The sequence below is a fragment of the Deltaproteobacteria bacterium genome (assembly GCA_021737785.1).
GTDB lineage: Bacteria > Desulfobacterota > DSM-4660 > Desulfatiglandales > Desulfatiglandaceae > AUK324.
Genome location: JAIPDI010000022.1, coordinates 1 through 57,671 on the forward strand (window position 1 = coordinate 1; position 57,671 = coordinate 57,671).

The 57,671-nt window shown below is 54.4% G+C and carries 49 protein-coding genes (1 of these 49 running past the window's edge); 10 read left to right on the top strand and 39 right to left on the bottom strand.

Annotation, left to right across the window (positions count from 1 at the left end):
• Window positions 1–163 precede the first annotated feature (163 nt).
• The 25 genes from K9N21_12050 to K9N21_12170 all read right to left on the bottom strand — a co-directional run bounded on the left by K9N21_12050 (window position 164) and on the right by K9N21_12170 (window position 17,158).
• Window positions 164–691 (bottom strand): methyltransferase domain-containing protein, encoded by a 528-nt coding sequence (locus tag K9N21_12050; GenBank protein ID MCF8144639.1) that lies wholly within the window; start codon window positions 689–691, stop codon window positions 164–166.
• 68 nt (window positions 692–759) lie between these two features.
• Complete coding sequence (locus K9N21_12055; protein MCF8144640.1) at window positions 760–957, bottom strand: hypothetical protein; 198 nt, start codon at window positions 955–957, stop codon at window positions 760–762.
• A 12-nt stretch (window positions 958–969) separates the two neighbouring features.
• Window positions 970–1,170 carry a ferredoxin gene (locus K9N21_12060; GenBank protein MCF8144641.1) on the bottom strand — a complete coding sequence of 67 codons (201 nt, stop codon included), beginning with the start codon at window positions 1,168–1,170 and terminating at the stop codon, window positions 970–972.
• 198 nt (window positions 1,171–1,368) lie between these two features.
• Window positions 1,369–2,553, bottom strand: coding sequence for a flavodoxin domain-containing protein (locus K9N21_12065; protein ID MCF8144642.1), 1,185 nt, complete (start codon window positions 2,551–2,553; stop codon window positions 1,369–1,371).
• A gap of 3 nt (window positions 2,554–2,556) precedes the next feature.
• Entirely contained in the window at window positions 2,557–2,715 is a 159-nt protein-coding gene (locus K9N21_12070; GenBank protein ID MCF8144643.1) for a rubredoxin, read from the bottom strand.
• Window positions 2,716–3,044: 329 nt separating this feature from the next.
• A complete protein-coding gene (locus K9N21_12075; GenBank protein ID MCF8144644.1) occupies window positions 3,045–4,013 on the bottom strand; it encodes an NAD(P)H-dependent oxidoreductase in 969 nt (322 codons plus the stop codon).
• 85 nt (window positions 4,014–4,098) lie between these two features.
• Window positions 4,099–4,425 carry a ferredoxin:thioredoxin reductase gene (locus K9N21_12080; protein ID MCF8144645.1) on the bottom strand — a complete coding sequence of 109 codons (327 nt, stop codon included), beginning with the start codon at window positions 4,423–4,425 and terminating at the stop codon, window positions 4,099–4,101.
• Complete coding sequence (locus tag K9N21_12085; GenBank protein ID MCF8144646.1) at window positions 4,422–4,673, bottom strand: glutaredoxin family protein; 252 nt, start codon at window positions 4,671–4,673, stop codon at window positions 4,422–4,424. Before K9N21_12085 ends, K9N21_12080 begins: the two co-directional genes overlap by 4 nt.
• Before the next feature lie 423 nt (window positions 4,674–5,096).
• Window positions 5,097–5,546, bottom strand: a complete 450-nt coding sequence (gene trxC / locus K9N21_12090; GenBank protein ID MCF8144647.1) for a thioredoxin TrxC — start codon at window positions 5,544–5,546, stop codon at window positions 5,097–5,099.
• 20 nt (window positions 5,547–5,566) lie between these two features.
• Window positions 5,567–5,728 (bottom strand): rubredoxin, encoded by a 162-nt coding sequence (locus K9N21_12095; GenBank protein MCF8144648.1) that lies wholly within the window; start codon window positions 5,726–5,728, stop codon window positions 5,567–5,569.
• Between the two features lie 117 nt (window positions 5,729–5,845).
• Entirely contained in the window at window positions 5,846–6,286 is a 441-nt protein-coding gene (locus K9N21_12100) for a flavodoxin domain-containing protein (GenBank protein ID MCF8144649.1), read from the bottom strand.
• Window positions 6,287–6,299: 13 nt separating this feature from the next.
• Window positions 6,300–6,482 carry a hypothetical protein gene (locus K9N21_12105; protein MCF8144650.1) on the bottom strand — a complete coding sequence of 61 codons (183 nt, stop codon included), beginning with the start codon at window positions 6,480–6,482 and terminating at the stop codon, window positions 6,300–6,302.
• Window positions 6,483–6,512: 30 nt separating this feature from the next.
• A complete protein-coding gene (locus K9N21_12110) occupies window positions 6,513–6,665 on the bottom strand; it encodes a hypothetical protein (protein MCF8144651.1) in 153 nt (50 codons plus the stop codon).
• 124 nt (window positions 6,666–6,789) lie between these two features.
• A complete protein-coding gene (locus K9N21_12115; GenBank protein MCF8144652.1) occupies window positions 6,790–7,260 on the bottom strand; it encodes a hypothetical protein in 471 nt (156 codons plus the stop codon).
• A 99-nt stretch (window positions 7,261–7,359) separates the two neighbouring features.
• Complete coding sequence (locus K9N21_12120) at window positions 7,360–7,734, bottom strand: desulfoferrodoxin (protein ID MCF8144653.1); 375 nt, start codon at window positions 7,732–7,734, stop codon at window positions 7,360–7,362.
• A gap of 258 nt (window positions 7,735–7,992) precedes the next feature.
• Window positions 7,993–8,565: a rubrerythrin family protein gene (locus K9N21_12125; GenBank protein MCF8144654.1), complete on the bottom strand. Its 573-nt coding sequence runs from the start codon at window positions 8,563–8,565 to the stop codon at window positions 7,993–7,995.
• 184 nt (window positions 8,566–8,749) lie between these two features.
• Entirely contained in the window at window positions 8,750–8,959 is a 210-nt protein-coding gene (locus K9N21_12130) for a rubredoxin (GenBank protein MCF8144655.1), read from the bottom strand.
• A gap of 10 nt (window positions 8,960–8,969) precedes the next feature.
• The gene (locus tag K9N21_12135) at window positions 8,970–9,143 is read right to left on the bottom strand and encodes a transcriptional regulator (protein ID MCF8144656.1); all 174 of its coding nucleotides are present in this window, start codon (window positions 9,141–9,143) and stop codon (window positions 8,970–8,972) included.
• Between the two features lie 37 nt (window positions 9,144–9,180).
• Window positions 9,181–9,537, bottom strand: a complete 357-nt coding sequence (locus tag K9N21_12140) for a hypothetical protein (protein ID MCF8144657.1) — start codon at window positions 9,535–9,537, stop codon at window positions 9,181–9,183.
• Between the two features lie 64 nt (window positions 9,538–9,601).
• Window positions 9,602–9,805: a hypothetical protein gene (locus K9N21_12145; GenBank protein MCF8144658.1), complete on the bottom strand. Its 204-nt coding sequence runs from the start codon at window positions 9,803–9,805 to the stop codon at window positions 9,602–9,604.
• A gap of 514 nt (window positions 9,806–10,319) precedes the next feature.
• Complete coding sequence (locus K9N21_12150) at window positions 10,320–11,654, bottom strand: sigma 54-interacting transcriptional regulator (protein ID MCF8144659.1); 1,335 nt, start codon at window positions 11,652–11,654, stop codon at window positions 10,320–10,322.
• A gap of 13 nt (window positions 11,655–11,667) precedes the next feature.
• Entirely contained in the window at window positions 11,668–14,265 is a 2,598-nt protein-coding gene (locus tag K9N21_12155; GenBank protein MCF8144660.1) for a response regulator, read from the bottom strand.
• The gene (locus K9N21_12160; GenBank protein MCF8144661.1) at window positions 14,265–15,362 is read right to left on the bottom strand and encodes a hypothetical protein; all 1,098 of its coding nucleotides are present in this window, start codon (window positions 15,360–15,362) and stop codon (window positions 14,265–14,267) included. Before K9N21_12160 ends, K9N21_12155 begins: the two co-directional genes overlap by 1 nt.
• 153 nt (window positions 15,363–15,515) lie before the next feature.
• A complete protein-coding gene (locus K9N21_12165) occupies window positions 15,516–16,172 on the bottom strand; it encodes a lysophospholipid acyltransferase family protein (protein MCF8144662.1) in 657 nt (218 codons plus the stop codon).
• A gap of 50 nt (window positions 16,173–16,222) precedes the next feature.
• Complete coding sequence (locus tag K9N21_12170; protein MCF8144663.1) at window positions 16,223–17,158, bottom strand: helix-turn-helix transcriptional regulator; 936 nt, start codon at window positions 17,156–17,158, stop codon at window positions 16,223–16,225.
• 786 nt (window positions 17,159–17,944) lie between these two features.
• On the opposite strand from K9N21_12170, the gene K9N21_12175 reads away from it, so the two are divergent.
• The 7 genes from K9N21_12175 to K9N21_12205 all read left to right on the top strand — a co-directional run bounded on the left by K9N21_12175 (window position 17,945) and on the right by K9N21_12205 (window position 29,962).
• On the top strand, window positions 17,945–19,426 hold the full coding sequence (locus tag K9N21_12175) for a B12-binding domain-containing radical SAM protein (GenBank protein ID MCF8144664.1): 1,482 nt from the start codon (window positions 17,945–17,947) through the stop codon (window positions 19,424–19,426).
• Between the two features lie 254 nt (window positions 19,427–19,680).
• Window positions 19,681–20,031 carry a hypothetical protein gene (locus tag K9N21_12180; GenBank protein MCF8144665.1) on the top strand — a complete coding sequence of 117 codons (351 nt, stop codon included), beginning with the start codon at window positions 19,681–19,683 and terminating at the stop codon, window positions 20,029–20,031.
• Window positions 20,032–20,987: 956 nt separating this feature from the next.
• Complete coding sequence (locus tag K9N21_12185) at window positions 20,988–21,815, top strand: hypothetical protein (GenBank protein ID MCF8144666.1); 828 nt, start codon at window positions 20,988–20,990, stop codon at window positions 21,813–21,815.
• A 385-nt stretch (window positions 21,816–22,200) separates the two neighbouring features.
• A complete protein-coding gene (locus K9N21_12190; GenBank protein MCF8144667.1) occupies window positions 22,201–23,919 on the top strand; it encodes a radical SAM protein in 1,719 nt (572 codons plus the stop codon).
• A gap of 127 nt (window positions 23,920–24,046) precedes the next feature.
• On the top strand, window positions 24,047–25,009 hold the full coding sequence (locus K9N21_12195) for a HAMP domain-containing histidine kinase (GenBank protein MCF8144668.1): 963 nt from the start codon (window positions 24,047–24,049) through the stop codon (window positions 25,007–25,009).
• A 17-nt stretch (window positions 25,010–25,026) separates the two neighbouring features.
• Complete coding sequence (locus K9N21_12200; protein MCF8144669.1) at window positions 25,027–25,764, top strand: response regulator transcription factor; 738 nt, start codon at window positions 25,027–25,029, stop codon at window positions 25,762–25,764.
• Window positions 25,739–29,962, top strand: coding sequence for an acyl-CoA dehydratase activase (locus K9N21_12205; protein MCF8144670.1), 4,224 nt, complete (start codon window positions 25,739–25,741; stop codon window positions 29,960–29,962). Before K9N21_12200 ends, K9N21_12205 begins: the two co-directional genes overlap by 26 nt.
• A gap of 136 nt (window positions 29,963–30,098) precedes the next feature.
• Here K9N21_12205 and K9N21_12210 read toward each other — a convergent pair whose 3' ends face one another.
• From K9N21_12210 to K9N21_12270, 13 genes are all read right to left on the bottom strand, one after another.
• Window positions 30,099–30,539, bottom strand: a complete 441-nt coding sequence (locus K9N21_12210; GenBank protein ID MCF8144671.1) for a response regulator — start codon at window positions 30,537–30,539, stop codon at window positions 30,099–30,101.
• Entirely contained in the window at window positions 30,506–32,335 is a 1,830-nt protein-coding gene (locus K9N21_12215; protein MCF8144672.1) for a PAS domain S-box protein, read from the bottom strand. The genes K9N21_12210 and K9N21_12215 overlap by 34 nt, the downstream gene beginning before the upstream one ends.
• 175 nt (window positions 32,336–32,510) lie before the next feature.
• On the bottom strand, window positions 32,511–34,025 hold the full coding sequence (locus K9N21_12220; GenBank protein MCF8144673.1) for a PAS domain S-box protein: 1,515 nt from the start codon (window positions 34,023–34,025) through the stop codon (window positions 32,511–32,513).
• On the bottom strand, window positions 34,022–35,065 hold the full coding sequence (locus K9N21_12225) for a response regulator (GenBank protein ID MCF8144674.1): 1,044 nt from the start codon (window positions 35,063–35,065) through the stop codon (window positions 34,022–34,024). The genes K9N21_12220 and K9N21_12225 overlap by 4 nt, the downstream gene beginning before the upstream one ends.
• 52 nt (window positions 35,066–35,117) lie before the next feature.
• The gene (locus K9N21_12230) at window positions 35,118–35,537 is read right to left on the bottom strand and encodes a four helix bundle protein (GenBank protein ID MCF8144675.1); all 420 of its coding nucleotides are present in this window, start codon (window positions 35,535–35,537) and stop codon (window positions 35,118–35,120) included.
• 171 nt (window positions 35,538–35,708) lie between these two features.
• The gene (locus K9N21_12235; protein ID MCF8144676.1) at window positions 35,709–38,672 is read right to left on the bottom strand and encodes a PAS domain S-box protein; all 2,964 of its coding nucleotides are present in this window, start codon (window positions 38,670–38,672) and stop codon (window positions 35,709–35,711) included.
• A gap of 52 nt (window positions 38,673–38,724) precedes the next feature.
• Window positions 38,725–42,561 (bottom strand): transporter substrate-binding domain-containing protein, encoded by a 3,837-nt coding sequence (locus K9N21_12240; protein MCF8144677.1) that lies wholly within the window; start codon window positions 42,559–42,561, stop codon window positions 38,725–38,727.
• A 321-nt stretch (window positions 42,562–42,882) separates the two neighbouring features.
• Window positions 42,883–44,943, bottom strand: a complete 2,061-nt coding sequence (locus K9N21_12245) for a response regulator (GenBank protein ID MCF8144678.1) — start codon at window positions 44,941–44,943, stop codon at window positions 42,883–42,885.
• A gap of 81 nt (window positions 44,944–45,024) precedes the next feature.
• On the bottom strand, window positions 45,025–45,426 hold the full coding sequence (locus K9N21_12250; protein MCF8144679.1) for a response regulator: 402 nt from the start codon (window positions 45,424–45,426) through the stop codon (window positions 45,025–45,027).
• Window positions 45,401–48,640, bottom strand: a complete 3,240-nt coding sequence (locus tag K9N21_12255; GenBank protein ID MCF8144680.1) for a transporter substrate-binding domain-containing protein — start codon at window positions 48,638–48,640, stop codon at window positions 45,401–45,403. Before K9N21_12255 ends, K9N21_12250 begins: the two co-directional genes overlap by 26 nt.
• A 386-nt stretch (window positions 48,641–49,026) precedes the next feature.
• The gene (locus tag K9N21_12260; protein MCF8144681.1) at window positions 49,027–50,949 is read right to left on the bottom strand and encodes a Cache 3/Cache 2 fusion domain-containing protein; all 1,923 of its coding nucleotides are present in this window, start codon (window positions 50,947–50,949) and stop codon (window positions 49,027–49,029) included.
• A 161-nt stretch (window positions 50,950–51,110) separates the two neighbouring features.
• On the bottom strand, window positions 51,111–51,527 hold the full coding sequence (locus K9N21_12265) for a response regulator (protein MCF8144682.1): 417 nt from the start codon (window positions 51,525–51,527) through the stop codon (window positions 51,111–51,113).
• A 251-nt stretch (window positions 51,528–51,778) separates the two neighbouring features.
• Window positions 51,779–53,563, bottom strand: a complete 1,785-nt coding sequence (locus K9N21_12270; GenBank protein ID MCF8144683.1) for a sigma 54-interacting transcriptional regulator — start codon at window positions 53,561–53,563, stop codon at window positions 51,779–51,781.
• 358 nt (window positions 53,564–53,921) lie between these two features.
• Between K9N21_12270 and K9N21_12275 the strand changes: the two genes are divergently transcribed.
• Complete coding sequence (locus K9N21_12275; GenBank protein MCF8144684.1) at window positions 53,922–55,187, top strand: MFS transporter; 1,266 nt, start codon at window positions 53,922–53,924, stop codon at window positions 55,185–55,187.
• 95 nt (window positions 55,188–55,282) lie between these two features.
• On the opposite strand, the gene K9N21_12280 is transcribed toward K9N21_12275, so the two are convergent.
• Window positions 55,283–55,813: a GAF domain-containing protein gene (locus tag K9N21_12280; protein ID MCF8144685.1), complete on the bottom strand. Its 531-nt coding sequence runs from the start codon at window positions 55,811–55,813 to the stop codon at window positions 55,283–55,285.
• 365 nt (window positions 55,814–56,178) lie between these two features.
• Between K9N21_12280 and K9N21_12285 the strand changes: the two genes are divergently transcribed.
• Window positions 56,179–56,988, top strand: a complete 810-nt coding sequence (locus K9N21_12285; protein MCF8144686.1) for a TPM domain-containing protein — start codon at window positions 56,179–56,181, stop codon at window positions 56,986–56,988.
• A 35-nt stretch (window positions 56,989–57,023) separates the two neighbouring features.
• Window positions 57,024–57,671: the 5' portion of a hypothetical protein gene (locus K9N21_12290; protein MCF8144687.1), read on the top strand. 87 nt of this gene lie beyond the right edge of the window; the window shows 648 of its 735 coding nt (coding positions 1–648); its start codon is at window positions 57,024–57,026; its stop codon lies beyond the right edge, outside the window.

A 57,671-nucleotide genomic window follows, 5' to 3' on the forward strand; every position in this document is an offset into this window, starting at 1 on the left:
ATGGGACGGTATGTCCTTGCTGCCTTTCCGTAAACATTATTCGGAGCCCGGGGGCGGCCGCCGACCGATACGACCGCATTTTATTGCAGCTCTTGGGCAGAGACCCCCACGGGCGTCCTCTGGGACTTGGGTGAAACCTTTTGGTTGCGGCCGTCAGGCCGCCTTAGGGCTTTTCTGCGATGATGCCGGCGACGGCCCTCCGGGTTTCCATGAGACCCTCATGGTACCGGAGACAGCGGAAATCACGAAACATATCCAGCAGCTCATTGTGCTCCAGCAGGTGGTCCCTGTTCCGGGGCCTTCCGAACCGCGCCTGATCCACAATAAAGGTTTCGTACATCACCATCCCCCGTGGGTGGAGACCTTTTTTTATCTCGGGAATCAGGGGTCGGTGGAGGTAGTTAAAGCAGATAATGAGGTCATAGGCTTCCGGCTCAATAACATAGCCGTCCTCCAGATCGGCCACACAAACCGCCAGGTTAACCCCGGCCTCTTTGGCGGCCTTCAAGGCCCCGGCCGCGGCCTCCGGCGAAATATCGACCCCTTCCACCTCAAACCCGGCCCGCGCCAGAAAAACCGCATTGCGACCGTATCCCATGGCGATGTCCAGGACCCGGCCCCTTGGCAAGAGATCCAGATGTTCCACCAGAAATCGGGCAGGGCCCATGGTTTTTTCTTCATGGTCGGTCATATGGGGCAGTGCCTCCACCGCCGGACAAAAAAGCTGTTGAGCTGTTAAGCTGTTGAGTCCATCAGCGATCAGCTCATTGTCCCCGCTCCTTCCACCCGGGTCCGGTTCAGCTGTTCCAAAGCATCGCCGCCCAGGGTCCCTGATTCGTAAAACAGAAGGGCTTCCGATGGCGCCTGCCGGACCGAATGACCCCCGAATTCCCTCCTGAGGACCGCCACCATCTTGTCGGAAAAAGACACCTGGTTTCGTGAACGCAGTCGACGCAATACCCTTCGCCCTCAGTCCCCCTGTTCCCATGTAATACAATCTTTGGGACAGCAACTCATGGCCTCCCGAATCTCGTCTTCAGGGTATCGGGGAAGTTCTCGAATTTCAATGATGCCGGACACTTCATTTTTCCAGAACACCGAAGGGCAGAGTTCCAGGCACGTTCCGCAATCAGAGCACTCGCGGATGTCTATGACCGGAACCCTTCTCATGTCTGTATTCCCTATTTGATCCCGAATGGAACGAATTAAACGAGTGGACAAAGAAAGAGGCCAACCGGCGTTGCCCGGGTTCCCAAAAACAGCTTCGTGGGCACGAGAGGCAATGCGATTCCGGGCCCCTGATGCTGGGGATGCGGGTCTATTAGATTTTCCCCCCAGCCTCAGGCCTTATGCCTTGCACCTGACGCCTCACTCAGGCAACGCCGCCGCGATCTTCTTCGCTAATTCACGACATGCTTCCAGGTCTTTCTCATCCGGAACATATTGGATTCTGATACCCGGCGTAACCATGTCAACACCCATCTCTTCCAGTTCTCGGGTGACCAGCTTGACGGCCTCACCGCTCCAGCCGTAGGAACCAAAGGCGGCCCCCACCTTGTTCTTCGGTTTGAGACCCTTCAGATAGGTCAAAAAATCGCTGACCGTGGGAAAGAGTCCGTTATTGAGGGTGGGAGATCCCACTACTACCGCGCCCGCGTCCAGGACCTCGGTGATGACGTCGCTACGATGATCGGCCCTCAGATGAAAGGGTCGGGCATCCACCCCCGCTTCCCCTAACCCGTTGATGATGGCGTCGGCCATGGCCTCGGTGCTGTGCCACATGGTATCGTAGACAACCACCGCCTTTCTCTTGGGTTTCTGCTCGCTCCATTCCACATAGGCCTTGATGATCTTCGAGGGATCCGTGCGCCAGATAATCCCGTGATCGGGACAGATCATATCAATGGCGAGTCCCATCTCGGTCACCTTATTGACCAGCTTGAGAATCAGCGGTGAGTAGAGGAGAAGAATATTGGCGAAGTACTTTTTTGCATGGGGCATGATGGCATCGCCGACCTGGTCGTCAAACCTCTCCAGCCCTGCATAGTGCTGGCCGAACCCGTCGCTGGAGAAGAGGATATTATCCCCATTTACATAGGTAAACATGCTGTCGGGCCAGTGGAGCATCCGGGTCTCCATGAACGTAAGGGTCCGCTTGCCCAGGTTGAGTTCCCCGCCGTCTTCCACCGGCTGATAATTCCATGACTGTGGAAAATGCCTGGAGAGATTCTTGTGCCCCATCTTGGAGCAGTAGAGGGGCTTATCCTCCCCAACTTTGTGCATGACCCTGGGGAGCCCGCCGGAATGATCCATCTCTGTATGGTTGCTGATCACATAGTCGATCTTTTTGGGATCAACGATTTGGCCGATATTGGCCAGCAGTTCATCAGCGAACGGCTTCTTGACCGTATCGATCAGGGTGATTTTGTCATCCATGATCAGGTAGGCGTTATAGGTGCTTCCCTGATAGGTGGAATATCCATGAAAGTCCCGAATATTCCAGTCGATGGCGCCCACCCAGTAAATCCCTTCAGCGATCTCGACCGGTTTCATCGCTTACTCCTTTCCGAACATATCCTTTGTGGCTCCGCAGACCGGACAGGTCCAGTCATCCGGAAGGGACTCAAATGCCGTCCCCGGTTCGATTCCGTTATCCGGATCGCCGTCTTGAGGGTCATAAACATAGCCGCATACGGAACATACCCATTTATCCATAACTCTTATCCTCCCCTTAAATGATTAATGGTTTAGTGCCTTATCGCCAGATCTTCTGTCACAAAAAACAAGAAGATGATTGTGAGAGGGTGATGTCTTTAATTTGGAATAATGGAAGTATGGAATGATGGAATAATGGGTCCTTTCCCAACCTTCCATTATTCCAGTATTCCAACATTCCAGATGTCTGGCAACATCGAACCCCCTTGATAATAGGAAGTCAATCGAGAACCACTTTGGTTGCGGGTATCCGCGTTAGTCTTTTCTTTCTGATAAAAGCTTTCGCTGAGTGTTCGGCCAATTTTCAAATGGCTGAGGTGTCATACGCTTTATGATATGGTTTTCAGGAGATTCAATACCCGTTGTTCAATGGCATCCCTCGTCTGCCGCATAAAGGAAATCGGTTGGCCGGCCGGATCTTCCAACCCCCATTCTTCCACCGGAATGCCGGGAAACAGAGGGCAGGCATCCTCACACCCCATGGAAATCACCAGATCAGGCTTTCCGTTAAATGGGATATCGGATAGGGATGCGGGCCTGCGGAAGGCCATGTCCAGGCCTTTTTCCGCCATGACCGTCACCATGAGCGGGTTGACTTCCCCTGCCGGCGCTGATCCTGCGCTGAAGCTCTCTACCCGGTCCCCGGCATGGTACTGGGCAAAGGCGCCGGCCATCTGGCTCCGGCAGGCGTTTTCCGTGCACACGAAAAGGATTTTCTTTCTGTTCAGCCGGGGCGATATCAGCTCCCTGGCCTTTTCCGCCGCATCATCCAGGGCCGTAGGATGGGTCTGGATGTCTCCCAGATGTTCGATCTGTCGATATCCGAGGCTTCCCTCAAAGGTCGCACCGACCGCGTCAAAGAAGTATTTGGCCGTCAAAATGGTGCCTTCGAAGAGATTCTTTCCCCTTGTGGCGCCGACGGCGAGCAGATATCCCTGTCGCCATTTTCTGCCGGGGTCCTCCAGCCCAAGGGCGTATTTTCTTGACCAGAGGGTCTGGGACCGGTCGATCAATGCCTTCATCTGGGCCGTGGGTCCGTAGAAAAAGATGGGCGTTGCCATGACCACGATGTCGGCCTGCCTCAAAAGGGGGTAAATCTGCTGCATGTCGTCATCCATCGGACAGAACCCTTTTTTTTCACAGTTGCCGCATTCCTGACATGGGGTAATTTTCTTCTTTGCGACGTTCACCAATTCCGTACGGGCCCCGAGTTTTGTCGCCTCTTCGAGAAAGGCCGAAAGCAACAGCGCGGAGTTTCCCTTGATTCTGGGGCTTCCCTGTAATCCAAGCACAAACATCTATATAGCCCTTTCACATAAAGTTTCCAGGGTTGGACGGTTCAAGGCCTGAGAAGGTTTTCTCTCAAACCCTCCCTGCTTCAAATCAGAAGGGAGACGGCCGTCTCTCGGGGACATAGACATGGGGAGAGGTCTCTTCGTTCCATTCCTTGGAAACATAGAGATTACAGTAGCAGCTCCCGTATTCCTTCACATCGTCTTCCCTGTAAATGCATGGGCAGAGGATATCCCGGTCTTTTTCCCGATCCCCTGACGCCAGCCGGCATGGGCAGCACATATAACCGTATCGCTGCTTATTGACCAAAAGCCCGTCAAGGAGTTCATATACCCTCTCCTTGTCCTTGTTGAACAGGTATCCCTTGGGCTCCTGTGCCTTTTTTAACGCCTGATAGAGCGCTTCCACTTCGTTCATAGCCCCAGTGCCTCCCTGATTTCATCCTCCTTGTACCCGACAATGACCTTTCCTCCGATGATAATGGTGGGAAAAGAGCAGTTCGGATTCCATTTCTTGACATCTTCCAGTATGGCTGCCCGTTCCTCTCCTTCGAGCAGATCCACATCCGTAAATTCATATTCCACTTGGCACTCATTCAAAAGCTTCTTGGTTGCCTTGCAATGGCCGCAGGTGCTCAGTGAATACATTTTTACCGGATAATCCATTCAAAACCCCCTGTTCGTGTTTTTATTTGTTGTCCCGCCGGCGGAAAACCATTGCGACCCCCTGATAATCCGAAAAAACTATCGTATTTCCCAATGGTCGACAATGGGGCAAAAACAGTATTTCGAAAGATAAGAGACCTTAGCATTCTTCATATGAAGACGACCCCCTATTTTTCGTTCGGCTTTTCCTGCGCGCAGGCCGGAACCGTATCGGACTCGGCACGGGAAGCGTCCCGCGCCCTCTTCCATTGAAGATACGCCCCATGTGTCAAACCGACCCCCGGTTGCGGGGATCCGGCCGCATGATCGCCTTTTCTGCAGATGCGGCATCTGACCTTACTGCACATCTGGCATTGGACGCAGTCCGGGCATCGGGCCCTGCAGAGAGGATTCGGAGGGGCCATATTCAATTGTCTGTCCCTTTCAGAGGATCGATTGGAGGCGCTGTTCGATCTCCTGTTTTGGAAGCGCGCCGACCATGGTGTTCACCAGTTCACCTCTGTTGAACAGGAGCATGGTCGGAATGCTCCGGATAGAATAACGCGACGCGATTTGCGGATTTTCATCCACGTTCAGCTTGACGATTTTGACCCGGCCCTGATACTCGCGGGCCAGTTGTTCAAGCACCGGACCGACCATGCGGCAGGGTCCACACCATGGGGCCCAGCAATCCACAAGGACCGGAATGGCGCCGGACAGGACCTCCGAATCAAACGTGTTGTCCGTGATGTCAACAGGCGTGTCAGGGTCCTGTCCCAAGGACAGGGGCGATTTACATCTGCCGCATACCGGCCTCTCTTGCATCCGGCTCCTGGGGACCCGGTTCTTGGCGCCGCAGTGACCGCATCTTACAATGACGCTGTCCTGATCCATGACTTTTTCCTTACCGATATTTATGCTTCTTTCTCAAACAGCTCTTTGTCAGCCCCGCAGACCGGGCAGACCCAGTCATCCGGGAGGTCATCGAATGTCGTCCCCGCGGCAATGCCGTTATCCGGGTCCCCTTCTTCCGGGTCATACACATACCCGCATACCGAACAGACATATTTATCCATTGTTTTTTCTCCCATGTCTATGGACCCGGTGCATTCCGGGTAACATCAATCTCTTTTCCTCATTCGGGGCAATGCTGCAGCATGGCAGCCATGTTTATTGCCCATCCAAGAACCGGACTACGATACGGTCATCTTCTTGCACACATCTCGACCGTAATCCTGGGCCATCTGAATGCCGCCTCCCAGAGATGCGGATTTCAGCCTCAACGGCCCCGATACCATCTCCATCTTCAGGATATTCTTCATCGTATCAAAGATGCGTCCAGGGGCCTCGCCGCTCCAGCCGAAGGCACCGAAAGCGGCCCCCACCTTTCCTTCCAGGCCGGCCTTATCGGCCAGGAAGAGCATGGTTTTCATCGCCTGCATCATCTCCCCGTGATACGTCGGCGACCCGAACACATATGCATCATATCCTGCCAGATCTTCAGCCTTGGTCACCCCGGTGACATTAAGCAGGGTGGCCTCACCTCCGCTGATGCGGATGCCTTCAGCGATCAGATCGCCGATCTTCTCTGTGGCACCCGTCCTTGAAGCATAGACAATTAATGCCTTGGACATTTCGCATCTCCCTTTAGTTCTCTTCAACCTCTTCGACGGTTCCTTTATGCCTGGTTCCGCAGAGGGGACAAAGGATCTCTATTTCCTTTTCATCTCCGATAAACTTCTCCCGCAGTTTCTCCGGGCCCAGAAAGCTGACATCCCCGCAGGCGCACTGGGGGCACTCAGCCCTTACACGATATTTTTTCTTGGACATAATACCACCTCCTTAACATATTTTGGTTTACTAGAGCCTTGGGTCCTGACCGGTTTTTCCACAGTCGGGGATATAGCAGGTTGTATCCACAAACTCGCATTTCTTCTTGCACATGGGACATGTCTCGGGCGGCACATCCTCTTTGACAAGATAACCGCATTCCTTGCACTTCCACTCTGCCATGGTGATCTACCTCCTTTTCGATCTGGTTAGGGAGGCCTGCCTGCCGGATTCCTGAATCGCCTTCTGGAAATCCAATCCAGAGGATCGAGACGGGTCGACCCGCCTTCATCCAAACCCGCACAGGCTAACGTATGCCTCGTGAATAATTGACCATCATCGCCCGGTGCTTCCGGGTCTCCGAATCGATCCGGTTGAGCCTTTTGGTAATTTCCGGATCATTGGCCTTGATCTTCTTCAAAAAATTCGCCTCGTCGATTTCGATCTCTATGGTTGCGCCAAACGAATAGGCCCGGCTCTCAGAGACATTCGACTTCTTTATGTCTTCAAGGAGCATGTTTAATTTTTGGACAATCCCCTTCAGAGTTTCCAGATCCGTATCGATCTCGATATGAAATGAGTCATCGACCCTCGCCCTCTCACGGATATCATTGAAGATCTTCTCGTGGACCCGTTCCTCTTCCATGATCGTGTTCCAGAACCGCCTCACAGGGGGCGTGAATGCCTCCTGCTTGGAGAGGTATTCGTAAACCCTGGCGATCCCTCCTTCAATTTTTGCCAGATTGGCCAACAAGTTGTCCGATTCACGCGATAACATAGCCATTCCTCCGTCACCCCTCCGCGGCCCGATGGTAAGCACATTTCCCCTTTACAATGTTACAGCCGTTCAGGGATTTGGCAGACCATTACGCGCTGACTATCCTTTCCAGAGGCCGTGGATGTTGCAATAGGCCCTGGCCGTGACTGCCGACGGGCTGGCAGGGAAGAGGGCTTCCGGAGCATCGCCGGGATTCAGGAACTGCCGATAGGCCTTGCCGTCGGCAATGATCTCTATCCATTCGATGAAGTGTTTCTCCTCCATGGGATGGGCCACCTTCCCCACCTTCACTTTGACGCCGTCTGCGCCCATTTCCATCACCGGAACATGTTTTTCCTTAGCGGCGTCCACGGTATTTTCCTTCTGAAGCACCATCGGTTTGCCGCAGCATACCAATTCACCCTTCCCCCCGTGGACCACCTCCACGATATTGCCGCATACCTCGCATTTGTAAATCTCAAGTCTTTGTGCCATGTTGTTTCCTCCTTGAATTGATAGGCCAAACAGTGGTGATTCCAACACTAATGTATTTGACGCCGCTTCTGAATGCAAGTCGTTAAATCTTTCCTGCGTCAAAAATCCTTACCGCGTTTTATCCCAAAGCGGCATAGCCCCGACCGAATGGGTGGACCCGCCCAAGCGGGCTTCGGATTTCAGGTTTCAGCGAACGGTCGACCTCAACAAAACAGGCTCGCCTCTTTTTCCGCAAGGCGGGATTACAAAAAAAAGATTCTAATAATTTTCGCCCAATAATTCGAAATGGGCCTGAGGATGTTCACACGCCGGGCATAACTCGGGGGCCTCCTGGCCGGTATGGAGATATCCGCAATTTCTGCACCGCCACACGGTTTCTGAGTCTCTTTTAAATACCCGGGCTGTTTCGATGTTGGCGGCAAGGGCATTGTACCGACGTTCGTGTTGCTTCTCGGCAACGGCAATGGCCTCAAACATAGAGGCAATCGCGTCAAATCCTTCCTTCCGGGCGATTTCCGCAAAACCGGGGTACATCTCGGTGTGCTCATAATTCTCGCCGGCCGCCGCTTCCTTGAGATTTTCCAGGGTATTTCCGATGACCCCGGCCGGAAAGGCTGCTGTCACCTCCGCTTCACCTCCCTCCAGGCATTTGAACAGTCTCTTGGCATGTTCTTTTTCCTGATTGGCGGTCTCCTCGAAGATGGCGGAAATCTGCACGAACCCTTCTTTCTTGGCCTGGCTGGCAAAATAGGTGTACCGATTTCTCGCCTGGGATTCCCCTGCAAAGGCGGTCATCAGGCATTTTTCAGTCTGGGTCCCTTTCAAGCTCATTTCTTCACTTCCTCCTTTGATGTGTCTAAGTTGTTTCTAATTCCCTATTCCATCGGTCCTGTTTCAGACCATGATCGTGGGAGATCCTTTTCGTAAAATCTCGATGAGGGGCGGTATCGGGTATCTATCCCCGGATAGCGGGTGTTGAATTCGGGATACCCCTCATCTTATACCGGATAACCGGTCAACGCCCTTCTGCGGCCACGCTTCCCGGTCCGCCCAACGGCCTGAAATTCTTTTTTGACGCCCCGCATACCGGGCACTTCCAATCATCGGGCAGATCTTCAAAAGAGATCCCTTTGGGGATCTTTCCCTTACGATCGCCTTTGTCCGGATTATAGATGTATCCGCAATTGGTTGACTGACACTGCCACATCTCTTCCGGTGTTGTCATGGTTGCCTCCTTATTCAGGTAGAGAATAATAGCATCTTTTAGGAGAGATGATCTCTCCTCTTTTCTTGAGGGAATTGATCATTTTGGAAATCTCTTTGGTGTCAACACCCATACTCTTGGCAATGTCTCCCGGCTTAACCGGCTTCCCTGCCTTTTTCATGGTCGCTAAAATATCCTTTTCCATGTTGCCTCCTCTGATTGTCAAAACCGCTGGGCGAACATTACGCATCCAGCTCTTCCTTGAGCCAGTCTCTCACCCCATCTTCAACCGCATATACCCCCCGTTGAATGCCTCGTCCCTGATGCATCTGTGCATTCAGCCGTTCCGGCAGTTCGACGCGCGCAAGCTCCACTGCACCTTCCGATGCTCTCCTGATGAAGTAAACCACCGGAACCTCTTCCCAGGTATTGAGGACAAAATAATAGGTTGCATCTTCCTTGGACCTGATCATTCGATATCCCCGGCTCCAGTTGTTCCCCCATTCAAGGTAGAGCCGGACCGCTTCCTCAGGGCTCATGTCCCAGTCGATGGCATCTACGAGGTCTCTATTTTTCCTTAATTCCGCTAATCCCATCATAATGTTTCCGGCTCCTTTCTTGATTTGTCCCGTGTCTGACGATTTTGCGGCTGTCAGCACGTCTTTATTCCTGCCACCACCCCTTCCTCTTATGGGCGTCTCTCTCGGCCTCGGCCAATTTCTTTAACTTGAATGCAGAATCTCTGAGTACGCCAAACAACACGCCGCATCCGTTGTCTTCCCGTACCTCATCGCCTTCATCTGCCAGTTCCAGCATTGTATCTACAAGGCCAAGGGTTTTCTTAATGCTTTCATCACATGCTTTCATCATATCATGTCTCCGGAGCTTCTGATCAATATATCTTTTTACAGGCAGATTCTGTGCCAAGACAGCATTCCGGATCCATAAATACCAAAAAAATCGGTAATATCGGATGGTTAACCATACATGCCTTCGCTGGTTCCTATCACCTGAGGCTGAGGGGGCTGTTTTCAGTGAGACAATATTGTCTCACTGGTCCTCACTGTCATAACCAATTGACATCTAATGTATTATTAGAACCCCGAACAATTTTCGCAAGGTTTCAATGACACGACAAATAGACTCGGAAAGGCAGTTCGTAAAATGGACGCTCTCAAGATGAAATAGGAATAAAAATTGTAAATTAAGCAGGTTGGATTAAGGGCAACAATTGGCGTTGCAAGGGGATGCTCTAAACCAGGGGGCGTGCCATAACTGTATCACGTCTTCTAATGATACATAAGTGTTTCGTGAGACACTATCTTACGCAAACAGCATTTTCTTATAAGCCGATCCAACCGGGCCGGAAAAAGCCGCGGCATTATGAATCGGGCAGTTCGGCCAAAAACCGGTAGAGGGTGGCCCGGCCCACGCCGAGGAGCCGGGCGGCCTTGGCCTTGTTGCCCCCGGTTTGGGAGAGGGCCGTTCTGACGCCTTCCGGGTCCAGCTTTCTCTTGGGGCTCCGGGGACTGCGCCTGCCTCTTTCCCATTCCTTGAGTTCCAGCGGGAGATGCTCCAGCCGGATCATCCGGCCTCTTGCCTTTACCAGGGCGAAACGGACCGCGCTCTGAAGCTCTCGAACGTTTCCGGGCCAGGCATAATCTTCCATGACCGCCAGCGCCTCTTTGGAAAACCCGGGGCTTTCCTGTCCCTGTTCCGCGGCCTTGTGGAGGAAGTGCGCCACCAGAAGGGGAATGTCGCTCGGGCGCTCACGAAGGGGGGGGATATGGATCGGTACCACATTGATGCGGTAGTAAAGATCATCCCTGAAGTTCCCCCTCTCCACCTCGCGTTTCAGATTTTTATTGGTGGCGGTGATGATCCGCACATCCACAGAGATATGTGTTTCGCCTCCCACCCGCTCGAAGGTCCCTTCCTGAAGGACCCGGAGCAGCTTGGCCTGGACCGACCTGGGCAATTCCGCCACTTCATCCAGGAAGAGTGTGCCGCCGTCGGTCATTTCGAAGCGGCCTTTCTTGTCCCGTACCGCTCCGGTAAAGGCCCCTTTGACATGCCCGAAAAGTTCGCTTTCCAGCAGTCCTTCCGGCAGGGCCCCACAATTGACCGGCACAAACGGATTGCCGGATCGAAGGCTCTGATCATGGATGGCGTTGGCTACCAGTTCCTTTCCGGTTCCGGTATCCCCTGTAATGCACACAGGATAGTCGTTGGTGGCCACGTCCTGGATATCCCTGAAAATCTGCATCATTTTGGGGTCCTGTCCCACTATCCCGAAATGGGTCAACTCCCCGAGCTGCATTTTCAGCCCGATCAGCTCGGTCAGGTCCCTGAAGGAGGCCAGAACGCCCACGAAGGCGCCTTCGTGGTCCAGCATTCCGGTCACCCGCATTTGGATGTGACGCGATTTTCCTTCCGGCGTAAAGATATTCAAGGGATACATGGCATGTTCCAGGGTATCGGGGGGGCCATTCTTGAACGAGCATCGATCGCCGCAAAACGGCTTCCCAAAGGCCTCGTGACAGTCCCTCCCGAGAATATCCTGTCGCTGATAGCCGGTGATTTCTTCTGCAGCCCGGTTAAAGAAGAGGATGCGCCGTTCCTTATCATGGGCGATAATCCCCTCCGAAAGGTTATCCAGGATCCGCTCCAGATTTTCCTTTTCAGCGGCTATGGACTTGAATGTTGATACGGGCATTTATCAATCCCCTTCATGGCTCCTGTTTCTCTAAGGCCTGTTTCACGGCCAGCCCAAGTTTTTCCATGATATAGGGTTTCTTGATATAAACCCCGGCACCCAGGTCCTTAGCCGCCTTTACACGGCCCGTCTCAGAGAATCCACTGGCGATAACGGCCTTCTGACCGGGATGCATTTTGAGAATTTCCATGTAGGCGTCCAGACCGTCCATGCCCGGATCCATAATCATATCCAGAAGCAGGAGATCTGCGGAACGGGCCTTCATATATGCGATTGCCTCTTCTCCACTTGAGACCGAAGCGACGTCATAGCCCAGCTTCCGCAGCATAATGCCGGCGATTTCTCGCTGTTCCTCCACATCGTCCACCACCAGGATGGATTCTCCCCCGCCGGCATATATGGCAGAAGGGACCATTTCCTTTTCACCGGCCGATGTCTCCCTGGTTGCCGGAAAATAGAGCTTGAATTGGGTGCCTCTTCCTTCAATGCTTTCGACGTCGATGTACCCGTTGTGATCTTTCACCGTGCCCCAGACCACGGACAGCCCGAGGCCGGTGCCGCTTCTCCCCATATGCTTTTTGGTATAAAACGGTTCAAAGATCCTCTCCAGATCTTCCGATGAGATGCCCGTGCCGGTATCCGTAATCGTCAGAAGAATATAATCCCCTTCATTCACATCCTCATACCCCTTAATCGGCCTGTCGATATAGAGATTTCTGGTGGTCACCGTCACCTTTCCGCCCCCAGGCATGGCCTCCAGCGCGTTTGAGACCAGGTTCATGACTGTTTTCGAGAGATGGATCGGAGAGCCATGGGTATTCAAGAGTCCGGGTTCAAGATCGGCGGCCACCTCCGCTGTACTGTGATACGATTTCAGCTTTTCATATTCCGGGCTCATCATATATTCGGAGACAATATTATTCAGATTGACCACTTCAGTAATCGCAACCCCTCTCCTCGCCAGCGTCAGGAGGTCCTGGACAATGGCAGCAGCCTTCTCTCCGGACCTCTGAATGGTCAAAAGGGGTCTTTTCATGGGGCTGTCCCGGGGCAGATCCATCAACAGCAGTTCGGGATAGCTGACAAGCCCGGAAAGGATGTTGTTGAGATCATGGGCAACGCCCCCGGCAAGGGCGCCGATGGCCTCCATTTTTTGCGACTGCTGCAACTTTTTCTCAAGCCGGGCCTTTTCCCTCTGGGCCTCTTTCAGGGCTGTGATGTCGCTGGTCACGGCAAGAAGACAGTCCTCGTCGCCAAATCGAATTCGCCTGGCGGACAGAAGCGTGTCGAACAAGGTACGGTCTTTCCTTCTGTACCGGATCTCAAGACCGTTCACCTCTCCCTTTACTTTCAACTCTTTCAACAAGGTATCCCTGTCCGCGGGATTGACAAACATATCCAGTTCGATAACCGTCCTGCCTACGGCCTCCTCGACCAAGAACCCGGTCATTTTGCTGAAGGCCTCGTTCACCTGCAAGTACCGGCCCTCTTTCAATGTGGTCAAGGTGATGGCATCCGGCGCCGCCTCCAGGGTTCGCCGGTATCTCTCCTCACTGGCCGCCAGTTCCTTTTCAGCACTTTTTTTCAGTTCTTTCTGTGCGTTAAACAGGCCGGCGAGGACCTGATTGAAGGCCCGCGTCAATGTCCTGAATTCGCTGTGCCGGATCCCTTTGGGATTAAGGAACCGGCCGGTTGGTTTGCTGGCGATCTCCTGGGCCTGGTCGGCCATGCTCCTGAGGGGATGGATGACCTTTCTCGCGATCAATACCGCCACCAGGAGGGTGGAAAGGAAGATAACTGCACAGAGCGCCGACAGTATAAGGATCAGATGCCGTTTCTGCTGCTCAAGCGGGAAAGAGGAATTGGAATAAAAAACCCCCGGGAAATCCGCCAGTGCGACAAGTGCATGATCAGGGAGCACATCGGTCCGGACCTCGTTGGTTTTCCCATTTCCGCCTGCCTGGATATTTCCTGAAACCGGAACAGCCCTGCCGGTGCGAAGATCAATCAACTCCTGTTGGGATTGGGTGAAGAGTCTTGGCCGGCCCGCTCCCGGTACCTGCTTCCAGAACCGGTTGTCCTCGGAAAGCCTGTAGCAGACAAAGGCCGTGCCCAACCGCTCCTCTTTTCTCATGATGGGGGAGGAGAGGAGTGCAAGGAATCTGAAACTGCCTGGTTCCTCAAAACGAATCAGCCGGGTGGCCTTCTCCTCCGAAAGCCTTTCCATGTGTGATTTCAGCGGCGCCAACCCATCGGGCAACTTCGGCAAGAGTATTGGAGACGCTGCAGCCTGTAAACAATAGAACGCACCGTCTGAATAGGCGTACTGTTTTCTCATGATTTCGAGGATCGGGTTTTCAACCCCCAGCATGAGGCCTACTCTAACGGTGTTGTTCAGGCTCAGCTCCTGAAGCCGGGTATTCAGGTGGGTGATGCGATCGTGAAGGGCGTTGCTCACTTCCACCCCTTGGGCCCTGATTTGATTATAAAAGTCCGAGGTGATACTCCTGCTCAGGATACCGTAAAGCATTCCCACGATCAATGCGAGCGACACCCCCTGAAAAAGGATCAGGACATATACGATGAATCTGGAGAACCTCTTTTCTGCCATTATCGACGCTCTAATCCCTGTCTTGTCTTGTCTATGATTACCTCGTCAGCGGCCAGGAGGACATCCGGAGGGATCCGGATGCCCAGTTGCCGGGCCCGGTCCAGGTTGAAGACAAGGGCATATCTCTCGGCCTCTTCTATGGGAATGCGGCCGGGGTCTTCGCCCCGAAGGATGCGAATTGCCATTCGGCCGGCCTGCTCCCCCATGGCATGAAAGTCCACGGCCACGCCGCCGAAGAGGCCCATCTTTGTGAAGGCGTAGTTGATGGCGATCTCGGGTTGAGTTGAATTCTGTTGGGTCCAGGCGAATATCTCGGGGGCCGTGTAGGTATTTCCCTCCCGGTCTTTCAGTAAAAGGGCCCCGGGATAGATCGCGCCGACCTCAGGATCCTGGTTTGCAGCCAGGACCGCCAGCTTATACTCCTCCCAAGTTTGAACGACCTGTATGGTGTGGGCGCAGGGGAGAGGTTCCTGTGCCATTTCGATCCGGACCTGCTCAAGGATTGCCCTCCCCGTGGGAGACAGATCCGATAGGATCACGACCTTCTTAGTCTCTGGAAAGAGCCTAACATGTACCCGGACGGCACTTGCAAAATGGAGCTTTTCATAAACCCCCGTAATGTTGTGCCCCGGTCTTTCTCTGGATTCCATGAATGCCTTTTGCCTGTGATAGGCCTCGGGCTGGCCGTTCATCCCGGAAAATACAATGGGGGTGGATGTATCCGCCAGACTCAGGGCCACGGTCCGAAACGCATTATCGTCGAAGACCACCACCACATGGGGACGGAATGACCGGATCCGTTCCATGGCGATCTGGGCCTGTCTATGGATAAGTTCCTCTGTATTGTTTTGCCGCTTGGTGTCCATGCAATAGGTTTCAATCGTAAGATTTTTCTGATCCTTCAGGCCGGCCTTGTCCAGTGCCGAAACCACCCCTTGGTGCTGGGGTTGGCCGCACACATGGTCGAATTCATAGCTGTGCAGGATGAAGACACGGAACGGCGGATCAGGCGGCGCCCCCGATACACTGAAATTGGCGAGCAATAAAAAACAAACCACAAGGCATGAAGTGATTACGAATCGCATATAACTGCCCATACGGGTTTCCTCCTCTTATTCCTTTTGCCTCATCGCTTACACCTTCTTTGATCATGTTTCAAGCGAAAATGCCCCTGAGTGGGGGGATACAAGAGGATGGTGATGCATCATCAAGGATAGGAGGTCAGTCGGAGGTCAGGACATCGCAGGGACTTACGTCCTTTGTTCAAGCATCATTCTGGCCTTCCTATGGGCCTTTTCGAGGGCCGCCTCCACCTGTCGGCAATGACGTTCCATCGGCCCCGGGTCATCGGTTTCCGGAAACGAGATCGGCCTGTCCACAAACACGACCTGTCGGGAAAAGGGGAGGGGGAGATAGACCTGATTCCACGTTTTTTTAAACACATATCGGTGTGATACGGCCACGCCCACCGGGAACAGGGGGGCCCCGGTTTTCTGAACGATGCGGACGATGCCGGGCTTGCAGACCCCCCGTGGGCCTTGAGGGCCGTCCACGGCCAGGACAACCCCATGCCCTTCCTTGACTGCCCTGATCAGCGCAATCAGCCCCCCAACCGCGCCCCGGGTGGAAGAGCCCCGGGTCACGCGGTACCCCAGTGCCCGAGTTGCCATGGCCATCCTTTCTCCGTCTCTGGACCGGCTGACCAGGAGGGTCGGCCCCAGATGTCCGAAGCGAGGGATCAGCGCCAGCTCATCCCCATGCCATATGGCAATGCCGCATGGAATGCCCCGGGTCTGTTCCACCCCCACCAGGGTTGTCCGAACCAGTCGCATCCACGTCTTCAGGGCGGCTGCGGCCCATACGGGCCAGCGTCGGTCCACCCATCGCTCATAAGAGGATCTGCCCATACATCTCTTCAATTCTGTAATATAATCTACACCGGAGCGCAGGCCCTCTGTTACGCGCCCTTTTCCTGGGTGGCGTCACGGGGAAAAACCATTTTCCCGGACAAACTCAAGTCATATCCCGGGAGACCGTTTGTCAGTTCCCGGAAGGCAGGCTCGCTTAAAAAACCGAGGAAAAGCTGTATCCCTCGTTCAAAAAATCGGTCCTTCTGGATCAGAAAATCGAATCGCTCCCATCGAAGGGGAATGAAATCGAGGTTCAGGAGCCCGGCCACGGCACGGATCCCGGGTCCGGCGTCGGCGCGGCCCGATAACATCTCCAGACCCACGTCAAAATGGCGGCTGACCTCCCGGTCATACCCCTCGATGTGCGAGCCGTCGAGGCCCGCCTTTCTGAGTCCCGTATCCAAGAGAAGGCGGGTTCCGGTGCCCGCCGGCCGGTTGACGATCCGGATCCCCGGCCGGCCCAGGTCAGGGATCTCCTTGATCTTCTTGGGATTCCCCTTGGCCACAAGGAGCCCCTGCTCCCGCTTGCAGAAATTGATGATTCCGGGGACCTGACCCAGTTCCTCCCTGGCAAAACCGAAATTATACTCCTGCTCATTTTCCTGAAGAAGGTGGCTCGCGGCGATATGACAGAGGTTGCGCCTGAGTGCCCGGATACCGCCCATGCTCCCCAGATTGCCGAATACGGCCACATGATCGGGATAGAGCCGGTTGAACAGGGAAAGGGCCTTGTCCAACAGGATATCATTGCTGCCACTGATAATAAGGAGGCCGTGATAGGGGGGGAGGGTATCTGCCGTCTTGGGGTAGTTGATGGTCTGATTCTCCAGCCACTGCTCCACCAGATGGCGCGGAAAGAGCCATTTGCCGGTGGCCTTGGTGGCAGGAAGCCCCTTCTCCGCGATCAGGCTGTAGACCATTTTTTCGTTGATGTCGAGGAATCGTGCGATCTCCCGGGTATTGAACAGGGTCTTTTCTTCCATGTGTCGCCTGCCTCCTTTTTTTAATTCAATAGACCATTTATGAAGCAATAAGTCAATATGGATGTGAAGGCCCAAGGGGGAATACATTAGGCCAGAGGCGGCAGGACCTCCCGTGCGAAAGTCAAGCTGTTTAAAAAAACAAAAGGTTCCTGTCAATACGGCCAGGCAAACCAAAATCAGTCCTTCGCGTTCGCGCCCGCCCTTCTCGGAAATTCACCTGAAGGTGATGATGCCCGGAGAATCCGGTTTTACATTTGTTTTACAAAACTTCTTTTCACTCTGCTGTATACTAAAGCGGGTAACCGCAACCAAAGTGGCTCTCGAGTGACTTTTTATTATCAAGGGGGTTCGATGTCGCCAGACATCTGGAATGTTGGAATACTGGAATAATGGAAGGTTGGGAAAGGAACCTGGATCACCCAGGAAAGGTGAAAACCTGGGAATAAGGTGCTAAGTAGTGTCTAAACGAAAATCACCCCTTGGCGTGATTCAGGCACAATTGCGAATTGAGGAATTGCGAATTCAGAATTGATGGAATAACGTTGAAATTAATAACGTTGAAATTAATAAAACCAAGTTTCCGAGTCCGCCCTTTTTGGATTTTCGGGTTTTCGTTCAGACACTAAGTAGAAGTTTTCTATCATGTCACGTCAATGAGGTCTTTTACTCATCGAAATACAGCGCTCGCCCCATTGTCACGCGGGGAAGGATAGAGGAAAATTTGGTGACGCGTTCTGGCATCTCAAATCCGTTTAAGAACCCATTCATTGAGAAGGAGAGACCATTATGAATGTTCTTCTCATCTACCCGAGGTTTCCGGATACGTTCTGGTCCTTTAAGTATGCGCTGAAATTCGTCCACAGAAAGGCGGCAAACCCGCCCCTTGGCCTGCTCACAATTGCGGCCATGCTGCCGGATGATTTTCAAAAGCGTCTTGTGGATGTAAACGTGGACGACCTTAAGGATGAAGACCTTTCCTGGGCCGATATGGCGTTTATCGGCGGCATGGCTGTTCAACGGGATTCGGCACGGCAAATTATTGGGCGCTGCAAGGCCGCGGGGCTCAAGATCGTTGCCGGTGGCCCGCTCTTTACCAGCGAGTACGATCAGTTTGAAGATGTGGACCATTTTGTGCTGAATGAAGCCGAATTGACCCTCCCTTTGTTTCTCGCGGATCTGGCTAAGGGATGCGCCGAACATGTGTATGAGACGACCGAATTCTGCGACATTCGAAGGACCCCTGCACCCATGTGGGAGTTGATCGATTTGAAGAACTATGCCTCTATGAACATTCAGTTCTCCCGGGGCTGTCCGTTCAATTGTGAGTTTTGCAATGTGACGGCGCTGTTCGGGCATCGGGTCCGCTTCAAAACCGCAGAGCAGATGATCGCCGAATTGGATAGCCTTTACCGTAAGAAGTGGCGCGGGCCGGTATTTTTTGTGGATGATAACTTTATCGGGAACAAGGCCTATCTCAAATCCCATCTTCTGCCCGCGTTGACCCGATGGCAGAAAGGGAAAAAGCAAATCCCTTTTAACACAGAGGCCTCGGTCAATCTGGCCGATGACGAGCCGCTGATGGAGATGATGGTCAAGGCAGGGTTCGATGCGGTCTTCATCGGTATTGAAACGCCCAGCGAAGAAGGTCTGACCGAATGCAATAAACGACAAAACCGGAACCGGGACCTGATTGAGAGTGTAAAGCTCATCCAGCGGGCCGGGCTGCAGGTCCAGGGAGGCTTCATTGTCGGCTTCGACAGTGATACGCCCTCCATCTTTCAGCGGCAGATTGACTTTATCCAGAAAAGCGGGATCGTGACCGCAATGGTGGGGATACTCAACGCCCCTCCCGGCACGGGGCTCTTCGAACGTATGCGAAAAGAGGGCCGTCTGACCGGCCTCATCTCCGGAGATAATGTGGACGGCACCACCAATATCCTTCCTAAAATGGGAATGGACGCGCTGCGTGAAGGGTACAACAGTATGCTGCGACATATTTACTCGCCTGAGCATTACTATAAAAGGGTGGTAACCTTTCTCCGGGAATATAAGAGACCAAAGGTCAGAACCCCACTAAGTTTTCAGCGTCTGATGGCAGTCCCCCGTGCAAGCATCCGCCTGGGCATTTTCGGCAAAGAGCGATTCCAATATTGGAAGATTCTGTTCTGGACCCTTTTTCGGCGACCCAAGATGCTTCCGATGACCATTACGCTGGCGATCTATGGCTATCATTTCCGCAAAATCTGCAGCCTGAAGATTACTCAGTGAATCGAAAAAGGGGCGTAACAGCCCTACGATGTGACAATATCCCTCGAACCGGCCTTGTAGCTGATAAGTATACAGATGCAAGCGCAGAAACTGAGCCGCATAAAGTGAAGGGTGCCATTCTCATGATGCACACGACTTCCATATCAAAAGAAAACGGCCAGTTCCCGGCCAGGGCCGATGATCTCATCCAGCGCATACGTCGCGAGGTCATCGCAGGCAAAAACGTCACAATGTAATTCAAGGAGGTATTGTCAATGAAACCAGAAACTGCAGGAAAACTGAAGTATGGCGGTTGGGGTCTTGTTTGTGGGGCAGTGATTGCAATGATCATCGGCTTTGCGTGGGGGGGATGGACAACCTCCAGCACAACCGAAACGATGAGCGAAGAAGCGGTCTTGGCGAGTCAGGCCGCGATCTGCGTCGCCCAGTTTATAAAGCAACCGAATCATGAGGAGAAACTTAAAGAATTAGAGGCATTGGATTCATGGAAGAGAGCTGAATTCATTAAAAAGGGTGGCTGGGGTAAAATGCCCGGACAGGAAGAGGCTGACTATGCTGTATGCCGAGCATGCGCCGATGGGCTTGAACTTCTTCTCAAAAAATGAGTTGGCTGTTAAAGGTAACTCATATATGAGTTACCTTTTTCAACAAAAAGGGAAGGTCGCTTTACCCGTTTCACCCCGAGCCGTGATGCTGGATATGGGTTTCTGGATACTGGATATGTGTAAAGAATCATGTTATTTTAACCAGCATTAAGGATCCGGAATCAAGCATCACTCGATACCTTAAACACTATACACAATTCAAGTGGAGTCTCGGGGCCATATTATCAACAATGGGTAATGCCTGGATAATATGTTTTTTGAAAGGGAGAGGAGATCCGATGGGAGAAAAGGGAAAGAAGGATAAAGGCAAACGCGAAGAACAGAAAAAGGGAAAACAAACACTAAAGGAGAAGCGGAAACAGAAAAAAGATAAAACGAAATCGGTTTGGGAAAATTGAAACTGAAAATAAAACAAAAGGTCGGCTGATTGGTATGAAGGAAAGGACAAAAGGGCCCTAAGGCTGCCTGACGGCCGCAACCAAACAGGTTTCACCGAAGTCTCAGAAGCGTTCCGGACGGGCAAACTTCTTCGCACGTTGCAGAGAAGTTGCAGACAAAGAGTCTAACGGTGATATCCGCAACCAAAACGGCTGTGTGCTGCCCCGTCATTCCGGCATGCCCTTAGCCGGAATCCAGTCCCCCGTATTTCTGGATTCCGGCTAGAATCGTGCCGGAATGACGGAAGGCTAAGCGTGCAGTGGAAGGATGGCCATATTTTCTTGTTTTTCATGACACAAGACTAGGGAATAAGGTACTGCTATGAACCCAGAAATGGGGGTCGAAATGGTGTAGAGGTCACTAACATTAAAACATTAACAGAGGTTGGCAGGGTTACCGAGGCGTCGGTTCTTGGCGCCGTCAAAGGCAGTGGCGGCTGCGGGCGGGTTCAGCAAATTCTGAGTGCATTGACTTTTCTGTGATGCCGCCACAGAGTTTTTTAGATAAGGAGTGCTGTTATGTCTTTCATAGAAAACCTTAAGGCCAGAATCAAGGCCGACGGGCTCTTTCGGAAACTCGTTTCCACCATGAAAGAGCCGCCCGGAAAGTGGTGGGTGGACACGGTCCTCATCCAGGAACTGCTCCATATGACGGATTTTGAGCACAAAAAATTCAGGGACCTTCAGCTCTACGTCCGTCCCATGGAAGGCGAGGTCATGGAGGTGTTGGTCTTCGACAACGAATTGGCCATTTACCACACGACCGTGGCCGACGTAGGCCTTCGCAAAAGCCCTTTCTGGCAGGAAATGATCAGTATTCGAAATATCAAGAAGATTATGAATCATCATGATGTGCTGGTGAGCACGGGGAAGGCGTCAATTGAGAGAATACACGCCAATGCCATCGCCCGGCTGGATCTCACGTATACCAGGGACGACCTGGCGCTGCTCCTGGAGGATGCGCGCAGGGGCCTGGAACGAAAAGCCATGGAGGAGGTACAGGAATCGCTGGATCTATTTGTCGACTTGCTGGCATTTGAGCCGATGGTTCTTGACGTTCTGGAGCGGGATCTACAGGTTTTTGCCGGGCCTGAGCATAAAGGCGGATCCGTCCCCCGGTTTGAGAACCTCCTCCTCTTCGACAGAGAAACCCTCTCCCTCGGTTTAAAGAAGGGTCCTTTTTCGCCGGAGGAGGATGTCGATCTTGCCTGGGTCATCCAATATGCCCGCGGTGAGAAAACCGCAGACCTCAAGGGCATGGATGTTTTCAACTTCCTGGCTGAACTGGCACTCGAAAAGGCCCAAAAGGGAAAAGGGGATACGGAGGGCCAAATGACACACAGCTGATGATCTGAACGTCCGAGGCGTTACAATGCAGCAGCACTGTCAACGTGGGCCCCGAACCTTCTTATGATACGGATGAACATAATGTTCGGGGAGTCCTTTGTGATTTTCTGTCTGCTTCTTGCTAGTCTGGAACACCGGGTTTGAATATGAAACGTGTTCACCTTTAAAAAATCCTCTCCGTTTATTGTCCAATATTCCACCCTTTCAATATTCCATCATTCCATTTTTAGGGCCAACGGTTTTTCGCTCCCTAAAATCCATAATAATCAGTGAATTTCGGATATCTTTGACTGGTTTTACATTTGTTTTACAAGGTAATTCTTTACTTTGAGGTATACTGATTTAATTTATTTAAATTAAAAAAAATATCATTAAGGGAGTTCGTATGAAACTATTACTAAGTTCTGTATTCGGGCCATATGGGGTGGATGATGAATATGGCGAAAAAGAAAACAAGATGGAGCTCTTCCACAATCAGGTGACCCGGGAGCAGGGCATCTTTTCCTACAGATTCAATCATGGTAGCCAGGGGCTCTATTTTTTGGCGGAAAATATTGACATGCCCACAGCGGTGCTGGATTTTCCAAACTTTAAGCGATTCAAAAAAGAATTGAAAAAGGGATATGACTTTATCGGCATCAGCTTCATCATCCCCAATTTCGAGAAGGCAAAGGCGATGGCACGCGCCATTCGTGAATTCTCCCCCGAATCGAAGATCATTCTGGGAGGCCACGGCGTCAATATCCCGGATATCGAATCCATGATCGATCATGATTTCATATGCAAAGGCGAAGGCGTGTATTTTTTGAGAAGGTTGTTCGGGGAGAGGGAAGACAAACCCATCCGGCATCCGCTTCAATACAGCTCTTTTAACAGGCAGGTCATGGGCGCGCCCTGGCCGTCCGACTCCGGCATCCTGATACCGGGCGTTGGATGTGCCAATAAGTGCCGGTTTTGCGCCACCTCCCATTTCTTTGGAAATTACATTCCATATTTGAAAACCGGCCAGGAGATTTTTGATGTGTGCTGCCGGTACGAGGATGAAAAAAATATCACGGAATTCGGCGTATTGGATGAAAACTTCTTAAAGATGAAGGATCGTGCCCTGGAACTGCTGGAGCTGATGGAAAAGAATGACCGTCATTTTAATTTTGCAATATTCAGCTCTGCTGAAACGCTTAAGAGTATCGGGGACCTGGATATCCTCGTGCGCATGGGGGTGACATTCGTGTGGGTCGGCGTTGAATCCAAAAAGGAGATTTATGCAAAAAACAAGGGCACTGATTTTCAGGTTCTTTTCAAGGAATTAAAAAAGAGGGGGATCAGTGTTCTGGCGTCATCGATCCTGTTTCTTGAGGAACACGATCAAGATACGATCTGGGAAGATGTGGATTTCGTCACCTCGCTCAATCCGGACTATGTGCAATTCGCACCGTTGGGACCGATTCCGGGGACCAAATTGTATGCTGATTATAAAACTCAGGGAAAGTTAATTGATTCTATTCCTTATAAATCCCAGCACGGTCAGAAGAAAATCTGGTTTCATCATCCCCATTTTACCAGGGATGAGTCCGAAGGCTTTCTTCGGCGTGCCTTTGAGAAGGATTATGAGAGAAACGGCGCTTCCATGCTGCGTTCCATAAAAACCGTTCTGGGAGGTTATGGTTATTGCATAAACCATCCGGACGAACGCGTTCGAAAACGTTCAATCGAATACAAGAAGAGGCTTAAGATGACGCGATACTTTCTCACCGCGTCAACGCTTTATGTGAAAAACCAGCGGAGTGACGCCTTGCTGAGAGAAATTAAACAGTCATATGGTTCCGTATTCGGCAGGATGAATATCCCATCGCTGTTCGCATCAGGGCTGGTCATAATGTTCAGTGCCAAAGAATATTTGAGATGCCGCTTCCTGGGTGATCTGAGAGTGCCCAAGACATCCTATCTCTCCTTATACAAGGGTCACAAACCTGCAGCTCAATGGGCCGGGTTTTCACCTGCCCGTGGGAAGGGGCCGAAGAACCCCTATCCCTGGATAGGACACCCTGAGCCTCAGCCCGTGTTGAGCGTGGAGCACCATGCCGGGCACCGCCGTATATCTTAATATCTTGAAATTTAAGGGTTGAGGTTCAACCCCTTGTGGGGATAGAATCATGGATGAAAGGGCCGGCCTATATCCTTTGACAATACAGGTTCGACCGCCATACAGGTTCATACCGGGGTCGTGGGAAATGCGTCAAACCAAATGGTTTTTTCATCCGATTCTTATTTTCATCGCCTCTGTTGCGGCCGTGGCCCTGTCCCTTTTCCTTTATATCTACTGGTATGTGGAAGTCAGCACAGGCCTGAAAAGGGTATTGGAGAAGGCCAGCCTCGATCGCGATCAGGTCCTGGCTTCTCAAACCTGGGTGGTGATTCTGGTGCTTTCCATCCTTGTGGGAATCATTCTGTTGGGCATATTCATTATCTTTGTCTATAATCAAAAAACATTTCAGCTTTACCGTCTCCAGCGCAATTTTATCAACAATTTCACCCATGAGCTCAAGACCCCGGTCACCTCGCTGAAATTATATCTGGAGACGTTTCGAAAATACGAGCTTCCCCGGAAAGATCAGCTCAAGTATATCGGCTACATGGTTCAGGATGCGGACCGGCTGACCTATAATATCAACCGCATCCTGGACCTTGCGAGGATCGAGAGCAAGACTTATGAAGAAAAACTCGTAAAGGAGGATCTGGTTCAGGCGGTTGAGCAGTTTGTTGAAAAAAATCGTCATCTCTTCCATGGCTGCGACATCCGGATTCACAATCCCACAGGGAGAGCCTTTGTATACCCCATCCGTCCCGCCTTGTTTGAAATACTTCTGATGAATCTGTTCACCAATGCGGTCAAGTACAATGCGTCCGAAGCCCCCCGACTGGATATCACCTTCGAACCCAAGGGAAGGGGCCTGCACATCTGTTTCGCGGACAACGGCATCGGGCTTCCAAAGTCGGAATTAAGGAAAGTATTCAAAAAATTTTACCAGATCGGACGCTCGGACAACATGTCGGCCAAGGGGACAGGCATCGGCCTCTATCTGGTGGAGAGCATCGCCCGGTTTCACAAGGGGAGGATGACGGCCGAATCGAAAGGGAGTGGGGAGGGCTCTGTTTTCTGCCTGATTCTGCCCCTGAACACCGGCCGATCCTGAGGGAAATGAGGGATATCATGGATGACGCCGCTAAAACCCGCATTCTGGTGGTAGAAGATGAGACGCACCTGGCCGAAGGGCTGAAGCTGAACCTGTCCCTGAAGGGATATGAGGTGATGATCGCCCCGGATGGGATCTCGGCCCTGCAAGGGTGGAAGGAATGGCAGCCGGACCTGATCGTATTGGACATCATGCTCCCGGGAATTGACGGGATCTCGGTGCTTCGAAATATCCGTCTTGAGGACGAACGGGTCCCGATCCTGATCCTGTCGGCCAGGGGGGACCCTGATGACAGGGTAAAAGGGTTTTCGTACGGGGTGGACGATTATCTTGTCAAGCCCTTTAACCTGGATGAGTTTCTGCTCCGCGTGGACCGGCTTCTAACCAGGGGGGCCTGGTCCCGGGAGGGGCCCGGTTCAGGCGAAAACATCGCATCGTCACTCCCCAGAATTTACACTTTCGGGGATAACCGGATCGATTTTGAGACCTTGAAGGCCGATGGCCCGTCCGGTCGTATCAGTCTGACCGAACAGGAAATCCGGCTTCTGAGACTGTTTATCGCCAACCGCGGCAGACCCCTTTCGAGAAGAAAGCTCCTGGAAATCGGCTGGGGGTATACCGGAGGAACCACCACCCGGACCGTGGATAATTTTATGGTGAGATTACGAAAATATTTTGAACCCGATCCCAAAAACCCAGTCTACTTCAAAAGCCTTCGCTCGGTGGGATATGTCTTTGATCACGACCCGGAATAATACGGCGGATCCGCGGGTCCTGGGAATCGATATCGGATCCGTTGCCATATCTCTGGCTGAAATCACTCCTGAAAAAGAAATCTGCAGAACCGCCTATCAATTTCATCACGGCAATATCGCAGAAACCTTCACCCAAATGATGAATGATTTCGATTTGGAGCGGATTTGCGGCATTGCCGTCACATCTTCAACCCCTTCGATCCTTCGGGCCGGCCGGCAGTATGACAACCGGGTTGCCGTAATCGAGGCGGCCCGTCATTTTCACAAGAAGATCGGCGCCATTCTGATTGTCGGCGGTGAGGCCTTCGGACTGATCGGTTTTGACGAGGACGGCCATTACCGCAGTTTCAGGACCAACACCTCATGTGCGGCCGGGACAGGGAGTTTTCTGGATCAGCAGGCACGACGGCTGAATCTGGAAAATGCCGGGGCATTGGGTGAAAAGGCCTTCAGTAACAGAGGAAGTATACCGAAAATCGCCTCGAGGTGTGCTGTTTTTGCAAAGACCGATCTGGTTCACGCCCAGCAGGAAGGCTATACCCTTGAGCAGATCTGTGACGGCCTTTGTTATGGCCTGGCCAAGAACATCGTGGATACGCTTTCTCTGGACAGGGACGGGTTTACCCCGGTCATTTTCACGGGCGGCGTATCCAGGAACAGGGCCGTGGTTCAGCATGTCCAAGCCATCAGCGGAAAAGAACTCATCGTAGATGATACCGGCGTTTACGGGGCTGTGGGAGCGGCATTTCTCATGCTTTCCGAATGGGACCAAGACGACGTTTCGCGGTTTACCTCGGTGGATGATATGCTGCGGCGAGAAATTGTTCAGAAAAAATATTTCCATGACCCGCTCACCCTGATCCTTTCCGATTATCCGGAGTTCACCGGAGGTGAGACATATGAATATGCCGTCTGTGATGCCGGTGTGTTGATCCCCGTAGAGGTGGATATTTATGAGCCCCCGGCGCCTGCATCCGACTGCAACGTGGTCCTGGGCCTCGATATCGGCTCCACAAGCACCAAGGCGGTTCTCCTGACTCCGCACAACCGGGTCCTGGCCGGTTTTTACACAAGCACTGCCGGGAGACCGGTGGCCGCGGTTCAGCGGCTCTTTTCATCCATTGATAACATGGCTGAAAAGAAGCACATCGGGTTGCGGATCACAGGCGCCGCAACCACGGGGTCGGGGAGGAAATTCGCCGGAAAGATCATCGGGGCCGACATGGTCATCGACGAGATTACGGCCCATGCCAGGGCCGCCTGCGAGATTGATCCGGACGTGGACACCATCATCGAGATCGGCGGACAGGATTCAAAATTCACCACCCTGAAAAACGGAAGGGTCACCTTTTCCATCATGAATAACGTGTGCGCCGCCGGCACCGGGAGCTTTATCGAGGAACAGGCCCGGAAACTGGGATGTCCTTTGGCGGCGTATTCGTCGAGGGCCGAGGGGAGGAGATCCCCCATTGTCAGCGACAGATGCACCGTGTTTATGGAAAGGGATATGAACCACTATCTCTCCGAAGGCTATACCGTGGATGAAGTGCTTGCCTCCGTGCTTCATGCCATCAGGGAAAATTATCTCACCAAGGTCGCCATTGAAGGGAGCATTGGAAAGACTATCTTCTTTCAGGGGGCAACGGCAAAAAACAGGGCACTCGTGGCCGCCTTTGAACAACGGCTTCAAAAGCCCATACATGTCTCCAGATACTGCCATTTAACCGGGGCATTGGGGGCCGCACTTACCCTAACGGATCAAGGGATCAGGGCGACGGACTTTCGCGGCATTGCCCTCCATAAAAAGGCGATCCAGGTAACATCGGAAATATGTGAGCTGTGCACCAACCACTGCAAGATAACGGTGGCCGATGTGGAAGGTGAAAAGGTGGCCTTCGGATTTCTGTGCGGCAGGGAATACGATACCCAGCATTACGTGAACAAGAACCCTTCCGGCTTCGATCTGCTCAGAGAGAGGAAACGGATTTTCTCTTTGAAAACCTATCAGGCGTATCCCGAGGGGATCACCATCGGCCTTCCCGCAAGTCTCCATGTCTACGAGGACCTTTCTCTCTGGAAGAAGTTCTTTGACGAGCTTTCCATCAACACCGTGACCAGTGAAAATTACAGCGATGCCCTTAAGGAAGGAAAACACCTTGCGAACGCCGAGTTCTGTGCGCCGATGGCAGCGCTGCACGGGCATGTCCATTATCTGATGGACAAGGCGGATTATGTTTTTCTTCCCTTTTACCTGGAGAAAAAGGCCGATGAAAAGGGAGTGCGCCGGCAATATTGCTACTACACTCAGTTTTCACCCTCTCTGATTTTCGTTTCAGGGGATGAACAGGTGAAAGAAAGACTTCTCACCCCCCTGGTCCATTCGCTTCATGGTTCGATCCATACAAAACTCGAACTCCACGCCATGCTCAAATCCCTCACCGGCGTTCACATCGGTTTCCTGGATGTTTCCAGGGCCTATGACCGGGCCTGTGAATACAAAGCGTCCTGTGTCGAGCAGTGGAAGAAGATTTATGAAAGCCAAGCCCAAGGGCGAAAGGACCTGGCCGTGGTCCTGCTGGGAAGGCCCTACACGATTCTTTCCGGATACATGAACAAGGGGATCCCCGATATTTTTGCGTCCCTCGGGATCCGGGTCTTTTTCCAGGACATGCTGTCCTGTTCCGATGAGGCGGTGGCGCCGGTTCAAAAGCTGTTACACGAGATTCACTGGCATTACGCATCGGAAATCCTGAAGGCGGCGCAGGGGGTTGCCCTGTCTGAGGGGGTGTACCCGGTTTTGGTGACGTCTTTCAGGTGTTCACCGGATTCCTTTGCCGTCGACTATTTCAAGAAGATCATGGAGGCCCACGAAAAGCCATATCTCATTCTTCAACTGGATGAACACGCGTCCAGCGTCGGGTATGAGACACGGATTGAAGCCGGCATCCGATCTTTTGAAAATCACTTTTACGGCCGGCCGGGAAATAAGGCCGCGGTTTACACCCCGTCACTATCCCCGGTGAGAGAAAAAAGTATTTCCGGAAAGACCCTGGTGATTCCAAACTGGGACGACATCACCCTGAAATTAATGGTTGCGAATCTTAAAAGAGGGGGGATAGACGCCAGATTGATGGAGGAATCACAAACAGGAATTCAGGAAAGCCTCCGTTACAACACGGGCCAGTGTATTCCTCTGAACATCATTGCCCAGGAATTTGTCGATTATGTGAAAACCCACGATCTGGATCCTGAAAAGACCCTGCTCTGGATGGTCTCGTCACAGATCGCCTGCAATATCGGTATGTTTCCGCATCATTTGAAGAGCCTCCTCTGCTCGTACGGCAAGGGGATGGAAAAGGCGCAGGTCTACGTGGGGGCCATGTCATTCATGGACATTTCATTGCGGCTGCCCGTCAACACCTATTTTGCATATATGTTCGGAGGTCTTATCCGGGAAATCGGATGCAGGATCAGGCCCTATGAAAAGGAAAGGGGAGCAACGGACCGGGTGATCCAAGGGGGCGTGGATATCCTGGAGGATGCCTTCCTCGGAAAAAGATCAAAAGAGGAGGCCCTGGCCGATGTGATCTCCTCTTTTCAACGCATTGAAATATCCTCCGAACGAAAACCCAAGGTGGCGATTTTCGGCGATTTGTATGTGCGGGACAACGATGTGATGAATCAGGATCTCATCCGCTTCATTGAAAGCCATAACGGTGAAGTCATCGTGACCCCCTACAGCGCCTATGTGCAGATGATCGCCCGGGCCTATCTGAAGAAGTGGTTTTTTGAGGGGAGATATCTGGAGGTGCTATCTTCAAAGGCGTTGCTTGCCACCGTGACCCGGATGCAAAAGATATATCAAAAGCACTTCGCTAAAATCCTGGAAAATCCCGCGCCGCAATACGATGAAGACCCGGCGCGGATCCTCTCTGAATATCACGTCAGGATTGAGCACACGGGGGAATCAATGGACAATCTGCTGAAGATATTCTATATTAAGCAGAACCACCCGGATGTTTCCCTGTTTGTTCAAACAAATCCTGCTTTCTGCTGTCCTTCGCTGGTTACTGAGGCGATGGCCAAAGAAATAGAAAAAAGGACCGGGGTTCCCATTCTATCCATCACCTACGACGGGACCTCCACCAACAGGAACGAAGCGATCATCCCGTATCTCACCTATCTGAACAAACATTAAATCACATGCGCTTTCAATCCCGAATCACAGAAATCACACGAATTAACAGCGGGGTTCTCTATTTCGGGTCTGAGGTTCACGGGGTTATTCATTCAATGTCCGGTCCTTGACCTCTGCCCCCTGTATCTCTGTTCATTCATGGTTCAAGGGTCCGGCCGATGGCCTCTCGCAGTTCTTCAAAGCCGTAGGGTTTGCCCAGAAAGACCTGAGGCCGTTCAACCTGGTTGCCTGCCATGACGCTGGCCTCGTCGCACCCGCTGGCCAGGATCACGGGGATGTCCGGCCTTATCCCCCTCATGGCTGCCAAGGTTTGCCAGCCGTCCAGGCGGGGCATGCTCAGGTCGCAAAGAACAAATCGGATGTCCTTCGAGTGCTCCCGGAATATCTCGATGCCTTCCACGCCATCATTTGCCTCAAGCACTTTCCACCCCAGATGTTCGAGCATCTGCACCTCCAGTCGCCGCACCTGATTTGCGTCTTCCACCAGGAGGACGGTTCCGCTCCGCTTCGGTCCAGAGACCTGAACCGCCTTTTCCGCTGGTCTTACGACCGTTTCCTCAGACAGCGGCAGAAACACCCGAAATACACTGCCCACGGAGTCTTGGCGCAAAGCGCATGGAGCAGAGCGCATAGCGATGATCTTCTTTTTTTCTTCCGCGCCCCCCGCTCCGCGTTCAAAACGCTCCCCGCTCCCTGCTCCCTGCTCCCCGCTCGACAACTGCTTTCGACCGTGATGCACCCCCCGTGGGCCCGCACGATCCCCAGGGCTATGGAAAGACCCAGCCCCCGGCCAGCCAATTTGGTGGAGAAAAAGGGGTCGAAGAGATTTTCCATCTCCTGGTCAATTATTCCGGGACCATCGTCTCTCACTTCCATGCAGGCATAGGCCTCGCATTCAGGGCGCCAATCAACAGGGAAGCGGTGTCTTAAGGGAATATCTCCCTGGAGAACTGTCTTGGCATTCAGATAAATCGTTCCCCCCTCCTCGGACATGGCCTCCCAGGCGTTCGTAATGAGATTGGCCAGAATCTGTTGCAGCTGGTTCGCGTTCGCATGAACGACGGGGCCCAAGGGCGGCAGATCAGTCTTCAGGAGCATGTTTGGGGGCATGCCGGCGCGAAGCATGGGGAGGGCCAGACGGCAGGTCTCGGAGAGATCCATGGTCCTTTGTTTGCCAGGCGTCTGTCCCAGGTAGGTCAGCATCTGGCGGCTTACCGTTGCGGCCCGGTTGGCGGCCTTAATCGCCTCTTCCATAGACCCGGCTGGACCGGCGCCTTTGGGCAGATCGCCCATGGCCAGCTCCAGATATCCGATGACCCCTTGGAGCTGATTGTTGAAATGGTGGGCGATGGCCCCGGCCATGCGGCCCAGGCTTTCGGCCTTTTGAAGCTGCAAGGTCCTGGCCTCCAGCACATCCCTTTCGGCCTCGGCCCGCTTGCGGTCGGTGATATCCCGGCTCACCCCCAAGATCCCGACCGCATTGTTGTGCTCGTCCCGGAGAAAGGACATGCTGGATTCCACCCAAATGGTGGAACCGTCTGATTTGTACTCTTCCAGTTCAAGGATCCGGGTCCTGCCGGGGTCTGCTTTTCCCTGGGCCTCCAGCAACATCTCTTCACTAAAAACCTTTACGGCTGTCTCGAGCGACTCAGGGACCAGAGACAGGGCAATGGGCTGGTTCATGACCTCTTCCACCGTGGTGCCGTACATGCGTGTCACTGACGGGCTGACATAGGTAAACCGCATGTTCATGTCCATAACCCAAACCGTATCCGCCATGTTGTCTGCGATCAACCGATACTTTTCTTCGCTCTCCCGCAAGGCCATTTCCATCCGTTTGCGCGCACTGATGTCGATGATGCTCACCAGGACCCGGCCATAGGTGTGTTCGTAACCCGGGGGCACAATCCAGTGAAGTTGAATGTAAATGATTTCCCCGTCCAGCGCCATATGGGTCTTTTCCGCAAACAGCCGCGTCTCCCCCTTACCAACAGTCATAAGTACAGGGATAAACGTCTCATAGGATTCCGTTGAAAAAACCCTGGTAATCCCGGACACAAAATCTTCCCTGGTCTTTGCCTTGTACAGGCGCAGGGTCGCCTCATTGACATCCACTACCCTGACGAGACCGGCCAGTTCCCGGACCAGGTCGGGATGGGCATGGAAATAGGCCTCGAGGTCCCCCGCATACCGACGCTTGATGTCATCAATTCGCAGCTTGACTTCAGAAAAGTCTTCCTCCCAAAGCGAAATAGGGGCGTCCTGAAACCATTGCCGATACTTCCCCTCGCTCTCCTGGAGCGCAGCCATCTGCCTTTTGAGATCCTCTATGTCCAAAATCAATGTCTCCCTGGATGGTTCGTTGCCGTTCATGTTCATTAGGCCGCCTTGGGCGAGTACGATTTATAATCTTCGCCCTTTATCCCGCGTTCCATTGTCGTTCTCCATTCTTCATTATTCACTCTTCATTTTTCACTTCCTATCGCCTCCCTCACCTTCCGGCCCAGGCTATCTGTTGTAAAGGGCTTTCCAAATGAAATGGACCCCTTCAGCCTTTTTCTCCTTGGCCCTCCGGAAACATCTCTTCATAACACTCTGGGTAGAGTTCCCTGGCACATTCGGGACAGACGCTATGGCTGAACCGGACCTCGGAATGGGTGGTGATATAGGCCTCTACCTGCTGCCAGTATCCCTTGTCATCCCGGATCTTTTTGCAGGAGGCACAGATGGGGAGCATGCCGCTCAGTTTCCTGATCTGCGAGAGGGCGGTCTGAAGTTCCTGGATCAGCTTTTCCCGCTCCTCTTCCTGCTGCTTTCGGTCGGATATATCCCGAATGGTTTCGATAGCCCCTATCACTGCCCCATTTTCGTCACGAAACACAGATGCCTTGTTCCAGAGGGTGCCGCCCGGGGCGACCAGGCTGTTGACCGTCTCGGAGACCAGTGCATCCCCTTGTTTTTTGACGTAATGGTAGGTCTTCTGGGTCTCTTCATCCCACGCATGCACCAGATCGATCAAGACGGGCCGCTTTTTCCCGTAGAATGGAATGGCATATTCATAATCTCCCTTGCCGACCATCTCTTCTGACCGGATACCTGTCATTTTCTCAAGCGCACGATTCCAGGCAACCACCTTCCCTTGTCTATCAATGACAAAGGTGGCATCGGGAAGAAAGTCGATAATCTGGGACAGGCGTTGTTCGGACTGCCTCAGGTTTCGAAACAGAAGATCATAGGGTTTCTTGAGCCCGGTTTGAATAATGGCCTTGTATATCAGGTAAAAGGAGATGAGTTTGCAGAAATGACCCACCATGTTGGAGAGCCCGTGCACACTCACATAGAAGGTAAAGGCCAGTTCTGCTACGATCGTGATGCTGATGGACGCCGACAGCCATTGAAACACATCTCGATCGAACTCGTGACGATTTCTGAACAGGACCGCAAGGGCGGCCAGGAGGATCGCCGAGATGATATATTCACTGATTTTTTTGAAAGGGGTCAGCCCTCTCCCCTCGATAAAACAGGATGGGAATATGGGCCATAGAAAAAGAGATGCCAGGACCAGGAGCGTCAGCAGGCTGTAGGCCCCCAAGGCCATGCCCGATCTCAGGCGTCGACGCAAGAAAAACGGCGCGATGAGGAGGGAGAGGCTTTGCATATACCGGGCCGTAATCCAGAGCTGGGTGGGGAGATCGGCGCCATTGCCCTGGAAGATGGGCATCCCCTTGTATGCGAGGGTATGGATGAGGTCCAGAAAGGCAACAAACAGGTAGGCGATGCCCAGGAACAGGAGATAGTTATTGTCAAGGAGGCGTCGGGAGTTCCATGCAATGATGAAAATCCCGCAGCCGACAACAATGCTGAACAGCTCCACAAGGGTATGGAACAAGAGGTAATCGTGGAGGGTCGAGAGGTAAAGCCCAAACAGAATGACGGCAGACACTGCCAGGCCGCCAAGCCTGTTGGCACGGAAAGAGTCCTGATACGCCCTTTCTGCGTCTTCACCAATCCTTTTCTGAACCGCGGCGGGTGCTGATCCGGTTTCCTTGTTATATGTGTTCATCCGAACAAAAATCCCTTCTCCCTGAAAAGCTTCAGACAGGCCTTAACCGCTTCCGGGTCATAGAGCCTCGCTGCATTGTCAGCGACCTCGGCCAGGGCCTCATCCAGGCCGATGGCCGGCCGGTAGGGCCGGTGGGAGGCCATGGCCTCCACCACGTCTGCAACGCAGATGATCCGTGCCTCAAGAAGAATGGCCTCTCCTTTAAGGCCCTGGGGGTAGCCGGATCCGTCCAGCTTCTCGTGGTGCTGATGCACGATCTGTGCGATGGGCCAGGGAAATTCGACCTCTTTCAGGATATCGTAGCCGACCTGGGGATGGGTCTTGATGAGGGCCAACTCATAATCGGCGAGACGGGTGGGTTTACTCAGGATGCCGGCCGGAATGGTTATCTTGCCCAGGTCGTGGATCATGCCTGCCATACGAATCCCCTCGATCTGATCCTTCGGCAGCCCCATTTCCCGTGCCATGGCAGCGGACAAGACGGCCACCCGATGCTGGTGCCCGGAGGTGTAAGGGTCCCTCGATTCAACGGTCAGGCCCATGGCCCGGATAATCCCCTCCATGGCCCTGCGCAGGCTGGCGGTGCGTTCTTCCACCATCTGCTCCAGGTCCCGGCGATAGCGCCGGTTGGCGATCTCAAGGTCCCGCCGGCGCAGACTGTTTCGAACATTGATCAATACCTCGTTTATGTCCAGGGGTTTGACAATATAACCGTATATCCCGGCCTCTATGGCGCTGTCTGCAACCTGGGGATCGTCTACGCCCGTCACCATGATGACCGCCGTGTCTTTGTACGCCACATCGATGTGCTTGGCCAGACTGACCCCCGACTCTCCGGGCATGTTCACGTCGCAGAGGACCAGCTCATAGGCCTGGGCTTCGAGGCATTTTCGGGCCTCCTTGGCATCGGCAGACAGGGTGCAGGCGTATCCCTTTCGGGTCAACATTCGGTTCAGCATGCGCCGGATCTGTTCTTCATCATCCACGATAAGGATCTGGGGCGCCTTCGGATGGTTGATTGTTGGTTGTTGATTGTCCATTGACAAACCTCTCAAACGCGGAACTCGGATCGCGGAACTCGGAAGCAATAATCTATTTCTTCCGTTTCCTTGCAGTGTTTATAGAAGCTACCACCATAGCGACAATTTCATTAGCTTCTTTGTACAGGTCTGCCGTTCTGCTCTCATCCATCAAGCCGGATTCTATGATGAGTTCGATCCAATACATGGTCTCGTCCGCTTCCTCCTCAACAATCCCCATCTTGTTGATGAAATCGGCCGTTGACCGTGCCCTTTTGGCCGACCGGTAGTTGGCCCCCACACTGGTCCCGCAACGCAGTAGTTGACCCCGAATGACCCTTCCTTCATGCGTTTCCGGCAAGGTACTGGCCAGACGAATAACTCGCAATGCGAATTGCTTTGTCCTTTCTTTCAATACATCTTTCGAACGGGGAAGTCGGAGCTCGGAACGTGGAGTGGAAAATATGTCGGTTTTTTTGTCTTTTTCGGTCATGTCAAAATCTCCCTTGCTTGAATTTGCAGTTGGGAACTGGATGCTCAAAACTCAGAAGTATGAAATGGAAGACCTCTTCTCAGCCTTCCGCGCTCCGCGTTCCGATTTCCGCGTTCGTCATATTCCTCTCTTCACTCAGCTCCGCGTTCCGAGCTCCGACTTCCGCGTTCATCACGTTCCCAACGTTTCCCTCACCTTCAAACACAGCGATTCAGGGGTAAACGGCTTCTGAAGAAAGGTCGCGTCCGAATCCAGGGCGCCGGCATGTGACAGGTCCCTGTCAGGAAACCCCGACATGTAAAGGACCTTAATCCCCGGACGCTGGGTCCGAATGCTCCCGGCCAGTTCCTGCCCCCCCATCCTCGGCATCACCACGTCAGTGATAAGGAGATGAATCTCTCCCTTGAATGCCTCGCTCACTCGAAGGGCTTCCTCGCCATCGCCGGCGGTCAGGACCCGGTACCCGGCCTTTTCAAGGGCCTTGACGGCCAGTTCCCGGAGCGGTGCATTGTCTTCCGCCACCAGCACCACCTCGCCGCCGGCCTCTGTTTCTGCCGTCTCCTCTTTCAATACCCTCCTCGGGACGTCTTCGGCCCTGGGGAGGTAGATCTTCATGATGGTTCCCATGCCGGGTTGGCTGTAGGGCCAGATAAAGCCCTCGCTCTGCTTGACGATGCCATAGACCGTGGACAGCCCCAGCCCTGTGCCGGCCCCCCGCTCCTTGGTGGTAAAAAAAGGCTCGAATATCCGCTCCTGGAGGGTCTTATCCATGCCGGGTCCGGTGTCGGTCACTGCCAGCATCACAAAGGATCCAGGCTCTCCGGCGACGTCATGGGCATGGAAAAATGCCGTGTCCAGCTCCACATTGGCCGTCTCCACGGTCAGGGTCCCGCCCTCCGGCATGACGTCCCTGGCGTTGACCGCCAGGTTCATGATCACCTGTTCCATCTGTCCCACGTCCCCCCGGATCTTCCACAGCCCCGGCGCCGGGATCATCCGCAGCTCGATGCTCTCCCTGACCAGACGCCGAAGGAGCTTGTCCATATCCTCAACCACGTCGTTGAGGTCGAGGATCTCCATCTGACGCGGCTCTCTCCGGCTGAAGGTCATAAGCTGCCGGGTCAGCATGGCCCCCCGCTCGCCGGCCTTTCGAATCTCTTCCATATCCTCCCTGAGGGGATCGTCTTTCGGCAGATCGGCCTGGGCCAGCTGCGCATTGCCGATGATCGTGGTAAGGAGGTTGTTGAAATCGTGGGCCACGCCCCCGGCCAAGATCCCGATGGACTCCATCCTATGGGCCTGATGGAGCTGGGACTGCAACTTGTCATGCGCCTCTTCCGCCCGCTTGCGATCAGTGATATCCGTTATAAAGTTGAGCGTTGCCGGTTTTCCTTCCCACTCGATCAAGACGATATTGCTCTCCGCCCACCTGACCGCGCCCTCCCTGGTGATAACTCGAAAGGGATTTACCCCGGGCCCGGCCGCACCCTTCAATTGATTTATATGCCGCTCGGCCACTGTTTCTCTATCGTCCGGATGGATGTAATCACTAAAGGGCTTTCCAATCAATTCCTCAGGGAGATACCCCGTAACATCCGAAATCCTCCGGTTCACGAACATGATTTGCCCATCCTGTGCCACCAAGATGACTTCACCGGCATTCTCCACCAGCACCCTGTACTTCTTTTCGTTCTCCTGGAGGGCCTCCTCTGCCCGTCTCCGTTGTGTCTCATCGCTGTAAACCGAAACAACATCCCCCGAGGGCAGCTTGTACACAAAATTTTCCCGCCATCCGGCAATCCGCCCATCCTTATAGGTAGATATCGGGTGTCTCTCAGCCGTTCCGGTACGCCACACCCTTTGAAGGACCTCGAACAGGCCGAATTCCTTGACCCCGGGAAACACCTCGGTTACGCGACGGCCGATCAGGTCTTTCCGATCCACGTGATCGATTCGCTCCCCGGCCGAATTGAACTCGATAAATACGAAGTCCTCGCCATTGTCCACGGCCTCGTATACCGCGATGCCGTTTCGCGTGTTTTCAAATATCCCTTTGTACCTGGCATGACTGTCGCGCAATCCCCTTTCCGCCTTCTCGCGCTCCCTGATTTCCCGAACCAGATCGGCGGTCCTTTCCCCGACGCGTTGTTCCAGTTCATTATGGGCCTTTTGAAGGGCCTCCTCCGCCTGCTTGCGCTCGCTGATCTCATGCTTCAACCGCTCATTGATGATCGTCAGTTCCCGGGTCCGCTCAGCCACCAGTTTTTCCAGCCGGTGCTGAAAAAGGCTGCTGATCCCTTCGCCCGGCACCACTCCGCCTGTGCGAATCCCCCTCACAACGCCCGCCACCGCCACAAGAAAATAGACGGCCCCGAGATACTGGGCCGATCTCCCCAACCATCCGATGGGACAGCCCACGGTTTTGGGGACGAGCACGCAGAAGAGACCGATGGCTATCAGAAAGAGCCCGAGACCGTACCAGTACTGAAAGGGGGCCCGCGAGCGGAGGAATAAAAGACCGACCAGCCCGGCAGAGAGAGCGAACAGGCCGACCGCACTCCCCAGTACGACCTGCCGGATCAGGGTGGGGCCCACGCCCTGAATAAAGAAGACCGGCGTGAACCCGTTGAGGGCCGCCATGAGCCACAGTCCCATAACCAGGACCATCCCGAGATAAAGGCCCGCCACGGTGATCCGCCTGCGCCTCGGGCTGGATTCCGGTTCGATGCCGGCCAGGACAATTGCGGCGCCGGCGCAGTGAAAGGCCCCAGCCAGGAAAAAGCCCATGTTGTAGAAGGTAACGGCCTTGTTGGGCCCGTCTGCATCGCCGATGAGAAGGCCGGTCACGGAGGCGCTCAGTCCCATGAGGAAGGCCCCGCAACTGAGGCCGAGAAGACCCATGGACCCGCTGCCCAGATAGGCCTTGATGGTGAAGTAGACGATGATGGCAGGGATCAGCGAGAGAAAGACCCCGTTCAGAAGCGTGAGGAGCCAGGGGGATTCAAACACGACCTCTGCATAGTCCGTGGCCGTGAAGAGGGCCAAAAGGACGATCAGCGCGGGAACCGGGAGTGCGGCGAGCGCCCTCCCCAAACGGGAAGCGGTATTACGATTCCATAACTTCGGACTGCTCATGCCCTTTCACCCTCCGTTCCTCCTTCTCCATTCTTCCTTCTTCACTTTTCCCTCAGCTCCGCGTTCCGACTTCCGCGTTCCGCGTTCCCATCGCCTCCCTCACCTTCCGGGCCAGGCCTTCCTGGGTAAAGGGTTTTTCGATAAAATGGACTCCTTCATCCAGCACCCCCTGGTGGGCGATGACGTTGGCCGTATACCCGGACATGAACAGGACACCGATGTTCGGACGGATCTGCATGATCTCCGCCGCCAGGTCTTTTCCGCTCATCTTGGGGAGCACCACGTCCGTCATGAGGAGGTGGATCTCACCGGTATGGTCCCGGGCAATGGTGAGTGCCCCTGAGGGGGTCGCCGATGTCAGCACACGATAACCCATATTTTCGAGAAGCCGTTGGGCCAATCGCAGCACCGACGCCTCATCCTCCACAATCAGGATGGTCTCGCCGCGGCCCTGAGGCACTTCGGTCCGGGCCGCCTCTATGACCTCCTCCGCCGCTCCAAGATGCCTGGGCAGGTAGATCTTGATGCTGGTCCCTTTGCCCGGCTCGCTGTAGACGTTCACAAAGCCCTGGTTCTGCTTCACAATGCCGTACACCGTGGAAAGCCCCAGCCCTGTTCCCTTTCCCACCTCCTTGGTGGTGAAAAAGGGCTCGAATGCATTGGTCAGGGTCTCCTTGTCCATGCCGGAGCCGTTGTCGCTCACCGCCAGCATTACATAATCGCCGGGTGCAAATTCCGGGCGGTCGGCACAATAATTCTTATCCAGCACCACGTTCTCCGTTTCAATGGTGATCTTGCCCACCCCTGAAATGGCGTCCCGCGCGTTGACGCAGAGGTTGGCCAGGATCTGGTCGATCTGGGCCGGATCCATCTTGACCGGCCAGAGATTGGTGTCAGGCTCCCAGGATAGATCGATGTCTTCCCCGATGAGCCGTCTCAGCATCTTGAGCATCCCCTCCACGGTCTCGTTTAAATCCAGGGCCTTCGGCGCGATGGTCTGCTTCCGGGCAAAGGCCAGAAGTTGCCGAACGATGTCAATAGACTGCTTCCCGGCCTTCATGACCTCCTGAAGCTTTCCGTAGAGAGAATCTGTCTTGTCCAGGCCCTCCATCGCCAGTTCCGTGTACCCGAGGATCACGCTCAGTTTGTTGTTGAAATCGTGGGCCACGCCTCCCGCCAACCGGCCGACCGATTCCATCTTTTGGGCCTGATTGAGCTGGGCCTGAAGTTTCTCGCGCTCTTCCTCGGCCCGCCGCCGTTCGGTGATGTCTGTGTTGAATCCGTGCCAGAGGATGCTGCCGTCTGCCAATTTCTCTGGTGACGACTCGCCATGGAGCCATTTGACCGGTCTGCCGGGAATCTGAACCCGATATTCACATTGCCAGGTGGTCATGCGTTTGGCAGACAATTCAATTGAATCGGTTACCCTGCCCAAATCCTCGGGAAAAATCACCCTGATTATTGGAGAGAAATCTTCCTTCACGTCTTCCGGCGAACAACCGAAAATGTCCTTGATGGCTTCGGTGGTGAATGGCAGGCAATAGGTTCCGTCAGGCCTTCTCATGAACTGGTAAATCATTCCGGGAATATGCGCAGACAGTTTCTTAAAGCCCTCGTCACGCTCCCTGAGGACCGCCTCTGCCTGTTTCCGCTCTGTAATGTCCCGAATGATCATGCTGGAGCGTTGCAGACCATTTTCGTCGGTATAAATGGTTGAAGTGATTTCAGCGGGGAATCGGGTGTTGTCGGCACGGATCAGGGTTATTTCGCCTTGCACCTTGCCCGTTTTTGCCCGTTCTTCAAGCCGTTTCTGCAAACGGGGATCGGACACATCCACCAGGGCGTTGCGGCCCAGTTTCTTGATCTCTTCTGCCGTCCGGCCAAACATCTCGCAGGCCGCTGGATTCACATCAAGGATGGATCCGTCCGGCGCAGTCAATAGAAATGCATCCAGAGAATGATCAAATAACGAGCGATATTGTATCTCGCTCTTTTGAAGGGCCGCCTCTGTCCGCTTTCGCTGGGTGATGTCTTCCATGGAGGACATGATGCCGATAACGTCGCCCCGCGCATTGTAGATGGGCGCCGCGGAGAGGCTGGCGTCAAAGAGGCTCCCGTCCTTCCGCTGCCGGACAACCTCCACGCCCGAGACCCCGCCGTCTTCCATGATCCTTTTGCGCAGGGCTGAAAACTCATCTTGCATATCCTGGGGGACGATGGGAAGGGGCTTGCCCATGACCTCCCCGGCCGACCACCCGAAAATTTTTTCCGCGGATTCGTTCCAGGCCTGCACATTCCCCTCCAGGCCAATGCTGTACAGGGCCACGGGCGAACAGGCGATCATGGCCCGCTGGAATTCCACGCTCTCCTTCAGTTCCCGCGTCTTGGTCGCCACCTGCCTGCGCAGGGTCCACAACCAGAGGAACACCGCCAGGAGGATGACGATCAGAGGAAGCAGGACCATGGCCGAGTAGCGGAGGGCATTCATGAGGGACGGGGGCCCCTCTTTGTAGCTGCCCAGCCATTTCTCGTAGATGCGGCGGTATTCGCCGCTTGTGTCCAGGATCTTCAGCCCTTCGCTGAACTGGGCCAGGATCGCCTTGTGACCACTAGGTGCGGCATAACAGTATTCCAGGGGAAGGAATGCCTGCCGGCCGAGAACAAGATTCTTCCATCCCCGTTCTTCGATCAGGTAGAGGGAGGAGATTCGTACCGCAAGCGCGCAATCGTGTTTCCCTTCCGCCAGTTCACGCAATACATCCTCCTGGGTTTCGGCAAGGGAAACCTGGCCCCCCATCCCCTTTGCCACCAGGAAGTCGTGGGCCGCGTCCCCGCGTTGTACCACAATGCGTTTACTTGCCAGATCGGCAAACGTAGCAGGCGGGTCGCCCTCGCCCCTGCGCACAACGCTGACGTAATGACTCACCATGTGCGGCTGGGTGAAGTCGAACTTTAAGTCACGTTCAGGCAAATAAAACATGCCCTGCATGACATCAATCTTTCCTTCTTCCATGCCCTGAACGATTTCCGCCCAGGGACCGAGGCGAATCTCGACGTCGAGCCCCATTTCCAGCGCGATGGCCCGCGTAAGCGCCACATTGTATCCTGCCGGCCGACCGTTCTCATCCAGGTATTCAAAGGGCGGATAATTGTGATCTCCGCCGACCACAATGGGCCGGTCGGTGGGGAGTTGGAGGGCCGCAAACCATTTGGCGTGAAGATGGCGGTAGGTCCCGTCGGCCATGACGATAGAAAGTCCTTCGTTGAGCAGGGCCAGCGTTTCCCGGTCTCCTTCCCTTACAGCAAAGCAGAAATCCTGGCGAAAGCCCTCAATGGGCCGGTCAATGACCCGCAGGTTGGTCAGCCCGGTTCCCTGGATAAGGCGCAGGGCCACCAGCCGCTGGATGACCACGGCGTCGTACTGATCCTCAGACAGTTGCCGCAGTGCCTCTTCAAATGTGGTCGTAGTGCGGATCTCTATGCCGCGCTTCTCCCTTCTCAGGAACTCTTCGGCGTTGTCCCCTTTCATGACCGCGACCTGCCGTCCGCGCAGGTCCCCCATGTCGTGAATTTCCTTGTTCTTTTCCCGGACCACGATGGCGCCGTGCAGGGACATGTAGGGGAACGTAAAATCGAAGATCGGGTCTCGCTCCGGGGTGCGGCCCACAAGGGGGAGGGCCTGGACTTCGCCCTGTTCCAGCCAGCCGCGGACTTCTGCCCACGTTCCCGTGCGGAAGGTGACCTCCCGATCCATGGCCGCCAGGGCCGCACGCATCAGTTCAACCGAGAAACCGTCGACGCGTCCCTTTGCATCGACCATGCAAAAAGGCGGGTAGTCGATCTCGGAGGCGCTCCGGATAGGGGGGGCCGCCATTGCCCCAAACGGCATAGCCAGCATGCACGCCAGAGCCAGTACCAGGAAAATGCCCAGTGGTGAACGCGGAGCGCCGAGCTCGGAACGCGGAACTCGAAACCGTTTGAGCAAGGAGCAAGGAGCAGGGAGCTTGGAGAACGATTTCATGACGAGATGATAACAATCCATGACTACCTCATGACCATCCATGGCCACATTCTGAACGCGGAAGTCGGAGCACGGAACGCGGAAGAAACGACTTCATGGCCACCCTCGACAATGAAGAACTATGATTGAAGAGTGAAGAATGGAAAACGCCCTCCACCCGTACCAATTTCGCTTTTTTTTCTTCCTTATTCATGCTTCATTCTTTGTTGTCCCCAGGGCCGCGGCCACCTTTTGCCGAAGCGCTTCAGCCGTAAAGGGCTTGGGAAGGAACATGACCCCTTTTGCCAGAATTCCGTTATCCGCGATCAAATCTTCCGTATACCCCGACATGTGGAGAACCTTTGTCCGTGGATGGATCTCCCGGATCTTTTCCACCATCTCCGGGCCTTTCATGCCGGGAAGGATCACGTCGGCCAGGATCAGATCAATGGGCGTCCTGTGAGTGCGGGCCTGCTCCAGGGCGGTCTCCGGGTTGACGGCCTCAAGGACATGGTATCCGTACCCCCTGAGGAGTTCGCCGGCCAGTCTCAGTACGGAAGGGTCGTCTTCCACTACCAGGACCGTGCCCGTACCCTTGACGGGCCTGGGTCTTTCAATGGCCGTGGGTTCGGTCTCTTCTTCATCCAAGGCCAGGGGAAGATAGACCTTGAAGGTGGTCCCCTGGCCGGGCTCGCTGTAGACCCAGATGTCGCCGCGGTGCTGCTTGACAATGCCGTAGGAGGTGGCCAGCCCGAGGCCGGTGCCCCTGTCGCTGTCTTTGGTGGTGAAAAATGGATCGAAGATCTGATTCAGGATCCCGCCCTCCATGCCGACGCCCGTATCGGCAAACGTGATCATGGCATAGACGCCGGGGACGACGTCGGGCTTCGTCGAGCAATAGGCCCTGTCCAGGTCCACGATGGCGGTCTCGATGGCGAGGGCCCCGCCGTCGGGCATGGCGTCCCGTGCATTGACGGCCAGGTTCATGAGCACCTGCTCCAACTGGGAGACATCGGCTTTCACCCGCACCGGGCCTCCATGGACCGACATCTTCAGCTGCACATCCTCCCCGATGACCCGGCGCATCAGCTTTTCAAACCCTCGCACCACGCCATTGATATCCACCACCTGCATCTCGAGAACCTGTTTGCGGCTGAAGGCCAGCAGCTGCCGCGTCAGGTTACTGGCCCTGTTGCCGGCATCGCGAATCTGGGACAGCAACGAATGGTGGGGATGGTCCGGATGGAGATCTTGCAGCGCCATCTCCCCATAGCCCAGGATCACGGTCAGGAGGTTGTTGAAGTCGTGGGCCACGCCGCCGGCCAATCTTCCCACCGCCTCCAGTTTCTGGGCCTGAAGGAGCTGGGCCTGCAATTCTTCGCGCTCTGACTCGTCCTGCTTGCGCTCTGTGATGTCCTGGATCGTCCCCATGGCACAGATCGGCATGCCATCGTCGTCAAAGAGGGTCTGAAACCGTTCATTCACATATTTGACGGTTCCGTCCTTAAGAAGCAACCGGTATTCGATGTCGCAGGCCGTCTTTTTGGACAGCGAATCCCTGTGGGCCTTGGCCACATCGGCCCGGTCATCCGGATGGATTACCTCCATACCCATCAAGGTCTTGTACGAGGGATCAAAGGCCCCGGGTTTCACCCCTAAGATGCGGTAGATCTCATCCGACCATTCCAGTAAATCATTTTTCAGATCCAGCTCCCAGTGCCCGATATGGGCCAATTCCTGTGCCTCTTTGAGCCGGCGTTCAGACTGAATCAAGGCCCTTCGTTCCTCCTGGAGTTTTTCCACGGTCTCGGCCAGCTTCCGGGTAATGCTATTCTCATACATCTCCAGCAGGGTTTCCTGATGTTCCAGCGGACCCTCAGGGACGGGGAGGATTCCGTGTCGATGTTCCCTCAGCGCGTCTTCGAGGATCTCTAAAAACTGATCTCCGTCCGTGGGCTTGACCACAAACCGGGACGCCCCCAGACCCATGGCCAGTTTCCGGTCGTCCTCGTCAACAAAGGTGGCCGTATAAAAGATAAACGGAAGATGGCTCAGGGTGGGGTCCTTCTTCACCTCGCAACAGAGTTTGAACCCGTTCATAACGGGCATCATGATATCGGAGATAATGACATCCGGCGGGTCCTCCTGGGCAAGCCGCAGGGCCTCCTCCCCGTTCTCAGCCGGCGTGACCTGGTACCCTCGGGATGTAAGGAGGCGCTCGAGCATGTAACGACTATCCGCATGATCTTCCACAATAAGAATCTTGCTCATACAGGACCTCCTCATCTACTATCGCGGTAAGAATGTACCATCTCGATATCCAAAATAATACGCTTAATGAACGCATCAACGTCAGGATGGCCCGGCCTTGTTTCCCGTTCCGAGTTCCGCGTTCAGAAATCCTCTCACCTGTTCGACAAAGCTGTCGGGATCGATCGGCTTTTCAATGTACCCTTCGCAGCCCGCGGCCAGGACGGCCTCCCGGTCCCCGGCCATGGCATAGGAGGTCACCGCCACAACCGGGATCGATCGGGTCTCCCGGGCCTGCTTCAAGCGCCCGGCCACCTCATACCCGTCCATCACCGGCAGCTGGATATCTAAAAGGATCAGGTCAGGGCGTTCGGCAACGGCCAAATCCACCCCCTCCTGTCCATTCCGGGCCTGGACCACGTCATGGCCCTGTTTTTCCAACAGGAACGTGGTCAGATAGAGATTTTGTTCATTGTCTTCAACGATCAGGATCTTCTTTTTTATCATTTTTTTTCTCCGGTTTTAATGGGAGCGTGAAGGCAAAGGTCGAGCCCTCTCCAAATTGACTCTCGACCCAGATCCGGCCCCCCAGCATATCGAGAATCCGCTTGCACACCGACAGGCCCAGTCCGGTCCCTTCGTACCTGCGGGCCGTGCCGGTATCGAGCTGCTGGAAGGGCTTGAAGAGCTTACCCATATCCTCGCTCCGGATGCCGATGCCGGTGTCGGTCACGCGAACCTCAATGGCCGAATCCTGTCTTCGGCAGACGATTCGGACCCCGCCATTCTCTGTGAATTTAATTGCATTATTGGCCAGGTTGATGAGGATCTGCCGGATGCGGCGCTCATCGCTCACCACCCTGTCCACGTCAGGGTCGATCTGGGCAAACAGCGACAGTCCCTTCTGCTCGGCCAGGGGCCGAAGGGATTCCACCACCTGGTCAATGACCTGAGGCATGCTGAAGTGGTTTTTGGTGATCTCCACCTCGCCTGCCTCGATCTTGGAGATATCCAGCACATCGTTGATCAGGTTGAGGAGGTGGTGGGAACTCCCCTTGACCATCTTCAACTGCTTTTTCTGCTCCAGATTCAACGGACCGGCCAGTTCATTGAGAATGATCCCGGTGAATCCGATAATGGAGTTGAGGGGGGTGCGCAGCTCATGGGACATGCTGGCCAGAAAGGCGCTCTTGACCCGGTTGGACGTTTCCGCGGCCTCCTTAGCCTCCACCAGTTCCCCTTCGATTTTTTTTCGAAGGTTGATTTCACGGGCCAGGCGACGATTCCAGTAGAGGACGGCCGAGAAGATCAGCATCACGGCGAGGAGGACCTTCCACAGCATGCGATAATCGAACTTCCGCTCATAGGTCACGGAAATCCAGCGTTTGAAAATGGCGTTGCGATCCTCCTCGCTGATGCTGTTGAGGGCCTTCTGAATGATGCCGGCCAGGATGGGCTGGTCTTCGGGGACCGCGACAGAGATTTGATAGCTGTAGGGAGTCTCGCCGGAGACCTTGACGCCGGATATGCCTTCGCGGCCAATGACATGGCTGATGGCCGCGAGGCTGTCGATAAAGGCATAGGCCTTTCGCCGAGTCACATCGGTGAGCCCTGTCGTGACGTCATCCACCAAAAGGAGATCGAGTTCCGGGTGCCTGTGCTTCAGGATGTCATGGCTGGCGTATCCGTTGACCACTGCGATCTTCTTTCCCCGCAGGTCTTTCATATCCCCGACGTAGGGGGCCCCCTGGTCGGTCACAATCACCATGGGAAACCGGAGGTAGGGCTCGCTGAAGTGGAGAAATTCCTCCCGCTGGGGGGTTCGGGTGGCAGAGAAGAGGATATCAATGGTTCCCTCTCTCATCTCGTCCAGGGTGGCTTGCCAGCTCTGAGGTTTGGTCGGTTTGATGTCGATCCCGATGATGGCGTTGAGCTTCTCCATAAAATCGGCCGACATGCCCACCAGCTTCCCTTCCTTGTTGACATATTCGACCGGCGGCCAGTCGGTGTCGTAACCCAGACGCAAGACCGGATGGTCCCTGAGCCAGGCCCGTTCCTGGGGCGTAAGGTCCAGGGAGGTCCTGGCATCCTGCATGACGTCGAGCCACTTTCGATGAATGCCCCGGACCTCCTCACGGGTGATGGAGGCCAGCGCCCGGTCCAAAAGGCCTGCGAGCAGGGACCAGTCCTTGCGCACGCCGATGCACAGGACCACCGGGGGCTTCTCCATCCGCCCCATCACGCGAAGGTTGGCCATCAACTCCTTCTCAATCAAATAGGTTACGGCCGCCCGGTTCCCGGCATAGGCGTCGGCCTCGCCCCGCGACACCGCATCCAGTGCCTCGCTGGTGGACGCGTACTCCCTTGTCTTCACGTCGGGAAAATGATCGCGGAAATACTGAACGTTGTAATAGCTCCGCTCCAGGGCCACGGTCTTTCCATTCAGGTCCTTTTCCGACTTGAAATAGGGCCCGTCCCGACGGCCGACAAGGACGTGGGGAATGGTGAGATAGGGAATGGTGAAATCAAAATACGGCTCCCGATCTTTCGTCGGGGTGATGTCCATGAGGGCATCCAGTTCCCGGTTTTTCACGCGGTCCAGGTTGTTGTCGAACGGGCCTGCTTCGATAGTCAGAATGCCCCGCAACCGACCATTCAGGGCCTCGACGAAATCAACCCCGATCCCCTGGGGCTTCCCGGTCTCGTCCACGAAATTCATGGGGGGCCAGTCATTCATAATTCCGATGCGGACCTTGGGGTGGTCCTGGAGCCAGGCCTCTTCTGCAGGTGAGAGTTGAACGGCTGCCGCGGCCGCTGCTTCGTCAAGATCTACCCATTTCTTCAGGATGGCGCTGACTTCTTCTCGGTTCAGATCATCCAGGGCCTTTTGGAGGATATCTCTCAAAACTGGCCAGTCCTTTCGGACCCCGATGGCGTTGATGGAAGCGGTTTCCTGGACCTTGCCGTGAACCTTCAGGTTGGTAATCAGCTCCCGTTCCATGATGTACATGGCTACGGCGCGATTCCCCACGTAAGCATCCAGTATCCCTTTGGAAACGGCATCGAGGGCATCGCTGGTGGTATCGAACAGCCTCACCCGGATATCAGGGTATTTCTCGCGGAAAACCCGTTCGATGAAGAACCGACGTTCCACCCCGACGGTCTTGCCTGCGAGACCGGAAAGGTCCTGGTAATAGGGTGCATCTTGTCGGGCGATAATGCTGTGAGGAATTATCAGATACGGCCTGGTAAAATGGAAGAAGGGCTCACGGTCCGGCCTCGGCGTGATGTCCATCAGGGCATCGATCCGCCTCTCCTTGCCCGCCTCAACCATATCCGTCCAGGGGAGGGGCACGATCTTCAGTCTGCCGCCCAACCGTCCATTCAAGGCCCTGATAAACCCCACGCCGATGCCCTGGGGCGTGCCGTCCGCGTCGGTGTGATCCATGGGAGGCCAGGCCTGATTGATGGCGATGGTGATCTCGGGATGGTCTGCCAGCCAGGCCGATTCTTCAGGGGTAAGAGACAGACCCTGGGCCGCAGGACCGCCTTGTTCGTCTCGGGAAACACTGGGGTTGATTTGAGAGATGCCGTCTTTGGCCGGAACCGAGGCGATGGAATCACAGACCGGCTGTGACTGAATAACGAATATCACCAAGATGACGAATATCAGCGATTGCAGAAAATGGTGAGGGTGCTGGTTTGTTTTTTGGTTCATAGACCTCACGCAGCAACACGTTTCAATATGGATGGTGGGATACAGGCTTAAAGCCCGAACTTCCAACGAGACCATAGCACCGTCTTTCTGTAACGGGTGCTGAGCAGTCACTTTCTTAAAACCAGGCGACAGGCGGTTCTGCTTTTCGTGAGTGAGGCTACGTGACGTGTTAAGGAATCTTTTTTCTGACAGGGGAGTATAGGTGAATCGATCGCTCATGTCAAGATTCGGCCGGGCGGTTGACGTTTGACAGAGCCGGATCGGATAAAGAAAGAAAGGGCGTATTGCGGGCATGGTTTGTGCTCTTACTTAGACGCCATGCCCGCAATAGGTTCCGTTATTACCTCGGGGTGTCCCGGGGAATCAATTCATCGTGAACTCTCACGCTAAAATTCATTGAAGTCATCCTCCTCAAAGGGGATGACCTGTTCAGGGTCCACTTTGCCCTGCTTCAGGGCCGGCCTTTTTGTCCCATTGGCCTGTTTCGGAAGACGGGTTGCGGCGGTCGATGGGAGATGACTCCCTTTGCGCGACGGGGCGGTTACCCTTTGGCCAGCCTCTTCGTTTCCGCCGATGACGCGAACCAGATCGCTCACAATGCCGCGCATCTCTTCGGCCTGGGCATTCATTTCCTCGGACGCGGAGGCCGATTCCTCGGCATTGGCCGCATTCTGCTGGGTCACCTTGTCCATCTCCACCATCGCCTGGTTGATCTGCTCGATCCCCTTGGCCTGCTCGGTGGACGCCGCTGCGATTTCGTTGACCAGATCCCCTACCTTCCGGACCCTTACCACGGTTTCAGCAAAGGCCTCGCTGGTCCCGCCCACCACCTTGGAGCCGTCCGCCACCTTTTTTACGGTATCTTCGATGAGACCGGCGGTATTCTTGGCTGCCTGTGCGGCGCGCAAGGCAAGATTCCTGACCTCATCAGCCACCACGGCAAACCCGGCCCCGGCCTCTCCGGCCCTTGCCGCCTCCACGGCCGCATTCAAGGCCAGGAGGTTCGTCTGGAAGGCGATTTCATCGATGGTCTTGATGATTTTTTGCGTCTCTTCACTGGCGGTGGAAATCTCTTTCATGGATGTGGTCAGATTTTCCATGGAGGCATCCGCCTGGCTGATGACCTGATTGGCCTCCTTCATGAGGCTGTCCGCCTCATTGGCATTGGCCGCGTTCTGCTTGGTCATGGAAGACATCTCTTCCAGGGAGGATGATGTCTCCTCCAGGGACGCCGCGGATTCCGATGCCCCTTCGGCCAACGACTGACTGGCGGCGGACACCTGACTCGATGCGGACGCCACCTGCTCCGAACCCTCATTGAGCCCGTGGGCCGCGGCCATGATGGGCCGGGTGATGCCCCTCGCAAAAAAGAGGACGGCCAAGACGGTGACGGCCAGAAAGATGCCCCCCACGAGGAGAATCATGTTCCGGATGGCATGGGCGGCCCCCATGAATTCTTCCGAGGGCTGGGTCACGCCGATACTCCATTCTGTAATCGGTATCGGGGTATACCCGGCGATCTTGTCCTCCCCTTCAAAGTAATAGGAATCCACGCCGGTCTTCTGGGCCAGCATCTTTTCCATGATGGATTCCATTCCCTTGGTCTTTGCCAGGTTGGTCTCGAGGATATGCTTCTTATTGGGGTGGGCAACGACCAGGCCGGTTTTGTCCACCATAAAGGGATATCCGGTCTCTCCCAACTTGACGGAGGTGATGTTATCGGTCAGAAAATCGGTCTTCAGAATCGTTGTGACGGTTCCCAGAAGCTTGCCTTCGCCGGAAACGACCGGTGCGCAAACAGGAACCACGGGGAGGCCGGAACTCTTTGACTTGACTGCCGTGCCGACGTTGGCATTCCCGTTTTTCGCCACATGAAAATAGTCGCGATCTGCGATGGAAATCCCCTTCAGAGTCCCGCCGCTGCCGTCAGCAAAGACATTCCCTGAGGCATCGCTGACGACAATCGTCTCAAAATTTTTTCCCACCTTTTTTGCAGCATCCGCCAACCGGGCATTCAGCCGGGCGATCTCATCGACAGCGCCTTGTGCGCCCGAGTCGGCCACCTTTGCCGCGGCCTCTCTCATCTCGGTTCCCAGGGCCATTTCCTCTGCAAATGTCACCTGCTGCAAAAGCGCCATCTGTGTCATGTTCGCCAGGTCCCTGGCGATGTTAACGGCCTGTTCCTTTGCCAGTGCTTCGAGGGAACTGGATGCCTTGGTCACCGCAAAAATCCCTATCACCACCAAGGGTATCAGGACCACTGCAATGCCGCCTGCAACCAGTTTAAACCCGAGTGATCTTCTCTTCATCTCTTTACTCCTTCCATTTGTTTGATACGATTAAGGTATGTTTCGCCCCATTATAAAGAACTGTTTGACGGAGAATATGGCACCCCGGTTCCCGGCTTCCGCGCTCCGCGCTCCGCGTTCCGATCTCCGCCTTGAATAACGGGAGATGATGCATCAGCATCTTATGGAAACAGGGCTCTGACGTCTAACGCCTCCGGCCCAGGGGAGAAGGAGGGCGATTTCCTTCTCTTTGACACATGATCCACCACCGCTTTCAGGACCTTCAGCTCAAAAGGTTTGATCATGTAATAGATCACCCCCTCTCGTCGAACCTTCGATTCCAGCTCGCGAGAATTGCTCCCCGTCATGGCTACAATCCCCACGTGAGGTTGAGACGCCTTGAAAAACGGGATCAATTCATGACCCTGAATATCCGGGAGGGAGATATCCAGAAGGATCAGGTCAACGTCGGCCCTCCGCGCCTTCTCGAGCGCATCACTCCCTGTGCCCGACCGCTGGACCCGATGCCCCCAGGTCTCCAGGATCTCTGAGATCAGCTTTGCTATGGAATTTTCATCTTCCACTACCAGGATATTCATAAAGCCCCCATCAATATCGCATCCATGCGCGGACGGTGACACTCTTAGAGCAAAAGCAGTGCCAGGAGAATGAGAGAACTCCTCAACTATTTGTAATAGATAGAATATTCAGGCCATGCGAGGATTTTTATCAAAAGATGGGCCTGGGATCCGTCGGGACACCTTTGACACTGTCAGGGAGGATAAAACAGTATAATTATATGATTTTATGTTTGAAATTGCTTATGGGACACTTCTGTCCCGAAACGGGACTAGGATAACTCCAGGTTCTTGAGCTTTCGGAAAAGGGTCCTTCTGGAGATCCCCAGGTTGGCGGCGGCCCGTGCCTTGTGCCATTGATTGTTTTCCAGGGCCTTGACCAACAGGTCTTTTTCAAAATGTTCGACAGCGTCCGCCAGGGTCATCTTCTGCAGGCCGGTGACGCTTGAATGCGGCCTCTCCCATCCGGAGGATTGCCCCAGGTTCAAAAAATCGATCCGGCCCATGGCAAGATACCGGCGCAGCAGGTTTTCAAGTTCCCGGACATTTCCGGGCCAGTCATAGCGATAAAGGGCCTCCATTACCCTCTCCGGCAGGAGGGATACATTTTTTCCGTTATCGGTCGCCTTGAGAAAATGCTCCACAAGCAGGGGGATATCCTCCTTTCTATCCCTCAAAGGCGGAAGGTGAAACGGAATCACGTGCATCCGGTAGAAAAAATCCTCACGCATCGTCCCATCCTTCACCAATGTCTTCAGATCCTTATTGGTGGCGGCCACAATACGGCAGTTCGATGTCTCGGTTCGATTGCTTCCCACCGGGGCATATCCTCCACCTTCAACCGCGCGGAGCAGTTTTACCTGCATGGTCGCCGGGAGATCGCCCACCTCGTCCAGGAAGAGGACCCCGCCATCGGCAAAGGCCAGATAGCCGTGGGTATCGGCAACAGCCCCTGTAAAGGCCCCGCGCTTATGCCCGAAGAATTCACTTTCCATGAGGGCTTCGGGGATGGCGCCGCAGTTAACCGGCACAAATTCATTGGTTTTCCGGTCGCTCAACTCATGGATGGCCCGGGCCGCCAGTTCCTTGCCGGTTCCCGATTCCCCGTATATCAAGACATTGTCCTCGGTCGCCGCGGCCTTCAGAATAAGATCATAGACCTCCTGCATGACCTCGCTCTTGCCGATAATCCGCCCGAACCGATATCGACCTCTGCCCGCATACCTCAACCGTTTGTTTTCGCTCCGGAGCTCCGCTGCCTCCGCCTCGATGGCCATTTCCTGGCGCCGGGTCTCGGTGATATCCCGCAGGGTAGCCAGAATAGCCGGTTCACCCTCCCAATGGATGAATTCATTGTGGGCCTCCACCCAGATCTCCCGGGCGTCGGCCCTGAGGCATCGAATTTTAATGACCTTGTCCTGTAGCTCCCCGGTCTCAAATCCCTCGCCCATGGTCCTGAAGGCCTCTTGGAAATCCCCGGCAACAAAATCCACGGCCTTCCGGCCGATCAGTTCATCGGCCTTTTCGAACCCAAGCATGCGGGCGGAAGCACTGTTTGCGAATATCAACGTGCTGTCCTGGAGGACCAGTATCCCGTCGGCTACCTTTTCGGTCAGAATACGATACTGTTTTTCGCCGGCCCTCAGATCCCTTTCGGCCCGAACCTGTTTGGAGATGTCCTGGAGGGTCTCCACGGCCCCGACGATCCTGCCTTCGGCATCAACCACCGGCGCTGCTACAAAAAAGATGTGCCTTGGAACGCCGCCCAGGTCTTCAAAGTAATCGGTGGCCTGCCAGGCATAGGGGACGACCCCTGACGTTGAGGCCCCTTTACCCTGATAGACCCGTAGAAAGGTCTCCAAATCACCGGCCACGATAAGGTCTGCCAGGACAGGACGTTTATCCTGATAGAAGGGCGCCCATTGGCGGTCCGTGTTGATCATCTCGTGGGCTGAAAAGCCTGTCAGCAGTTCGCATGCCCGGTTCCAGTAGGTAATTCTGTGATCCATTCCGATGGCAAATTGCGCGATGGGCGTACAATCCAATACATTCAACATGGGCGACGGTCTCTTTCTCTCCTTTTGTGGTCAACCCAACTTGATATGGGGCTGGCCTGAGTCAGTCTCATGCAAAAATTATGCACTAGTGGCCCTCTCCTGAATAAGACCTGAAAAATACATCGATATCAAAAGGATGCCATAGCCACGCCATAACGCCTCGGCAGATGGCGACGTCAGAAAACCCGCCCATCCATGGAAAGGCATTGACGGTACATGAACAGATGGGGTAACAGGGATACTGGATATGCTCCGATTTGTACGGCTTTTAGCCGAAGCAGCCGCTTCCAGGGACAAGCCAACCGGGGGAGTCCTCTGAAGCGGATATTTATTCAGGTGCCTCTTTTGGGATAAGGGATTGGAACAGAGAGAGATATCGGTTCTGGGAGAAGAAAAGGGCGTTCACTGGGCCTGGATTATTTTAGGGACCTGTTTTGCCAACCTCTTTATCAATTATTCGGTCCGCCTCGGCTACAGCGTCGTCCTTCCGGTGATGATCGGGGACCTCGGCTTCAGCCGTACGGCCGGGGGCTCCATCTACAATGCCTATTTTCTTTCGTATGTGGCCTTGACCCCGCTGGCCGGGTATCTCACGGATCGCTTCGGTGCGCGGTGGGTGATTTGCACCTGTGCGGGCATCCTGGGCGCCGGTGTTCTCCTGATGGGCAGCATCAGTTCCTTCTGGATGGCATGTATCGCCTTTGCCGTTGTGGGCCTGGGAAGCACGGGCATGTGGACGCCTGTGATTACGGTGGTCCAGCGGTGGTTCGGACCGAAGCGGAGGGGACTGGCCCTCGGCATCCTTTCCACAGGTTACGGCCTCGGTTTTGCCACCATGGGAATCGCCTTTCCCTGGATCGTGAATCAGTGGAGCTGGCGCTATGCATGGTATTTTCTGGGATTCTGTGCCCTTATCATGGTCCTGGCAAACGGACTCCTCCTGAGGAGCACTCCCGAGTCCGTGGGATACCGGCCGTGGGGACAGAAGGAGGAGGATGGACAACAGAGACCGGCAATACCCTGCCGGCCTGAGGGCCCGGTCCTCTCCATGGTGTTCAGAGACCGGACATTCTGGCTTGTGGGGCTCTCCTATTTCGCGATCTCCTACAGCCTGTATGGGATCACCACCTTTATGGTGGATTATGCCCGCTTCCAGCTCGGCCTCCCGTTTGAGAAGGCAGGTCTCCTGGCGACGGTGCACGGGACGTGCCAGGTGATCGGCGTACTGACGGTTCTGCCCATGTCTGATTATCTGGGCCGGAGAAGGACGCTTATCCTTTCCAATTCTTTCATTACCGCGTGTCTGATCGGGATACTCCTGAGTGGAAACTCGTGGGGCATGCTCTATCTGCTGGTTGGGATCATGGCTGTTTTTTACGGGGCCACCTTTCCGATGTACGGGGCCTGCGCCGGGGATTTTTTTCCCAGACAGATGATGGGGACAGTGATCGGTGTGTGGACGCCGTTTTACGGTATCGGGGCGATCACGGTCCATTGGGTGAGCGGACTCTTGCGTGACAGCACCGGATCCTATGATGTTCCGTTCATGATCAATGTGGCCATGGCGGCGATCGGCAGCATACTCATGTGCCTGGTCAGGCGGGACCAGGCTGATGGCTCATGATTGATGGTGCTGGGATGCTGCTTTTTCTGACTTCCGACTTCTGACCTCTGGTGCTTGATGATGGCCGATGGATGACAGTTGAGGGGGAAGAGATGCTATCCGGAATTCTGGCCGATTCGCATTTCACGCATGGCGGCCCGTTCGATGGCCAGGCAGGCCAGTTTTCCCAGACTCTTTAAAAAATTGATTTCGTCGTGGCTGGGGATCTTTTTGGATCCGAAGTAGATTCTCAGTATGGCGTAGGTGGTCTCGTTTACCGTAAAAGGGATGCCGATCACCGCGGCCAGGCCTTCTCTTCGGGCAGCTTCCAGGTCCTGTATCCGGGGATCCTTCTCAAAATCGTTGATAAGGATGATATCCCCCTGCATGATCTCGGTGATGCTTTTCCCGGAATCGATGGCCCCTGAATTGAGGTATTTCTTACTGAGACCATATGCCGAAACCACCTTAAGGTGAAAGGTTCCCTGTTCCAGGACACGAAGGGTGCTCCCTTTTGCGCCGGTCAGCTCTGCTGCCAGGGAGACGACGAAGTGGAGAACGTCGGCCAGTTCTTCTTCATCCCTGTAAATAATGTCAATCACTCTGCTTAGAGCAAAGGAAGAGATATCCAGAAAGTTTTCTGTCATAACAGCGCCCCTGCAGTGCTGAGGTTTCGGATCAACCCGATGCGTCAACCGGCCGGGTCATTCCTTTCAGTCTGTCACACTTCCGTCTTCCATGCAACTATTAAGTAGATGCTGGATGCTGGATACTGGATGGGCGAACGCTGGATGCTTTCAGCTTTGAGCTTTTGGCTCCCTGCTCGTTGCTGTTTTCTTATTAAACCGCTTCTTCCCTTGCGCCTTGCGCCTATAACCTATTGACCGCCAAGGCTTTTATGTGATAACAATTAAAGACAAACGGCGAAGCCAGCCGGAAACGGAAAACCCGAACCCAATGAACCCAAACAACTCAACAAACCCGGAAAATACAACCCATAACCTGGAGGCCCATGCCTGACGCGCCTCGACATACCCTCCCCGGGCGATCCGGAGCAGCCTTCTTCAGGCTCATAAGCGTTGTTCTTCTCCTTTGCCTGGTCCCTGTGGTGGCGGCCCTGGGCGAACGTCCAATCCCCAAACCAGAGGGCCTGGTCAATGACTATGCCCGGGTGATTCCTCCAGCATATGCCGAAAAGATTGCCGCTGTTACCGGGGAACTCCTCCAAAAGACCGGAATCCCCGTGGTGGTCGTCACCATGCCGGACATCGGGGGAGCCGAGTATAACGCCTATGCAAATCGGTTGTACGCTGAGTGGGGAATCGGAAAAAAGGGGGAAGACAAGGGTGTCCTCATCTTTGTGACCGTCAAAGAGAGAAAGATGCGGATCGAGACCGGATACGGCGTGGAGGGAATTCTGCCTGACGGCCTGGTTGGTGAGATCCGGGACCGGTACATGGTTCCGTATCTCAAGGAGGACAAATTCGGCGAGGGGCTTCTCGCAGGTGCCTCGGCGGTTTCACGGATCATTGCCGAAGATGCAGGGGTCGAGTTGGCGGGGCGAATGCCCGAAACGCCTCCAAAAAAGAAGAGTTCCGGATTCTCCTTCCTCCCGATTCTGGTTATCGTTTTCATCATCATGGCCATATCGAGGCGCCGGCGCGGGGCCTGGCTCTTTCTCCTTCCCTTTCTCTTTGGCGCAGGCGGGGCGCGTGGCACCCGTTACGGCGGATCGGGGGGAAGCTTTGGAGGATTCGGCGGCGGATTCGGGGGATTCGGCGGCGGCATGAGCGGCGGCGGGGGCGCAGGCGGGGGTTTCTGAAGCAGATCGGCACGACATGGCCCGGAGGAGCAGACATGGGAAGGCATATTCAAGATCCAAAAACCATATTTTCGGAGGTGACGGCTGACTACAAGGGCCTTTTCGGGGAGGATCTTGTCAGCATTATTCTCTACGGGAGTGCAGCGGGTCAGGATTTTCAGCCCGGATCATCGGATATCAATTTCATGGTGACGCTGACGGAAAATGGCATCGAGCACATTGACCGTTCATTCGGGGTGGTGGACAAATGGCGCAAACGGGGCGTGGCCCTTCCTCTCTTTTTGACAGAAGCGTATGTAAGAAGCTCTCTGGATGTATTCCCCATGGAATATCTCGGTTTCCAGCGCAATCATGTACAGGTTTTTGGTAAGGAGATCCTCAACACCCTTGAATTCAAACCGGAATTCCTCCGGCTCCAGTGTGAGCGGGAGATCAAGGGGAAGCTCCTCCTCCTGCGGGAGGCCTTCATGGAAAGCGGCGGAAAGGCAAAGGCCTTGAAATCCGTGATCAGGGAGGCCCTCCCGGCCCTGGTCGCCATCTTTGAAGCCCTGCTTCACCTCAGGGGAATTGCCCTCCCCGCTACCAAGCGGGAGATTATCCGGGCCGCAGCAGCGACGTTTGCGATGGAGGGGAGCGTGTTTGAAGGGATCCTCGATATTCGGGAAGGTCGATCCGGGCTTCGG

Coding starts and splice junctions, on each gene's coding strand:
- K9N21_12190 (MCF8144667.1), top strand. CDS start 22,201: ATGAAACTATTACTAAGTTCTGTATTCGGGCCATATGGGGTGGATGAT.
- K9N21_12200 (MCF8144669.1), top strand. CDS start 25,027: ATGGATGACGCCGCTAAAACCCGCATTCTGGTGGTAGAAGATGAGACG.
- K9N21_12205 (MCF8144670.1), top strand. CDS start 25,739: ATGTCTTTGATCACGACCCGGAATAATACGGCGGATCCGCGGGTCCTG.
- trxC (MCF8144647.1), bottom strand. CDS start 5,546: ATGGATCAGGACAGCGTCATTGTAAGATGCGGTCACTGCGGCGCCAAG.
- K9N21_12085 (MCF8144646.1), bottom strand. CDS start 4,673: ATGGATTATCCGGTAAAAATGTATTCACTGAGCACCTGCGGCCATTGC.
- K9N21_12140 (MCF8144657.1), bottom strand. CDS start 9,537: ATGATGGGATTAGCGGAATTAAGGAAAAATAGAGACCTCGTAGATGCC.
- K9N21_12110 (MCF8144651.1), bottom strand. CDS start 6,665: ATGGCAGAGTGGAAGTGCAAGGAATGCGGTTATCTTGTCAAAGAGGAT.
- K9N21_12100 (MCF8144649.1), bottom strand. CDS start 6,286: ATGTCCAAGGCATTAATTGTCTATGCTTCAAGGACGGGTGCCACAGAG.
- K9N21_12125 (MCF8144654.1), bottom strand. CDS start 8,565: ATGAGCTTGAAAGGGACCCAGACTGAAAAATGCCTGATGACCGCCTTT.
- K9N21_12170 (MCF8144663.1), bottom strand. CDS start 17,158: ATGGAAGAAAAGACCCTGTTCAATACCCGGGAGATCGCACGATTCCTC.
- K9N21_12255 (MCF8144680.1), bottom strand. CDS start 48,640: ATGAACCAAAAAACAAACCAGCACCCTCACCATTTTCTGCAATCGCTG.
- K9N21_12225 (MCF8144674.1), bottom strand. CDS start 35,065: ATGGACAATCAACAACCAACAATCAACCATCCGAAGGCGCCCCAGATC.
- K9N21_12235 (MCF8144676.1), bottom strand. CDS start 38,672: ATGAGCAGTCCGAAGTTATGGAATCGTAATACCGCTTCCCGTTTGGGG.
- K9N21_12195 (MCF8144668.1), top strand. CDS start 24,047: ATGCGTCAAACCAAATGGTTTTTTCATCCGATTCTTATTTTCATCGCC.
- K9N21_12120 (MCF8144653.1), bottom strand. CDS start 7,734: ATGGCACAAAGACTTGAGATTTACAAATGCGAGGTATGCGGCAATATC.
- K9N21_12050 (MCF8144639.1), bottom strand. CDS start 691: ATGACCGACCATGAAGAAAAAACCATGGGCCCTGCCCGATTTCTGGTG.
- K9N21_12175 (MCF8144664.1), top strand. CDS start 17,945: ATGAATGTTCTTCTCATCTACCCGAGGTTTCCGGATACGTTCTGGTCC.
- K9N21_12135 (MCF8144656.1), bottom strand. CDS start 9,143: ATGGAAAAGGATATTTTAGCGACCATGAAAAAGGCAGGGAAGCCGGTT.
- K9N21_12180 (MCF8144665.1), top strand. CDS start 19,681: ATGAAACCAGAAACTGCAGGAAAACTGAAGTATGGCGGTTGGGGTCTT.
- K9N21_12245 (MCF8144678.1), bottom strand. CDS start 44,943: ATGAGCAAGATTCTTATTGTGGAAGATCATGCGGATAGTCGTTACATG.
- K9N21_12285 (MCF8144686.1), top strand. CDS start 56,179: ATGCCTGACGCGCCTCGACATACCCTCCCCGGGCGATCCGGAGCAGCC.
- K9N21_12165 (MCF8144662.1), bottom strand. CDS start 16,172: ATGGGCAGATCCTCTTATGAGCGATGGGTGGACCGACGCTGGCCCGTA.
- K9N21_12070 (MCF8144643.1), bottom strand. CDS start 2,715: ATGGATAAATGGGTATGTTCCGTATGCGGCTATGTTTATGACCCTCAA.
- K9N21_12060 (MCF8144641.1), bottom strand. CDS start 1,170: ATGAGAAGGGTTCCGGTCATAGACATCCGCGAGTGCTCTGATTGCGGA.
- K9N21_12145 (MCF8144658.1), bottom strand. CDS start 9,805: ATGAAAGCATGTGATGAAAGCATTAAGAAAACCCTTGGCCTTGTAGAT.
- K9N21_12220 (MCF8144673.1), bottom strand. CDS start 34,025: ATGAACACATATAACAAGGAAACCGGATCAGCACCCGCCGCGGTTCAG.
- K9N21_12160 (MCF8144661.1), bottom strand. CDS start 15,362: ATGGGCAGTTATATGCGATTCGTAATCACTTCATGCCTTGTGGTTTGT.
- K9N21_12215 (MCF8144672.1), bottom strand. CDS start 32,335: ATGAACGGCAACGAACCATCCAGGGAGACATTGATTTTGGACATAGAG.
- K9N21_12115 (MCF8144652.1), bottom strand. CDS start 7,260: ATGTTATCGCGTGAATCGGACAACTTGTTGGCCAATCTGGCAAAAATT.
- K9N21_12095 (MCF8144648.1), bottom strand. CDS start 5,728: ATGGATAAATATGTCTGTTCGGTATGCGGGTATGTGTATGACCCGGAA.
- K9N21_12185 (MCF8144666.1), top strand. CDS start 20,988: ATGTCTTTCATAGAAAACCTTAAGGCCAGAATCAAGGCCGACGGGCTC.
- K9N21_12105 (MCF8144650.1), bottom strand. CDS start 6,482: ATGTCCAAGAAAAAATATCGTGTAAGGGCTGAGTGCCCCCAGTGCGCC.
- K9N21_12240 (MCF8144677.1), bottom strand. CDS start 42,561: ATGCCGTTTGGGGCAATGGCGGCCCCCCCTATCCGGAGCGCCTCCGAG.
- K9N21_12265 (MCF8144682.1), bottom strand. CDS start 51,527: ATGAATATCCTGGTAGTGGAAGATGAAAATTCCATAGCAAAGCTGATC.
- K9N21_12065 (MCF8144642.1), bottom strand. CDS start 2,553: ATGAAACCGGTCGAGATCGCTGAAGGGATTTACTGGGTGGGCGCCATC.
- K9N21_12080 (MCF8144645.1), bottom strand. CDS start 4,425: ATGAACGAAGTGGAAGCGCTCTATCAGGCGTTAAAAAAGGCACAGGAG.
- K9N21_12230 (MCF8144675.1), bottom strand. CDS start 35,537: ATGACCGAAAAAGACAAAAAAACCGACATATTTTCCACTCCACGTTCC.
- K9N21_12260 (MCF8144681.1), bottom strand. CDS start 50,949: ATGAAGAGAAGATCACTCGGGTTTAAACTGGTTGCAGGCGGCATTGCA.
- K9N21_12130 (MCF8144655.1), bottom strand. CDS start 8,959: ATGACAACACCGGAAGAGATGTGGCAGTGTCAGTCAACCAATTGCGGA.
- K9N21_12150 (MCF8144659.1), bottom strand. CDS start 11,654: ATGCCCGTATCAACATTCAAGTCCATAGCCGCTGAAAAGGAAAATCTG.
- K9N21_12270 (MCF8144683.1), bottom strand. CDS start 53,563: ATGTTGAATGTATTGGATTGTACGCCCATCGCGCAATTTGCCATCGGA.
- K9N21_12280 (MCF8144685.1), bottom strand. CDS start 55,813: ATGACAGAAAACTTTCTGGATATCTCTTCCTTTGCTCTAAGCAGAGTG.
- K9N21_12155 (MCF8144660.1), bottom strand. CDS start 14,265: ATGGCAGAAAAGAGGTTCTCCAGATTCATCGTATATGTCCTGATCCTT.
- K9N21_12075 (MCF8144644.1), bottom strand. CDS start 4,013: ATGTTTGTGCTTGGATTACAGGGAAGCCCCAGAATCAAGGGAAACTCC.